Origin of the sequence: Streptomyces sp. NBC_01381 (assembly GCF_026340305.1) — a bacterium.
GTDB lineage: Bacteria > Actinomycetota > Actinomycetes > Streptomycetales > Streptomycetaceae > Streptomyces.
In genome coordinates this window covers 387,976-443,944 of sequence record NZ_JAPEPI010000003.1, presented here as the reverse complement: position 1 = coordinate 443,944, position 55,969 = coordinate 387,976, and the positions used below count along the sequence as shown (strand labels likewise).

Sequence of the window (55,969 nt, the reverse complement as noted above, 5' to 3'; positions counted from 1 at the left end):
AGCGGGCGGCGGCCACCGCCATCTACTTCCTGCTCTGCCCGGGCGAGGAATCCGCCTGGCACGTGGTGCGCTCCGACGAGATCTGGCTGTGGCACCGCGGCGGCCCCCTCGATCTGCTCATCGGCGGCGACGGCGAGCTCCCGAAGGAGGGCACGGAGCCGATACGGATGGGCTCCTCCATAGAGGACGGCGAGCGTCCGCAGGCCCTGGTCCCCGGCGGCATGTGGCAGTCGGCGCGCCCCGCCGGTGACGAACCGGTCCTGGTGAGCTGCATAGTGTCGCCCGGCTTCGACTACGCGGACTTCCGGCTGGCGGACTGAGGCGGCGAGCAGGCCACCGTCACCGTCACCGCCGCACTCTTCCCCCGGCTCGCTCCCTTCCCCCGGTGCACGACCGCGACCGCCGCGAGCCCGACCGCGAGCCCCAACACCGTCTGTACGCCGAAGGGTTCGCCGAACATGAGGGCACCCCACAGCGCGGTGACCGGCGCCATGAGGAACATGAGCGTGTTGACCTGCGTGACCCCGGAGCACCGCAGGATCAGCCAGTAGAGCCCGTACCCGCCGAAGGTGGACAGCGTCACGAGCCAGCTGATCGCCACCCAGAACGACGCCTCCGCGGGCGGCGTCGCGGCGCCCGCGGCCACCGCGAGCGCCGTGAAGACGACGGCGCTGGTGACGCAGTGGACCGTCATCGCGACCGCGGGGGCGACCGGACGGGGGGAACGGCGGTCCAGGAAGGTCGCCGCCACCAGCGAGAACATCCCGAGGAACGGCACCAGGTAGGCCCACCAGGGCGCATCGGTGCCCCCCGTCGCGTCCGCCGCCGTCACGATGGCGACCCCGGCCACACCGAGCCCCAGGCCGACCCACTGGGTGCGCGAGACGTACTGGCCGAGCAGCGGACCGGCCAGCGCGCCCGCCACCAGCGGCTGGGTGCCGTCGATCAGGGCGGTCGTGCCGCTGGAGACGCCGAGCTGGATCGCGTAGTACACGGTGAGCAGATAGCCGCTCTGCGACAGCGCCCCGACGGCCGCCTGCCGCACGGCGTCGCGCGCGGTGAATCCGCGCCAGGACGCCCGGGCCAGGGTGAGGGCGACGACCGCGAGCACCAGTGCCAGCGGCAGGAATCTCCACATCAGGACCGTCACGGCGGACGCGCTGCCCGCGCCCAGCTTGGCCCCGATGAAGCCGGAGCTCCAGGTCAGCACGAATGCGATCGAGAGCAGGAAGTTCACGGCGTCCCTCCGGATGAAGTAAACAGATCTGTCTACTCGCTCTCCCGAGTATACAGATCGGTTTAGTATGGGGACATGGGTGAGAGTGGGAACGAGATCGTGAAGGCCGGTGCCGGTGCTGGAACCGGTGCCGGAGCCGGTGCTGATGGCGCGCCGCGCAGGATCGTCATGACGCCGGGCGCCCGCCGGGCGCTGGACGCCGCGAGCCGGCTGTTCTACGAACGCGGCATCCATGCCGTCGGGGTGGACCTCATCGCCGCCGAGGCCGGCGTCACCAAGAAGACGCTGTACGACCGGTTCGGCTCCAAGGAGCAGATCGTCGTCGAGTATCTGGCGGGCCGCGACGAGCGCTGGCGCGCCTTCCTCGCCCCGTACGTCGAGGCCGCGACCACCCCGCGGGCCAAGATCCTGGCCGTCTTCGACGCCTCGCGCGACTGGGCCGACGCGAACAGCGGCAAGGGGTGCAGCATGGTCAACGCGCACGCCGAGATCAGTGACCCGGCGCACCCCGCATATCAGGTCATCACCGGCCAGAAGGCCTGGATGCTCGCCCTGTTCACCGGTCTGGCCCGTGAACTCGCCCCCCGCCGGGCGGTGAAGCTCGGCCGGGCGCTGATGCTGCTGCACGAGGGCGGCCTGGTCGCGCACGGCCTGCACATCTTCCCCGACGCCATCGGTCATGCCCGTGGTGAGGCCGCGGCGCTGGTCAAGGGTGCGATGCCCGCCGTCGATCCGGGCCGCTGAAGCCGCTGTTGGGGAAGTCTTTGCCCATGGCCGGAATGCACCGTTCCGGGTTACCGGCGGGTTGACCGTATGCAGTCGCAGGACACACGCTTGCTACATAGCTGCCACCTACACCTAGTTTGCGGTGTGGCTCACAGGCAGCGCGAAACAGGAGGTAGCGCATGTGTGGCATCACTGGCTGGGTCTCCTTCGACCGTGATCTGCGGACCGCGGCGGACACGCTGGACGTGATGACGGAGACGATGTCCTGCCGCGGCCCCGACGACCGCGGCACCTGGATCGAGGGACCCGCCGGACTCGGGCACCGCAGGCTCGCCGTCATCGATCTGCCCGGCGGGCGCCAGCCCATGACCGCGCGCACCCCGCGCGGCACCGTCGCCCTCGTCTACTCGGGGGAGACGTACAACTTCACCGAACTGCGCCGCGAACTGACCGGCCGCGGCCACCCGTTCACCACCGACTCGGACACCGAAGTCGTTCTGCGCGGCTATCTGGAGTGGGGCGAGGCGGTCGCCGAACGGCTGGGCGGCATGTACGCGTTCGCGGTGTGGGACGGCAGGCACGACAAGCTCGTCATGATCCGCGACCGGATGGGCATCAAGCCCTTCTACTACTACGAGACCCCCGACGGCGTCCTGTTCGGCTCCGAGCCCAAGGCGATCCTCGCCAATCCGCTGGCCCGCGCACGCGTCGGCGCCGACGGCCTGCGGGAGATGTTCACCGTCGTCAAGACGCCCGGTCACGCCGTGTGGGAGGGCATGCGCGAGGTCGAGCCGGGCACGGTCGTCACCGTCGACCGCACCGGCCTTCGCCGCCATGTCTACTGGCAGTTGGAGACCCGCCCGCACCCCGACGGCCGCGAGGAGTCCATCGCCAAGGTGCGCTCGCTCCTGGAGGACATCGTGCGGCGCCAGCTCGTCGCGGACGTGCCGCGCTGCACCCTGCTCTCCGGAGGGCTCGACTCCTCGGCGATGACCGCGCTCGCCGCACGTCAACTGGCCGAAGCGGGCGAGAGCGTACGCAGCTTCGCCGTCGACTTCGTCGGCCAGAGCGAGAACTTCGTCGCCGACGCGCTGCGCGCCACCCCGGACACGCCCTACGTGCACGACGTCGCGAAGGCGGCCGGCACCGAGCACCGCGACATCGTCCTCGACTCGCACGCCCTCGCCGACCCCGAGATCCGGGCAGCGATGATCCGCGCCCGCGACCTGCCCACGGGATTCGGGGACATGGACGCCTCGCTCTATCTCCTCTTCCGGGCCATCCGCGAACACTCCACGGTCGCGCTCTCGGGGGAGTCGGCGGACGAAGTCTTCGGTGGCTACCTGCAGTTCTTCGACGAAGAGGCCCGCGCGGCCGACACCTTCCCCTGGCTGGTGCGGTTCGCCGATCACTTCGGTGACGACGGCGACGTACTGCGCCCGGACCTGACCGCCGCCCTCGACCTTCCCTCGTACGTCAAGGACAGCTATGCGACGGCGGTCGCGGGCGTCCAACGGCTCGACGGGGAGAGCGACTTCGAGTACCGGATGCGGAAGATCTGCCATCTGCACCTGACCCGCTTCGTCCGCGTCCTGCTCGACCGCAAGGACCGCGCGAGCATGGCCGTCGGCCTGGAGGTGCGGGTGCCGTTCTGCGACCACCGGCTCGTCGAGTACGTCTACAACACGCCCTGGTCCCTGAAGTCCTTCGACGGCAGGGAGAAGAGCCTGCTGCGGGAGGCGGCGGCGGACGTGCTGCCGCGTTCCGTGTACGACAGGGTGAAGAGCCCCTATCCCTCCACCCAGGACCCGAAGTACGCCATCGCCCTCCAGGAGCACGTCAAGGACCTGCTCGCCGAGCCCGCGCACCCGGTCTTCGGCCTGGTGGACCGGGAGCGGGTGGCGCGGGCCGCGGGACGCGACGTACCGCAGATCACCCAGGCGTCGCGGCGCGGCCTTGAGCGCACCCTGGACCTCGCGCTCTGGCTGGAGCTCTACACCCCGGAGATCGCGCTGCCCTGAGCGGGCCGCTCACTGCCCCGAGCAGGTGCGGACCGTCGGCTGCGGCGGAACCTGCTCCGGGCGGGCGGGTTCCGCCGAGGTCGCCAGGGTGTCCAGGAACCGCTGGAGCGCGGGAGTGCCCCCGGGGCCCAGCTCCCGGCGGATCGGCGGGACGGCCGCCGGGGCGGCGGACCCGCGCCGGTTCCCCGTGCTCGGGCAGGGCGGCTCCGCGGCGTCGACGGTCACGGCCCGGCGTATGAACTCGTCGACCGGCAGTCCGAGTTGGTCCGCATGACGCAGCAGCGCCGCGTACTCATCGGCCGTGAACAAGACCTGCACAGGCTTGGCACCGTCCATGAACGCATGATGACGCCCGAGGCCGCGCCGCGCGGTGCGGTTGGCATATTCGAGCTCGAAGGCGTGAAACAGAGCGTGGTCGGCAGGCGCCGGAACAAGGGTGGACCCCGACCGGACGGGGGAATCGCGATCGGGGCCCACATACCGTTCAACGGTGAACCATCGGTGGGTGTTCCCAGGTGGTGCGGCCGTCGCTGTGAGCTGCGTTACGTGCCGGCCGGCGGACGGGAGTGTCCGGAGGGGGGTCCGGGGGGTGTACCCACCGCCACCCCGATGTCGGGTCGTACGCCCAATGTCCCGGGTCGCGACTGTCCGTAACTTCAGAGAGGTGACGCAGCGAGCGTCACCCGCGAAGGGATGGATCGCCATGTTTCGTCGTACGGGCACATCCGGATCCGCCAGGAGCCCCGAGGCTCTGCGGCTGGTCAAGGTCAGCAAGACCTATGGGGCGGGCGAGAGCGCCGTGACCGCGCTCGACGGGGTGACCCTGAGCCTCCCGAGCGGAAGCTTCACCGCCGTGATGGGGCCCTCCGGGTCGGGGAAGTCGACCCTGCTGCAGTGCGCCGCCGGGCTCGACCGGCCCGACTCCGGCATCGTCATGGTGGACGGCGAGGAGATGACGGGCGGCAGCGAGGCCGAGCTGACCAAGTTCCGCAGGCAGCGCATCGGCTTCGTCTTCCAGCAGTACAACCTGCTGCCCACCCTCAACGTCGCACAGAACACGACCCTGCCCCTCAAGCTCGCCCGGCGCCGGATCGACTACGACAAGGCGCGCGCCGTCCTCGCCCAGGTCGGCCTCGCCGACCGGCTGCGGCACCACCCCGACGAGCTGTCCGGAGGCCAGCGTCAGCGCGTCGCCATCGCCCGGGCCCTGGTCACCGAGCCGAGCGTGATCTTCGCGGACGAGCCGACCGGCGCCCTGGACACCCGCAGCGCGCGCGACGTCCTGCAGCTCCTCCAGGAGACGGTGCGGGCGCACGGCAGGACCGTGGTGATGGTGACCCACGACCCGGTCGCCGCCTCCTACGCCGACTCCGTGCTTTTCCTCGCAGACGGCCGCCTGGCCGGGCTGCTGACGTCCCCGACCGTCGACGCCGTCGCCGAGCGCCTCGCCCACCTGGGCGACGTCGTGGCCGGATTCGACCGCGCCGTGCCGCTGGGGGTGTGAGCGATGTTCTCCCTAGCCCTGCGCTCCATCCGGCAACGCCCCGGACGCCTCGTCGCCACGCTGCTCTCCGCCTTCCTCGGCGCGGCGATCATCATGACGTTCAACTCCATGCACGACACCGCAGCCGCCCAGGGCGTCGACGAGGTCAGCGCGGAGAGCCTCACCACCGCGGCGAGCGTCGTCGGCGGCTACGGCACCCTCCTGGTGTTCTTTGCCGTCGCCTCCACGCTGACGGTGAACGTACGCCAGCGCGCCGAGGAGATCAGCCTGCTGCGCAGCACCGGGGCCACCCCGGCGCAGATCAAGCGGATGGTCGTCGGCGAGGCGGCGGTCGTCGCCCTGGTCGGATCGCTGCTCGCCATCGGTCCCGCGATGCTCGGCGGGCAGGCGCTGCTCGGCATGTTCCAGGACAGCGGGCAGGTCGCCGACGGCGTCGACTTCTCCTTCGGGCCGATCGCCCTGATGTCGGGCATCGACATCACCCTGCTCGCCTCGGTGGGCGCCGCGTTCCTCGCGGTGCGCAGGGCGACCCGGGCGGCCGCCGGGGAGCGCAAGCCCCGGGGCCGGCTGCGGAGCTTCGCCGGGTACGCGGCCGTGCTCGCCGGTGCCGCGGGCGTGCTGTCCACCTTCGCCTTCGACGCGAAGGACGCCGCGCTCATGGCGGCCCCCGCCTACGGGGCGATCCTGCTCTCGGTGGGCTTCGCCCTGCTCTCGCCGAAGCTGCTCCGGGCCCTGCTCGGCACACTGGCCCGGCCGCTTGAGGTGCTCACCGGGGCGAGCGGCTATCTGACCGTGCTCAACATGCGACGGCGCGCCGATCAGCTGGCCGGTGTGCTGATGCCGCTCATCGTCTTCACCGGCATGGCGACCGCGACGCTCTATATGCAGGCCGTCGAGAGCGACGCGATCAAGGCTTCGGGTCTGGCCAAGTCCGTCGAGGACAAGAACCTGGAGACGCTGAACTTCGTGGTCGTCGGGATCATCGTGGTCTTCTCCTGCATCATGCTGATCAACAGTCTGTACGCCGCGACCTCCTACCGCGGCCGCGAGTTCGGTCAGCAGCGCCTGGCCGGGGCAACTCCGGGGCAGGTGCTCGGGATGGTCGGCGTCGAGGGTCTCGTCCTCACCGCCACCGGAGTCTTCTTCGGCACGGTGGCGGGCCTCGCCGGAATCCTGCCCTTCAGCGCGGTCCGCACCGACACCCTCGTACCCGATCAGGGCCTGGGCATCTGGCTCACCATTGTCGGGGTCGCCACCGCGGCAACGCTGATCACCAGTATCGCCACGGCCCGCCGCACGCTGCGCACCCCGGCGGTGGAGGCGGTCACGCTGGCCGCATGACCAGCCGGTCAGTTCTCCGCGGCGGGTGCGCAACTGCTCCCAGGGCTCGGTGTCTTCCGCTCCGTGAGGTAGTCGTCCACGGCATCGCGTGTGCAGCCACTGCGGTTGTACACGCTGTGTCCGTCGCCCTCGTACGGCAGCAGGACGGTGGTCCCGCGGGTCTGCCGGTGCACATTGGTCGCCCATGAGAAGTGGTTGGCCGGGTCGTGCATCGAATGCAGCATGAGGATCTTGGGCGCTTCGGTGATGCGGAGGCGGTGCTGGGGGTTGTTCACCTCGTCGGGCCAGCCTATGCAGGCGGCCACACCGGCGTGGACACGTGGTGAGCCGCTCATGTGCGGTGCGGCCCGCAGTTCGGCTTCGGTCAGGCGGGCGAACTCCTTGTGGCTCTTGGGGCGGAACCGCCAGTCCTGGCAGAACGCGGCTTGGAACGGTTCCGCGACCGTCTGCTGCGGCGCTGTCTGCGAGGGCAGTTCTGCCCGGGGCCGCTGAGCGTCCGGTGGATCCTGCGCGTCGAGCTCGGCCATGTACGTGGCAAGGCCGTCCCGGTCGGGGCCGTAGAACTTCTTGAAGGCGAAGAGCGCGATGGCGTTGGCGGTGAGGGCCTGGTCCGGGTTCTCCGGATCCCGTATCTCCCCTCGGTCGGCCCTGGCGAGCAGGCCGTCCCAGACGGCGGTGACATCCCGGCCGTGCAGTGCGCAGGAGCTGGTGCGGTCACACCACTTCGCGAACTGGTGGAACGAGTCCTCCGCGGTGGCGGCCGATGAGACGAGGAAGTCGCGGGCGCCGAGGCTGTGGTCGATGTTCGCGGTGAGCGCCATCGTCCGGATCCGGTCGCCGTACTCCTCCGCGTACTGCTCGCCGAGCAGTGTGCCGTAGGAGTGACCGAAGTAGTTGATCTTCTTCTCGCCCAGTGATCTGCGGACGGCGTCCATGTCCCGGACCACGCTCAAGGTGTCGGCGTGGTCGAAGACCGGGCCGGTGTGCCGTCGGCAGTCCTTGCGCAACGCGCGGTTGTACTCGGCGAGTTGACCGAACTCTGCCTGGTCGCGGGGGTAGGCGGACGGGCGCTGCTCCAACAGCTCCTTGGAGCACTTCACCGGGTGGCTGGCGCCGACCCCGCGCGGGTCGAATCCGACGATGTCGAACTTCTCCTGCACCTCCGCGCTGAAGTGCGTCTTGGCGCGCCGCACGGCGAAGTCCACCCCCGAATCGCCCGGCCCGCCAGGGTTGACCATCAGCACGCCGATCCGGCGATCCGGGTCGGTCGCCTTGCGGCGGGCCACGGCGAGATCGAACTTCTCGCCGGCGGGGTGCGCCCAGTCGATGGGCAAGCGCAGGGTCCCGCAGTCCGCTTCGGTGTCCTGGGGGCACGGCTTCCAGTCGATGGAGTCCGGCGTCATCGGGCCGCGTCCGGGCGGATCGGCGTCCGCCGCCTGTACGCCCGGCGTCGCCGCCCCGGCGAGTGCGCCGGCGGCGAGCACGGCGGTGAGCGCTGCGGTGAGCGTTCTTAAGTACGGTCGCATCAAGTCCCCTCTCACGAACTGGATCACGGGATGGCCCGTGATCGACGATGACCGTGAGTCGCCGGAGTCACAACAGCGCGAGCCAGGAATCAGGGAAGGCACCGGGACATGATCAGGGTTGCCCTCAGGGTGGCGTGTCGGGGGTTGCCCCCAAGACCCCTGAGTTGTCCCGGACTTGGAGCGGCAACGGCAACGGCAACGGCAACGTAAGCGCAGTGAGCAGACTGGCTCAGGGCAGCAGCCGCGCCGCACGTGTCTGCAGATAGTGCCGCTCGGGAACGCTGAGCGTGCGCTGCGCCGCCGACTGGTAGGCGGCGCGGGCGGCTTCGGTCTCGCCCGCCTGCTCCAGGAGATGGGCGCGGACGGCGTCGAGCCGGTGGTGACCCGCCAACCGGTCGTCGAGTTCGGCGACTTCGGCGAGCCCGGCCCGCGGCCCGTGCACCATGGCGACGGCCACGGCCCGGCCCAGTTCGGCCATGGGCTCAGGGGCGCGGCGTACCAGGAGGTCGTACAGCGCGAGGATCTGCGGCCAGTCCGTGTCGTCGGCGCGCGCCGCCTCGTCGTGCAGCGCCGCGATCGCCGCCTGCAGCTGATAGGCGCCCGCCGGGCCTTGGGAGAGCGCCTCCTCGACCAGCGCGGCGCCTTCCTCGATCGCCCGCCGGTCCCAGCGGGAGCGGTCCTGCTCGTCGAGCGGGACGAGTTCGCCGTGCGGTCCGGTGCGGGCAGCGCTGCGGGCCTCGGTGAGCAGCATGAGCGCGAGCAGCCCGGTCACCGTGCCATCCGCGGGCAGCAGGGTGCGTACGGACCGGGTCAGCCGGATCGCCTCGCGGGCCAGGTCGGCGCGGTGCAGGGCGTTGCCGGAGGTCGCGGTGTAGCCCTCGTTGAAGATGAGGTAGAGCACCTGGAGCACCACGGCGAGCCGCTGATCCCGGTCGTCGGGGCCCGGCTGGCGAAACGGCGCCCCCTTGATCTTCCCCTTGGCCCTGCTGATCCGCTGGGCCATCGTCGCCTCGGGCACCAGATGCGCGCGGGAGATCTCGGCGGTGGTCAGACCGCCGACGGCGCGCAGGGTCAGCGCGACCTGGGCGGCCGGGCTCAAGTCGGGGTGGCAGCAGAGGAAGAGCAGGGTGAGGGTGTCGTCCTCGGACGGCGCACGGCTCTCGCCGGGCGCGGGCGTGCTGAACGCGTCCCGCGGGGTGAGCTGGGCGTCCGCCTCCTCGCGCCGGCGCCGGGCCTCGTCTGCGCGCAGCTGGTCCATGAGCCGCCGCGACGCGACCCGGATCAGCCAGCCGCGGGGGTTGTTCGGCACACCCTCGTCGGGCCACTGCCGTGCCGCGGCGAGCAGCGCCTCCTGCACCGCGTCCTCGGCCTCGGTGAAGTGCCCGTACCGGCGCACCAGCGCGCCGAGGACCTGCGGCGCGTGCAGGCGCAGCAGGTCCTCGGTGTCGGATGTGCCGTTCAGCACGCGTCGTCGGGGCCGCCCATGATCTGGCGGATCACCACGGGGTAGTTCGGCGCACCCTCGGGAATCGGGCAGGTCTGGATTCGGTTGGCGATCTCCGTGACCCGGTCGAGGCTCTCGCAGTCCAGGACCCAGTACCCGGCGAGCACCTCTTTCGTCTCGCCGTAGGGACCGTCCGTGATGACCGGGCGGCCGTCCTTGTCCACGTCGACCAGGCGGGTCTGCGCGGGCTCTGCCAGGCCCTGCCCGTCGACCATCTCGCCGGACTCGGCCAGATCGTCATTGAGCGCGCCCATGAAGGCGAACATCGCCTGCAGGTCCTTCTCGCTCCAGCCCGGGCTTGTCGCGGTCGCCTTGCCGCTCTGCGCTTCGTAGTCGGCCTGCGTGCCCTGAACCATCACCAGGTACTTCATGATGTCGCTCCTCGGCTGTGGGGTGCCGCCCCTTGTGGGCGACTTTCACAGGGGACGTCGGAGCCGACAACCCGTTCTCGACATTACGCCGAAAGAATCTTGGGGCCACCTGAGGCGAGGGGCATTACCGTCCACCCATGACGTACGCAGACCGATCCGCCCAGTTCCGCGCCCTGCACCGGGCCGGCCACCCCTTGCTGCTGCCCAACGCCTGGGACCACGCCTCCGCCGCCGCGCTCGCCCACAGCGGCTTCGCGGCGATCGGCACCACCAGCCTCGGTGTGGCGTCCGCCGCAGGAAAGGCGGACGCCACGGGCGACACACGCGAGGAGACCCTGCGTCTGGCCCGCGGCCTGGCCCGGCTGCCCGCGCTGATCACCGTCGACATCGAGGGCGGCTTCGCCGAGCGCCCGGCCGACGTGGCGAAGCTCGCGGCCGAGCTCGCCGAGGCGGGCGTCGTCGGCGTGAACATCGAGGACGGCCGCCCGGACGGCACCCTCACCGACACCACCACCCAATGCGAGCTGATCCGTGCCATCAAGGAGACGGCCCCGGGCCTCTTCGTCAACGCGCGCACGGACACGTACTGGCTGAGCGCCGGGGAGGCGGGGGAGACCGAACGCCGGGCCGCCGCCTATCAACAGGCGGGCGCCGACGGCCTGTTCGTCCCCGCCCTCCAGGACGAGCAGACCATCGCGGCCCTGGTGGCCGCCTTCGACCTGCCCCTCAACATCCTCTACGCCCCCGGCCGCCTCACCTACGCCCACCTCGCAGACCTCGGCGTCCGCCGAGTAAGCACCGGCTCCCTCCTCTTCCGCGCGTCCCTGCACGCGGCCGTCACCACGGCCCAGGCGGTCGAGCGGGGCGGCGCACTGCCGGAGGGCCTGCCTTCGTACGCGGAGGCCGCAGGCCTCGCCGATGCCTATGAGCAGGGGACGGGCGTCGGGGCCTAGAGGAGCTCGGGCAGGATGAGCTCCATGGGGTGCAGGGGAGACGAGCTCATGGAGTTGCTGCGGCGTGGCGGTCTGGAAAGCGCGGGGGACCGGCCGGCCGAGGAGGCGCTGCCTCCCAGGGCCGCATGGCGATGGATCGTCGCGGGTGAGGCCGCTCCGGCCGTGCGCGTACGGAGTGACCGACCTGATCTGGTCGTCGAGGTCAACGCGCAGTGGCACCGGCTGGCGACCAGGGCCGGGATCTTTGGCGGGGACGGTGTCTTCCTCATCGACGTCCACGGCGAAGGTGATGACGGGTCACGATGTGCACCCTCGCGGTGGACGCGGGTGCGGCTCAGCACCGAGTGGGATCTCGCCGGAGTGCTCGGCGCGAGCCCTGGCGAGCCGCGGTTCGTCACCCTGTCGTCGGACGGGGAAGCCCTGTTGGGCGTGACCACCGTGGCGGACGAGGTCTGGATCGTCGCCGTGGACCGTTTGCGGCACCGGCGAGAGGAAGCGGCGAGGGCGGCGGCCCAGGAGACCTCGCAGGAGCGGAGTGCCGCCTGGGATTCCCTGCTCCAAGGGCCGGGCCCTGCGCGGAGCGTGCGCGAATCGTGGGCGCATGGCCTGGCGCTCAACTCGGCCACCCCCGATGATCTGCGTGCCGGTCTGCTGGGGCGGTCGCACTACCTCCTGTGGCGTCCGTTGCCGACGGCGGTCGTCGAGGCGGCCATGGCCCACCCGGACCGCAAGCTGCGGCAGCTCTTGGCCGATGCCCAGCCGAACATCACGGCCGAGCAGTGGGCTCGCCTGATCCTGGGCGAAGCGGCGCCCCGGGACCGCTGGATCCTCACCATGATCGCTGCGGATCGGCGCGCCCTGCTCACGGACGCCGCCTGCGCACGGCTCGCCGCCGACGCTTCCGCAGAGGTCCGTGAAGAAGCCGTCCGGCTCACGGGACTGCCCGTCAGGACCCTCACCACCCTGGCCGCCGACCTCGATCCGTCCGTGCGTGCCTTGGCCTGCGAGCGTGCGTGGCCCCATCTGGACAGCCGGGCCCGGAGCCGGCTCCTTGACGACCCCACCGGCAAGGTCCGCGTCGCGGCACTGCTCCAGCACCACCAGGAGCATCCGATGTCCCGCTCGGCCTTCGAGACCGAGGAGTTCGGGGACCGAGCGGTGGAGACCTGCCGTCTGGAGCGCGACCTCGCCGAGCACCTGATCCGGCGCGGCGACCCTGCCCGGCGCCGGGCCCTCGCGGGCAACCCCCGCCTGGACCTGGACCTCGTCGACCGCCTTGCCCAGGACCCCGACGCAACCGTCCGCTTCGAGGTCTCCCTACGCCCCGACCTCACCGAGGAGCAACGGACGGACATCGACATCGACTTCGATCCGGGCGTCCACCACCACGAGCTCGCCTGGGTCACGGCCCTGCACGGCGATCCCGCCGCCATGCGCCGCCTGGCCGCCTCCTCGCACCCCGTCGTACGCCGAAGCGTCGCCCGCGCGAGAAGCCTCCCGCCGGACGTCGTCGACCGCCTGGCCCGCGACGAGGACCGTGTCGTCCGGCTCTTCCTCGCCGAATCCTGCGACGACGCGCCTGCCGACATGCTGCTGGAGGTGTGGCAGTGGTGGACCGGCAGCCTCAGCGTCCCCGACCGCCCCCGCGGCCACCCCAACTTCCCCCGTAGCGGCCTCCTCCGCTTTGCCCATGACCCGAATCCGCGGATGCGTCAACTGGCCATGGACGATCCGGAGTCGACGGTCGAGCTGGTCGAGCGGCACAGCCGGGACACGCACGAGGAAGTGCGGTACCGGGCCGCAACCGACCCGCGGCTGACCGCGGCGTCGGCGGTGCGTCTGCTCGACGACCCGCACGAGCGCGTACGCCACGCGGCCGCCCGGCACCCGCAACTGCCCGCATGTGTGCTGGTCCGGTTGCTACGGGACGCCGACACGGCACAAGTGGCGGCGCAGCACCCTGCGTTGCCCGTTCCGGTCATGCGGTATCTCCTCGCGCCTCGCGACAGAGAGTTCTGACCAAGAATCTTCCGGACCGGGTGGCCCCGCCACTTGAGCCGTACGGCTCGCGGCGGGGCGCCCTGTGTGCGTTCCGAGCGTGCGTCAGAAGTTGATCATGTGCCCGGCCAGCCCGTGCACGGCCTCCTTGACCGCCTCGCCGAGCGTCGGGTGGGCGTGCACATTGCGGGCGACCTCGTGCACGGTCAGGTCCCACTGCTGGGCCAGCGTGAGCTCGGGAAGCAGCTCCGTGACGTCCGGGCCGATCAGGTGGGCGCCGATGATCTCGCCGTACTGGGCATCGCTGATGACCTTGACGAAGCCGACCGTGTCGCCCAGGCCGTGCGCCTTGCCGTTCGCCATGAACGGGAACTTGGCGACCTTGACGTCGAAGCCCTTCTCCTTGGCCTGCGCCTCCGTCCAGCCGAAGCTGGCGATCTGCGGCTGCGAGTAGGTCGCGCGCGGGATCATCGGGTAATCGAGCTCCATCGTCTCGGCGCCCGCGATCGTCTCGGCGGCCACCACACCCATGGACTCGGCGGTGTGCGCCAGCATCAGCTTCGCGGTGACGTCACCGATCGCGTAGATGTGCGGCACGTTCGTGCGCCCGCGGCCGTCGATGTCGATGGCCCCGCGCTCGGTCAGCGCCACGCCCGTCGCCTCCAGGCCGTAGCCCGTGACGTTCGGCGCGAAGCCGATGGCCTGCAGGACCTTGTCCGCCTCCAGGATCTCCTGCTTGCCGTCCTTGCCGGTCACCGTGACGCGCACCTGCGGGCCCGACTCGTCGATCGACTCGACGCGGGTCGAGGTCTTCACGTCGATGCCGAGCTTGCGGTACTGCTTGGCGAGCTCCGTCGAGACGTCCACGTCCTCCAGCGGCGCGATGCGGTCGAGGAACTCGACGATCGTGACCTTCACGCCGTAGTTGTGCAGGACGTACGCGAACTCGATGCCGATGGCTCCGGCGCCAGCGATCACGATGGACTGCGGCACGCTGTCGGCGAGGATCTGCTCCTCGTACGTCACCACGCGCTCGCTGCGCCTTGTGCCGGGAAGCAGCTTCGGCGTGGCACCCGTGGCGATGATGCAGTTGTCGAAGCCGATGGTGGCGGTCGTGCCGTCGGACTTGGCCACCTGGAGCGTGTTCGCGTCGAGGAAGGTGCCCCGGCCGTCGAACTCGGTGATCTTGTTCTTCTTCATCAGGAAGTGGACGCCCTTGACGCGGCCGTCCGCGACGGTGCGGCTGCGGTTGAACGCCTCGCCGTAGTCGAAGGACACGTTCCCGTCGACCTTGATGCCGTACGTCTTCTGCTCGTGCGTGAACAGATGGGCCAGCTCGGCGTTGCGCAGCAGCGCCTTGGTCGGGATGCAGCCGACGTTGAGGCAGACACCTCCCCAGTACTTCTCCTCGACGACCGCGACCCGCTTGCCCAGCTGGGCGGCGCGGATGGCGGCCACATAGCCGCCGGGTCCTGCTCCGAGCACGACGACATCGAAGCGGTCTTCCATGGGGAGGTCCTCTCTGGTGGAACGTATCTCGCGTACGTCCGATCATGCGCCATCCGGCCGCCTCATGGGCGGGCGGGTGCCCGATGGCGCGCCGCTGCCGGGCGGTGCTCTCCTCAACCGCCGCTGTGGGCGCACCTGTTGGTGATCGGGACCGGGTTCACCTGGCCGTGAGGCACGGGATAGTGTCGCCGCGACGGAGCCAAGACCCATATCCCTGTTGGCAGAGGTGGAGAGCGCACTGTGGCCGGTGACGAGCAGTCCGAGATGACGTCCATTCCCTTCGACGTGCCCACGTCGGCACGCGCCTACGGCTGGATGCTCGGCGGCAAGGACAACTACGCGATCGACCGCGAGTTCCTGCTGCGCACGCTGCCCGACTTCCCCGAGTGCGTCGACATAGCCCGGCAGAACCGCGAGTTCCTCTTCCGCGTGGTGCGCCATCTGACCCAGGCGGGGGTCCGCCAGTTCATCGACATGGGCTGCGGCCTGCCGACCGACGACAACGTCCACCAGGTCGCGCAGCGCTTCGCGCCGGACGCCCGCGTCGTCTACGTGGACATCGACCCGATCGTCCTCGCACACGCCCACGCGCTGCTCGCCGACGACGCGACCACCACCGTCATCACCGGCGACATGCGCGACCAGGACGCGATCCTCGATCACCCCGACGTGCGGCGCCTGATCGACTTCGACGAGCCGGTCGCCGTGCTGTTCCTCTCCGTGGGGCACCACCTGAGCGACGCCGACGACCCGCGCCGCGTCCTGCACACGATCATCGACCGGGCGGCCCCGGGCAGTTACCTGGGCTTCTCCCAGGTCGTCGCCGACGACCCGGAGCGCGGCGCCGCGATGACCGCGCACATCTCCGGCAGCGGCGTCCCCTGGCAGACCCGCACCCCCGGCGAGGTCGACGCCCTCCTGGAGGGCCTGGAGCCGGTGGAGCCCGGTCTGCTGAACCTGGTGGACTGGCGCCCCGACGCCGACCAGCCGCCGCTCGCCCCCGTCCACGAGGACCTGTCCCCCTACCTGGGCGCCACCGAGCACAACAAGGGCATCTACGAGTACGGGGGTTTGCTCCGCAAGGGGTAGCAGTACAGAATGGCGTGCATGATCCAGCACCTGACCGCCGCCGTGCGGACCTTCGGGGTCCCGTGGCGGCGCGGGTGCGAGCGATCGGGTCGCTAGCTGCCGGAGCGCGTCTCCGCAGTACTCGGGGTTCCGCTCCGGGCCACCGACCCGACTCACTCGCCACTGAGGATCACCATGACTGTCACGTCTCCCGCATCCCCCACATCTCTCCGCGATGCCCGCGTCCCCGCCGACGGCATGTACGAAGGGCGCCGCACCCTGCGCCGCGTGCCCGAGGGCTGGGAAGAGCACCCGTACGACCTGTTCGACGTCGTCCCGCAGGGCCGCCTCATCGGCGCCGAGATCCGCGGCGTCGACCTCGCCCGGCCCCTCACGGCCGCGCTGCGCGAGGAGCTCAACCGGGCCCTCCTGGAGTGGAAGGTGCTCTTCTTCCGGGGCGCCGGGATCACCTCGGAGCAGCAGCGCGCCTTCGCCCTCAACTGGGGCGACCTGGAGACCAATCCGCTGCTCGCGCGGGGCTCGGCCGAGGATGTCGTCCGGTTCGACAAGGGCGGCAGCGCCACACCGACGTACGAGAACGTCTGGCACGCGGACGTCACCTTCCGCGAACGGCCCGCGCTCGGCGCCGTCCTGCAGCTGCGGGAGATGCCGCCGGTGGGCGGCGACACGATGTGGGCGGACATGGCGGCCGCGTACGACAACCTCCCCGACGACGTGAAGGCGCGCATCGAGGGGGCGCGGGCGGTGCACGACTTCATCCCCGGCTTCGCCCGCTTCTACGGACCCGAGAAGCTGATCCCGCTGCAGGAGCAGTTCCCGCCGGTCACGCACCCGGTGGTGCGCAGGCACCCGGAGACCGGGCGGCGGATGCTCTTCGTGAACACTTCGTTCACCACGCACATCGTGGGCATGGAACGCGAGGAGAGCGACCGGCTGCTCGGCCATCTGGTGCGGCAGGCGCAGGTGCCGGAGTACCAGGTGCGGTTCCGCTGGCAGGCCGGCGACATCGCGTTCTGGGACAACCGCGCCACCCAGCACTACGCGGTCGACGACTACGCCCCGCACCGCCGGGTCGCCGAGCGCGTCGCCATCGCGGGCGACCGCCCGTTCTGATCCGTTTCGCTCAAGACCGCATCGTCCGCCGCCACTTGACCTCGCCGTCCTGCCACTCGTCCGTGGGGCTGAGCCCCGCGGCGGTGGCGACGGCGGCCGAAGCGTGGTGGTCCGGGTGGACATGGGCGATGACGCGCCGCACGTCCGGCTGCCCCGCCAGCCAGTCGACGAGCCCACGGGCCGCCTCGGCGGCGATGCCCCGCCCCTGCCACGGAGTCCCGATCACCCAGGCGACCTCCGCGACGAGTCCGGGACCGTCGGGGACGAGGGTCGCCTGCACCGTGCCGGTCAGCCGGTCCTCGTCGCGCAGCCGGACCACCCAGTTGCACCAGGAGACCGCCGGGTCGGGGGACCCGGCGGTCATCCGCCGGTAGCGGGCGCGCAGCGCGTCGGGACCGTCGGGAGCACCACCGATGAAGGTGTGCAGGGCCGGGTCGGACAGCACGCCGGCCATCTCGTCGGCGTGCTCGACCGTCAGCGGTACGAGGACGAGGCGGGCGGTGGCGATCTCTTGGGAGTCGATCCGTGTCATGGAAGGACATCCTTCAGCGGGCCGGAGCGGCACGCGGCAGCGGCCCCCGCCAGGGCGCCCGCCCCGGCCCCGGATCCCTGTGATGTGCGTCATGCGGACGTCGCCCGGCCCGCTCACCGGGGCAGACTGGCAGCTGGATCAAGGGGATCAAGGGGATCAAGGGGATCATGGGGATCGAGGAGGAGCCGGTGGACCGAAACGCGCGACGCGCGGTCAAGGCGGCCAACGCGGGCCGGGCAGGTGCCCGTTGACCACTCAGGCGCAGTGCACGCTGTCCGATCTGCTGGTCCTCGACAAGACGGCGGAGGACCGCTATCAGGCCCCCGTCGTCGTCGAGGAGAGCTTCCCCCTGTACGGCGGGCAAATCGCGGCCCAGGCCCTGCTCGCCGCGGGTCTGACCGTGTCGGGGCGTCAACTCCCGCGCTCGCTGCACGCCGCCTACCTCCTGCCCGGTGACACCACGGCCCCCGTCGACTTCGAGGTGGAGCGGGACCGGGACGGGCTCTCCTTCTCCGCGCGCCGGGTCGTCGCCCGCCAGCGCGGCAGGACGGTCTTCACCATGTCGGCGTCCTTCCACGAGCCGTCGGCAGGGCAGGACACCCAACTCGGCGAACACCCGGCCCCCACACCGCCGGAGGAATCGGAACCCTTCGAGATGGGACGCTTCCCGCTGCTCGAATGGCGGCTTCCGGCACAGACCCAGCCGTGGGGCCGGGGCAGGCCCACCCGGCTGTGGGCGCGCACCAAGGACGCCCTCCCTCAGGACCCGCTCCTGGACGCCTGCGCCCTGACGTACCTCTCCGACGTGTCGACCGGCATCTCCGGCGTCAGCGGCGGCGGCAAGTACGCGGGCATCACCCTCGACCACACGGTCTGGTTCCACCGCCAGGTCAGCTTCGACTCCTGGATCCTCCTCGACATGATCCCGAAAACCGTCGCGCAGGGCCGCGGCTGGTACACCGGCGGGATGTACACCACGGAGGGAACACTGGCGGCGAGCCTGGCCCAGGAGACACTGTTCCCTCCGGCCGGACCGCAGCGGTGACCGCGTGTTCAACTTCGGCATCGCGGGCTACGAGCCGCGGTGGACCAACAGCCCTCGCGCCGCCGAGGCCGCACACGGCCACCGGCTGAGGGCGCTGACCGGCCGCCCGCTGACCGGGTTCTGGCCGGCCTGGGACGTGCGGGACGACGAGCGGTTCGCCGACTGCCCCGTCCTGCTCGACTTCGGCGGCGAGCAGGTCGAGATCAACCACTGGACGTCGAACTCCTCACATGGTCCGGCGACGACGCGGCCCATGGCTCGATCGAGGTCGGCTTCGTCTTTCCCGAGGGCCGCATCGCCGTCCACAACGCCCTCGACGAGAACGGCCTGTCCTTCGACTCACCGGACCCGCTGTCCCGACCGGTCACCCGGCGCGCGGCCCAGTAGCCGGGGTCAAGGCGCGATCCCCACCCCGTCGATCCTGCTCCACGCCTTCTCCTGCGCGGCCGTCATCGCGGGCCAGGAAAGGCCGCCGGGGCGGGGCCTGACGCGTGCGGCGTACGGTTCGGGGCGGAAATCCGGGGTGTAGAAGCATCCGCTGCCGTACCGCTCGTCGAAGGCTGCGCAGGACCTTGCGATCGAGTGTGCGGTCGGCTTGTCGTCCGTTCGGGCCCAAGTGTCCAGCGTGGAAAGGGAATTGGCGTACTCCGAATCGCTGAGTGCGCTGTGCTCCGTCTCCGTCGTGAACGTCTGGACGAGGTGGTTCTCCCGGCCCGCGCCGCGCAGCGTGGCCCGGTAGGCCGCCTCGTGCTCGACGAAAGCCGTCGGGTCGTCGATCGCGTGCAGGGTGAGGACCGGGATCGACACCCTGCCCGTGAGGTCGCTGTCGTAGGAGAGGTCACGGCGGGCCGTGGGGTCGGGCGAGAAGCGTTCGACACCGGCGTTGAGGGCCTTGTCGTCGTGTGAACCCGAGTACGTGACGCCTCGGTTGCCGAACGGATTACGGCCGTCGAGGCGGCTCGCCACGATGTCCCGGAAGGTGAACGTGGCGAAGCGCAGATGCGATTCGATGGCCCGTTCAGGGATGCGGGTGACGGCGAGGATGTCGTCGAGGTTGCGCTGCTGCAGGGCCGTCCGGTCCGCGGGCGGTGTCGCGTAACCGGTGCATTCCTGGAGGCGGGAGCGCAGGCCCGCGGCCGTCATGGTGGAGTCCGCGCGCAGCCCCTGCCACAGCGGGTACTGGGGCTCGCTGGGCCGGGGATGGTTCCGGCAGTAGTACTGGTAGACCACCCGCAGGTCGACGCGGTAGTCGTAGCCGCGCGAACCCCCGCCGAGTACGCCGCTGGTCAGCAGCGCCCCGTCGTACACCCCCGGCCGCGCGCCGTACGTCTCCGCGACCTTGGCGGCGACGTTGCCGCCCCAGGACTGGCCGTGCACGTAAGTACGCCGCGGCGTGCCGAACTCCTTCACGAACAGGCGGCGTACGTTCTCGGTGTCGGCTGCGGCCATCCGCGTGCCGTAGCCACCGCGACGGTAGGCGGAGCCGGCCCAGGCGTATCCCTCGTCGACCATCACCGCCGACCGCTCCAGGTCGTCGGCGCTGCGGGCGGGGTCGGACGCGTCGCCGAGGTCGGGACCGCCGTGGGCGTGCACGACGAGGGAGCCGTTCCAGTCCGAGGGCACCGCCATCGTGTAGTGCGCCCCGTTGGCGTCCTGCCCGCTGTAGCACCGCGCCGTGTCGAGCAGGCGGGGCGGGCAGGTCGTGGGTGCCGGGCCCGAGGTCTTGGCGTGGGTGTCGGTCGCGGTGCCGAGCGTGCCGAGCAGCACGGCGGCGAGCGCGGCCGCCAGGGCCGCCGGGCGGAGCCGGCGGAACTGGGATCTCCGGGGCAGGGGCGTCGGTGCGTCAGGTCTGCTCATGGGAACGGCTCCCGTGGGTGCTCGGCGCTCGGTGCGCGGTGCTCGGCGTGAACTTGCGCTGCGAGCCGGGATGTTAGGAACCGCCGGGGGCGAGGGCCACCGTTTGGATCATTGCGTTCATAGTGTTCGGCCGGCTGACGGTCCGCCCCGCCGTGCCGCGTGCCCCGCGGCGGACCGTCAGCCGGGTGCCGCTACCGCACCAGGCAGGGCCGCTTGCCGTCGAACTGCCAGCCGGGGACCAGATAACGCATCGCCGCCGCGTCGTCCCGCGCGCCCAGCGCCTGCTCGCGGTAGAGCTCGTGGGCCGCGAGCAGGCGGTCCATGTCCAACTGGACGCCCAGGCCGGGGGAGTCGGGGACGGCGATCTCCCCGTCGACGATGCGGGGCGGAGCGGTGGTGAGCCGCTCCAGGCCCTCCTGCCAGATCCAGTGGGTGTCCAGGGCGTTGTACTCACCGGGGGCGGCCGCCCCGCAGTGCGTCACCATGGCCAGGGAGATGTCGAAGTGGTTGTTGGAGTGACAGCCCCAGGTCAGGCCCATCGCGTTGCACAGCTGGGCGACGCGCACCGAGCCCTGCATGGTCCAGAAGTGCGGGTCGGCCAGGGGGATGGAGACCGACTGCAGGGCCAGGGCGTGGGTCAGCTGCCGCCAGTCGGTGGCGATCATGTTGGTCGCGGTGGGCAGGCCCGTGGCGCGACGGAACTCCGCCAGGATCTCCCGCCCGGAGTAGCCGCCCTCTGCCCCGCAGGGGTCCTCGGCGTAGGCGAGCGTGCCGACCAGCGGCCGGCACAGCTCGACCGCTTCGCGCAGCGACCACGCGCCGTTCGGGTCCAGGGTGATCCGGGCCTCGGGGAAGCGGTCCTTGAGCGCGCGGACCGCCTTGACCTCCTCGGCGCCCTCCAGGACACCGCCCTTCAGCTTGAAGTCACGGAAGCCGTACAGGTCGTGGGCGGCCTCGGCCTGACGGACGATCGCCGCGGGCGACAGGGCCTCCTCGTGCCGGACGCGGTACCACTCGACCTCGGAGTCGGGTTCACGGACGTAGTCGAGGTCGGTGCGGTCGGGGTCGCCGACGTAGAAGAGATAGCCCAACACGCGGACCGTGTCCCGCTGTTGGCCGTCTCCGAGGAGCGCCGCGACGGGTACGTCGAGGTGCTGGCCCAGCAGGTCGAGCAGGGCCGACTCGACGGCGGTGACGGCGTGCACGGTGGTCCGCAGGTCGAAGGTCTGGTCCCCTCGGCCGCCGGAGTCGCGCCCCGCGAAGCGCTCCCCGATCTGCTGCAGGACCCGCTTGTAATCGCCCGGCGTCGCGCCGACGACCAGGGATTCGGCATCCCGCAGGGTCTGGGTGATCTTCGCGCCGCCGGGTACTTCGCCGAGGCCCGTATGTCCTTCGGAGTCCTGGAGGACGACCACGTTGCGGGTGAAGTAGGGGCCGTGTGCGCCGGAGAGGTTCAGCTCCATGGAGTCACGGCCTGCGACGGGATAGACGGCGTACTGGGTGATGGTCGGCTGCCCGGCACTCCGGTTGCTTCTCTTGCTCATCGTCGTCAACATCCTTGTATGGGAGGGGAGTTAAGGGGGGGATTCGGGGTTAAAGGCCGAGGATGTCGAGCGGTCACTCGGCGGGGACGGATCGGCCTCTTGCGGAGCAGGGCAGGGAACGGAGTTTCACCAAAAGGGCGAAGGGCCGCTCGCACGGTCGGGTAGGGTGCACGCGTGCGACGCGAGAACCAAGCGCGTACATCGTGCTGATCGAGAACCAAGACAGCACATGCACCTCCGAACGTTGCTGTACCAAACCGGGCTGGTTTCAACCCGGCTGGTGTTGACTGTGGAAGACCTGCTGGTCCGCTGGGCCACAGGCAGCGTGAGCCAGGAATCCCCCTGCTTCAGCTGGGAGGAGGATTCAAATGCGAGAAGGCGATCGAGCCGCAGGGCGCGGCGAGCACCCTCCTCGCGGCGTGGGTCGCCCCGGCGCTGACGTCCGTCAGGCTCCGGCCGATGCGGGGGCCGAACGCCCACATCGCCAGGATCAGGGTCAGCAGAAGTGCGATCGGCGTGGAGCCGATGAAGGCGATGAGGTGGAGGAACGGGCCATCACCGGAGGCGGCCATGTCGGTCACCGCCGCGCCCGCGATAAGCACCACGGGGAAGAAGGCGACGAACAGCGACCAGCCGAGACCCGGCATGTCCTCGTCGGCGAACTCCCCCTCGCTGTCCAGGCCCTTGGGGATGGCGGGGTCCATCGCCCTGATGAACGGGAGCCGGGGCCAGGTCAGAGCGATCAGCGCGCCGGCCGGGACGGCGATGAACAGGCCGTAGAACAGGGTGAGTCCGATGGAGGCGTGGAAGATCGTGGCCACGGCAGTGGGGCCGGGGTGCGGTGGCAGGAAGCTGTGCATGGTGGACAGGGCGATGGACATGGGAAGGCCGACCCAGAGCAGCTTCGCCCCGGTGACCCTGACGAGGGTGAACGCGATGGGCACGATGATGATGAAGGCGACCTCGTAGAACATGGTGACGCCGATGAGCATCGACGTGACCACCATGGCCACCTGGACCCACCGCGGCCCGAACGCGTCGAGGAGCCGCTGCGCGATGCGCTGGGCGGCGCCGGAATCCCCCATGACACGGCCGACCATGGCGCCGAGGCCGATGGTGAGCATCGTGTCGCCGATCTGGCCACCGATGCCTTCGGAGAGTACGTCAGGGATCTTCTCCAGCGGTATGCCGCGGACGACGGCGACACCGACCGCCACGAGCAGCAGCGCGGCGAAGCCGTTGAGTCTCAGCCTGGTCATGAGGAGCAGCAGGATCAGAACGCTGATTCCGACTACGACGAGAGGCAAGGCAGTTCCCCTTTGAACTGTGGATCACGTGGCGCGGCGGCGCGCGGACGGCTTCTCGTCAGGCCGTTCGTCGTACGGCGCCCACCAGGGCAAGGCCGTCGTCGAGCACCGCCGCGTCGTCGCCGGTCCGCAGCGCGGTGAAGAAGGCGCATCCGATCTCGGGCGCGAAGGCGTGGACCGCCGATGAGTACGCGGGCACGCCCACGGTGGCGTACGCGCGAGCCTGGATCTCCGCGGTGGCGGCGCCGTTGAAGAAGAGGAAGCCCTCGGGGGCGGCGAGGGTGAGGCGCTGCAGCCGGTCGAGATCGCTGTGCCCGTCCTTCAGGCCGATGACGGTGGGGATGGCGGCGATACGGCGCAGCCCGTCCGCGGTGAAGGTGACCGGGCCGCGCTGGTAGGCGATGAGCGGCAGGCGGGTGCCTTCGGCGATCCGGCTCAGCTGCGCCACCAGGCCGTCCTGCGGGGCGGCGACCAGGTAGTGCGGAAGGACCAACAGGGCGTCGGCGCCCGCCTCTTCGGCGATACGGGCGAACCGCCGGGCCTGCGCCCAGCCGTACCCGATGCCGGCGACCACGGGCAGCCGGCCGCCGGCCGCATCGACGGTCGCTGCGACGACCGAGCGGTACTCGTCCTCGTCCAGCGCGCTGAACTCGCCGGTGCCGCAGGCGGGGAAGACGGCGGGGGAAGGAAAGGACTCCGCGTGCCATGCCGTCGCGTAGCCGCTGGGTGACGTCCTCGGGCTCCGTGTTTGACCGTGTCATGCATCGCGTCCTTGTATGCAGATGACGTTCGTATATGAGAATGGAGGCTAAGTTGGTGAACGCGAACGGGTCAATGGGCGCGGTGAAACGGATGGGTGAAGTGGATGAGTGAGGCGGATTTACGATGGGCCGCATGCCGGAGAGCGCAGGGTTCCGCGGGGCGGACAGAGGCGTCCGTGGAGTGAAGTCGGCCGCCCGAACGGTCGCGTTGCTGGAACTCCTCGCCGGGCGCGGCGACCGGCCGGCCCGCCTGGACGAACTCGCCGCGGAACTCGGCGTACCGCGCAGCAGCATGTACCAACTGCTGCAGACCCTCGTCGACTGCGGCTGGGTGCGCTCCGACACCACCGGTTCGCTGTACGGCATCGGGGTCCGCGCACTGCTCACCGGTACGAGTTACCTGGACGGCGACCGGCGGGTGCGGGTGGTCCGCCCGTATCTCGACGCCGCCTCGGACGCGCTCGGCGAGACGATCCACCTGGCGCGGCTCGACGGCCCCTACGTCGTCTACCTCGCCACCCGCGAATCACACGAGTATCTGCGCACCATCAGCAGGGTCGGCCGCCGGGTCCCGGCCCACGCGGGCGCCCTGGGCAAGGCGCTGCTCGCCGAGCGCTCCGACACCCAACTCCCGCTCCCCGCCGGGTCATTGACCGCCGTCACGGAGAACACGCTCACCGACCGCACCGCGTTCCTCGCCGACCTGGCGGGCGTGCGCTCCCGCGGCTACTCCATCGACCGCGAGGAAACCGTCCCCGGCATCGCGGGCTTCGGCTTCGCCCTGCGCTACGACACCCCCGCCGTGGACGCCATCAGCTGCTCGGTCCCGGTGGCCCGGCTCACCGAGGAACACGAGGCCCGCATCATCTCGGTGATGCGGGAGACACAGACGAAGATCGAGAACTTGCCGTCACCGGGGGCGGGTGAGCCGGACTGGTGCTGACCGGTGGCGCAGCGACTGGTGGCCGCGGCGCAGATGGGCCTGTTCGGCCGCGTTCTCGGTGCGGGCGATGGCGGCCTCGTAGGCCAAAGCCGCTTCGTCCGGGCGGTCCAGGCGGCGCAGCAGGTCCGCCCGGACGGCGTGGAAGACGTGGTAGCCGTCCAGGGCTAGACCGTCGACCAGGGCCAACGCCCGTTCCGGGCCCTCGACTTCGGCCACCGCGACCGCGCGGTTGAGCGCCACGACCGGGCTCGGGGCCACCACCATCAGCTGGTCGTACAGCAGGCGGATCTGACCCCAGTCCGTGGCGGCCGCGGTCGGCGCGTCGCTGTGGACGGCGTTGATCGCGGCCTGGATCTGGTACGGGCCGGGACGGTTGCGCCGCAGGCAGCGGCGTACGAGCTGCTGTCCCTCGTCGATCAGGGCGCGGTCCCAGCGGGTGCGGTCCTGGTCGGCGAGGAGGACGAGTCCGCCGTCCGGCGCCGTGCGCGCCGCCCGGCGTGACGCGGAGAGCAGCATGAGGGCGAGCAGGCCGAGGGCCTCGGGTTCGTCCGGCATCAGCTCGGCGAGGAGACGCCCCAGGCGGATCGCCTCCGCGCAGAGGTCCTCGCGGACTAGCGCGTGACCCGAACTGGCCGTATGCCCCTCGTTGAAGATCAGGTAGACGACCGCGAGCACCGCGCGCAGCCGGTCGGGCAGGTCGGCGTCGCCGGGGATCCGGTACGGGATGTGCGCGTCGCGGATCTTCCCCTTGGCCCGCACGATGCGCTGGGCCATGGTCGGTTCCGGTACCAGGAACGCGCGGGAGATCTCCGTGGTGGTGAGCCCGCCGAGCAGACGCAGGGTGAGCGCAACCCGCGCCGCCGGGGCGAGCGCAGGATGGCAGCAGGTGAAGATCAGGCGCAGCCGGTCGTCGCGCACGGGTCCCTCCTCTCCGAAGGGGCTGTCCTGGGCGTGCAGCAGGGCGGCCTGGGCGTGCCGGTCGGCGCGGGACGCCTCCCTGCGGAGACGGTCGATCGCGCGGTTGCGGGCGGTGGTGATGATCCAGCCCGCCGGGCTCGGCGGCACGCCGGTGGACGGCCACCGCTGCACCGCCGTGGTGAACGCGTCCTGGACCGCCTCCTCGGCGACATCGATGGAGCCGAAGACGCGCACCAGGACGGCCACCGCGCGCCCGTACTCCTCGCGGAAGACGCGCTCGACCACCCCGGCGGTGACCTCAGTGATGTCGGTTGCCATCAGCGGGAGTCGGGCCGCAGCGGGCGGACCTCGACCGGCAGGGTCGCGGCGCGGGCCAGCTTGCGGCCCCAGGCGAGCGCCTCGTCGAGATCGGCCGCCTGGATGACGGTGAACCCGCCGACGTGCTCCTTGCCCTCGACATAGGGGCCGTCGGTGGTGAGCACGTCCTCGTCCTTGAGCCGCAGGACGGTCGCCGTGCTCGCCGGGAAGAGTCCTCCCGTGAACACCCAGGCGCCCGACTCCTTGAGCTCGGCGGTGAGCGCATCGAGGTCGCGCACGATCGGTTCGAGGATCTCCGGAGCCGGGGGCTCGCCGTCGGGCTGGTAGATGCTGAGCACGTACTGGTTCATGGCTGCTTCTCCTCGGCGGATCGCGCTGCGGGCCGGCCCGTTGCCGGTCTCTCACCCTCCATACGAACGGGGTGGCGCCGGATCGACATGGTGAATGACGACGAGGCCTCATCCCACCGTCAGGGGAGAGGCCTCGTCCAGCCCATTGCGCTCGGAAGGCTCCGAGGCTCAGCGGGTTCAGCGGGTTCAGAAGGAGAAGGCGCCACCTTCAGAAAGGCTCGCGCCCATCTCGCAGTTGTTGCTGAAGGTGGCGGACCATGCGACTCGTCTGCCCTGCCACACGCCGTCGACGGTGACCACGACGGGCTTCCACTCCTTGGTGCAGGCCACGCCGGACGCCGTGCCGACCAGCTCGGCGAACTGCCCGTCGACGGAGTTCAGTTCGGCGCACGCGGCGGCCGCCGAGGGGTGGCTCCCCGAGGCCTTGGGCATACAGGTCAGGGTCACCGCCCGCTGCATGGTCGCGGTGGCGGCGTCGTTGCCCTGGCCGACGGCGAGCACCAGTGACGAGGGCGCGTAGAGGCCGCTGGGGGCGGTCGTCTTGGCCTGGGCCGTGCCGGTCGTGCCGGACATCACGCAGGCGGCCACGAGGGTGGTGGCGCCCACCGTCTTGAGGAAGAAACGCACGTCAGCTCTCCTTTGATGCGGGTGTGTTTGTGATTGCGGACAGGAGTCTTGCCGGTGCGGAGAGTGAGCACCAAACTCATGGTCGATTTCCGGATGCATGTGTTCGCTGAGCGGTGGCCGTATGACTGTTCGGGCAGCTCAGGGCGGGCGCGACGGCCGCGCGAGGGGTGTCCAGCATATGGACCGGAGGCGGTGATGCAAGCCAGAACGACCGTCTGACCTGCGGTTTTAGGTGATTCCATTTTCTATCGGAATCTGGGGTCGACCGGAAAGCATCGGTGCTATAGGCGCGAGACATATGCGCGGCGGTCGCGGAACGTGCGGCGCAGGTCGTCGACCCAGGCGTCGGGGATCTCCCAGGGGATGAAGTGGCCGCCGTTCTCGTGCGCGGTGATGTTGACGTGGTGGTACCACTCGGCGCGGTCGCCGCTGAGCCAGTTCTGGACGCGCTGTTCGGGGGTGGTGACGCCGGGCGGGTTCTCGTGGGCGACGAACGTGATGCCGGTGGGGGCCTCGACGACCGGGCTGCGGTCGTGGGACGGGGTCCATGGATAGCGGTTGGCGTTGGCGTAGTAGCGAATCGACGTGCCGATCGCGTTGTTCACCCAGAAGATCATGGCGTGCGTGAGCAGGTCGTCCTTGGAGAAGACGTTCTCGACGTCGCCCTTGCTGGCGCTCCACTTGGTCCAGCGTTCCAGGATCCAGGCGAGCAGGCCGACCGGTGAGTCGCTCAGCCCGTGGGCGAGCGTGCTCGGGCCGAGGACGTGTACGGCCAGGTGGGCGGCGAACCGCCGCTCCAGGGAGATGAGTTGGCGGTGTGCGGGCTCGGGGAGCCCCTCGGGGATCGGGTGGCCGCCGCTGAGGTCCCAGCCCCGGTCGCCGTTGAACAGGGTGAGTTTCAGGGCGGAGCCGATGTGGATGCCGTGCAGTTCGTCGGCGTACTTGTGACCGAGCTGGCCGGTGACGAGGGCGCCGACGTCACAGCCCCCGGCGGCGTACTTCTCATGGCCGAGCGTTTCGGTCATCAGGGTGTGCCAGAGGTCGGCGACCTTCACGAAGTTCATGTCGGGGTGATCCGGCAGCGGCGTGGAGAAGCCGAAGCCGGGCAGCGAGGGGACGATGACGTCGAACGCGTCGGCCGGGTCGCCGCCGTGCGCCGCGGGGTCCGCCAGGGGATCGATGACCTTCGACCAGTGCCAGAAGGTCCACGGCCAGCCGTGCGTGAGGATGAGCGGCGTGGGGTCGGGTCCCACGCCCGCCTTGCGCATGAAGTGCACCGGTACGCCGTCGACGCTCACCCGGTAGTGCTCATAGGCGTTGATCGCGGCCTCGGCCTTGCGCCAGTCGTACCGATGGAGCCAGTACTCGGCCAGCTCCTGGAGGTAGCCGCGGCTGACGCCGTAATAGCCGTCGTCGTTGCCCGCGTCATCGAACCACCGGGTCAGGCGCAGCCGCGTCCTGAGGTCGTCGAGGACGGTTTCGGGTACGTGCAGGGGCACCGGTTCCAGGGGGAAGCGGGCGGTGGCTGCCATGAGATTCCTTCCGGGAGGGAGAAGCGGCCGCGCCGCGCGTCAGCGCTCGGCCGGCCTGCTGCGAAGTCATCGCTGCCCCCGGTCGCGCGGGGTCACCAGGCCGGACTCATAGGCCAGGACGACGAGTTGGGCGCGGTCACGGGCGTGGAGTTTGGCCATGGCCCGGTTGACATGGGTCTTCGCGGTCAACGGGCTGATCACCATGCGGTCGGCGATCTCGTCGTTGGACAGGCCCTGCGCGACCAGGGCGACGGCCTCGCGCTCGCGATGGGTCAGCCCCTTCAACTCCGCGTCGCCGCCCATGGCATGGGGCGGCTGCGTGACGTACCGGTCGATCAGCTTGCGGGTGATCGACGGTGCGAGCAGCGCGTCGCCGCGCGCGGCCACGCGCACGGCGTGCAGCAGGTCCTCGGGCACGATGTCCTTGACGAGGAATCCCGCGGCTCCGGCGCGCAGCGCGTCGAAGACGTACTCGTCGAAGCCGTAGTTGGTCAGGATGACGACATGCACCCCGGCCAGGGCAGGGTCGGCGGCGATGAGCCGGGTCGCCTCGATGCCGTCGACGACGGGCATCTGGATGTCGATGAGCGCGATGTCGGGCAGGTGCCGTCGGGCCAGCGCCACGCCCTCCCGCCCGTCGGCGGCCTCGGCCACCACCTCGATGTCGTCCTCGATGTCGAGGAGCGCGCGGAAGCCGCTGCGCAGGAGCGGCTGGTCGTCGACCAACAGGACACGGATCACGACGTACGCTCCACGGGCAGCTCCGCACGCACGGTGAAGCCGCCCCCGCCGCGGGGTTCCGCGTGCAGGCGGCCGCCCAGTGCGGTCACGCGTTCGCGCATCCCGAGCAGCCCGACGCCGGGCACCGGCGCGGAGTCCGGCGATGCCTTCCCGTCGTCCTCGACCCGTATGGCCAGGGCATCCGGGCGGTAGTCGATCCGGACCGACGCCGTGCTTGCCGACGCGTGCCGGGCGATGTTGGTGAGCGATTCCTGGACGATGCGGTAGGCGGTGCGGTCCACCGTGGCCGGCACGTCGTGCCGTCGCCCTTCGATCGTCAGCGTCGCGTCAAGACCGTTGCCACGGGCCCGTTCCACCAGCTCCGGTACGTGCGCGAGCCCGTGCGGCGGAGCCTTGCCGTCGTCACGCAGCGCCTCCAGGGTCGCGCGCAGCTCCCGGGTCGCCTCACGGCCGGCGTCCCGGATCGCCAGGAGGGCCTCCGGCACCTCTTCGCCGCGCCTGCGGGCCACATGGACGGCGGCCTCCGACTGCACCTTGATGACCGAGATCTGATGGGTGAGCGAGTCGTGCAACTCCCGCGCGATGTGCAGCCGTTCCTCGTCGGCGCGGCGCCGCGCGGTCTCCTCGCGGGTGCGCTCGGCCTCGTCGGCCCGCCGCTCGGCCTGCCGCAGCGCTTCACCCGCGGCGCCGGCCGCGATCAGCCAGGCGATCTCCAGGGCGCCGCGGGCCCGTGCGAACGCCTCGCCCGTGTCGTGCAGGGAGACCAGGGCGGCGAGCGGAAGAGCGGCCAGCATCAGCACGCTCGCCGCCACCGTGAAGACGCGGTGCCCCGCCCGCACGGCGGCGTACACCGCGAACAGGAAGGCGACGGCCGGCACATCGAAACCGGCCGCCTGATACCCCGCCGCGCACAGCCCGGTGACGGCCAGGACGGGAAGCGGAGCCCGGCGGCCCGCGGCGAGCGCCAGGCCGCTCGCCGCGAGCAGCGCGTAGCCGACGAGCACGTCGAGATCCGCGGCGGAGTGCTGCCCGGACCGCCCGGCGATCAGCAGCACCGCCGCCACGCAGACCGCGACCACCCCGTCCCTGACACCAGCCGGAACGCCGAACCGTCCTGAGCTCATGCGCGCACCCTAGCCGGACGCCGTCGCGGGGGAGTCCCGCTCACGAAGGGGTGGTCGCCTACCGCGTACGCAGTACATCCGCGCCCTCTGCCGCAGCCGCAGCAGCACGAAGTGTCTGCGCCCGCGGGACGACCGGCGGCGCGCCCGGCGACAGGATCGGAGGACAGCCACACCTCGTGCAAGCCGTACAAAGAAGAACTCGTGAGCAAGCCGTACAAAGAAGAGCAGGAGAAGGACATGAACTCGTCAGAACCCCTGACCACCGCCGCCGATGTGTTCTCCATGAGCGCCGGACGCCTCGGGGCCACCACGGCCGCCGTGTTGGGGCTGATCGGCGTCGTCATCGGCGGTCTCGCGCTGGCCCGCCCCGCCGGCCGCCTCGGCACCGGCACCGGGCGGCTCGGAGCCGACGCGGCCCTGGCGGCGGGGCTGATCGCCGTGGCCCTGGGCGGTGTTGTCACGGCCACCGCCGACGGCGGCCTCGGCACCGGCAACGGCCTCGGCGGGGCCATCGTGGCCCTGGTGGTGGGCCTGATCGCCCTCGTCATCGGCGGCCTTGCCCTGGCCCGCGCCCGCCGCACGCGCCCGCTCACCCCAGGGTGACGGTCACCCGCTGAGTGGCGCCCTTGGTGCCGCTGAGATCGCCGAAGGTCAGCTTCAGCGAGGCGCCCGTCGTCGCGGACGTGACGGTGGCGGGCTTGGACGTCACCGCGGACACGGAACGGTTCCAGGTGAGCGTCAGGGACGTCTGCGCGCGCATCGGATCGCTGACGCAGACGACCGCGGTGCCGTCGCTCTTCTCGCTGATCTGGACGGAACAGGGAGCGCTCGCGGTGAGCGGGCCCACCGTGCCGCCGAACCAGAAGTTCACGCCGGTGAAACCCTGCGCGGGCACGGATATGCCTTGCTGCTCATCGGAGTTGGCGAGGATCCGCAGCCATCCGGTGTCCGCGGACCGGGCCGCGGTCTGGGCTGCGGAAGCGCCCGGCATCAGCTGATAGGCGTACGTGCCGTTCGTCGGGGCGGTGCCGTGATCGACGTACAGCGTGAGGTACTTACGGGCGATCGCGGTCGTGGCGCCGCCCTTGTTGATGTCGCTCCACTTGCCGGAGCGCTCCTCGCGCAGCGCCTTCACCGTCGCGCCGCCGGGGAAGACATAGCCGCCGTGGCCCCCGATGTGGGCCCACCTGGCGCCGGAGAGAGTCGCCGACCAGGGCGTGCTCGTCGGCTTGCTGACGCCGTCGACCTGGAAGGGGGCCGTGCCCGTGGGGCCGAGGTTGCGGTTCTCGATGGTCGACTCGACCGCGGCGCCGTCCGTGCAGACGATCCCGGCACCCAGGCAGACGATCGTGTCGTCCAGGCAGAACCAGGACTTCTTCGCCCGCAGCGTGCTCTGCAGACCCTTCAAGTACTGCCCGATGGCGGCCCGTTGACCGTCGCTCGCGCCGCCCACCCACTTCACGTCCGGCAGCGACGCACCCCAGTCGCCGCCCGCCGCGTCCGCGAGCGGCTTGCGGGAGGCCGTGATGCCGGGCAGCCGGCAGGGGTCGACGGTGGGCCAGAAGGCGTCGCTGTACTGCCCGTTGGCGTAGCTGTCGCCCCACCAGTAGAGCATTCCGGAGCCGGTGTGCCAGCCGCGCAGATTCTCGCCGTTGCCCGTTTCGTAGTAGGTGATGCGGGGGTCCGCCATGCTGATCGACGCCGCCCAGCCGGGGCGCCGGTGCGTGGCGCGGGCCATGTTGGTGAAGAGGCGGTGCCCGGTGGGCTCGGTGGCCGGGGTCACGGAGGTGTCGTCGTCAACTCCCTTCAGGCGGGCGAGGCTTGTCAGGCCGAGCGAGGGGTCGCTCAGGGGCGGGCTGTAGTAGTCGCGGCGCATCCAGCCCTTGACCAGGCCGCGCCAGCGGGCGTTCTCCGCCGCGCTCGCGCCCTGACCGAGCAGCACGATCGCGGACATGATGGGGTGGCCGCGCAGATGGTCGTCGGCCTGGATCTTCTTGGCGTCGGACGCTGAGAGGCCGCGGCTGATGGCGCGGCCCGCGACGCCGTCCATGACGAGGCCGTTGTAGAGGAAGGGCGCCCAGGCCTTCTCGACGGAGTCGAAGACGATCTGCCGCCTGGCGTCGGTGACCTCCCAACTGGAGCCGCGCAGCAGCGAGAAGAGCATGCCGAGACCGCCGAGCATCACCGATCCGTACGACCCGGTGTAGGGCACGGTGGTGTGCTGGATGAACGAGCCGTCGGTGTAGAGGCCGTCGCCGGTCGTCACGTACGGGAAGACGGGGGACAGCGCGTCACGGGCGAGGGCGATCTTGGCCGAGTTGCCGCCGACGACCCCGCGCAGGGCGAGCACCCGGCACAGGTCCACGCGGTTGGCGCCGGTGCTCGTACCGGTGTAGCTGCCCACCGCGGAGTCGGGCACGAAGTGGTCGACGGCCTTGCAGTAGTTGGCCACTTGGGTCGCCGACAGGTGGTCGTACATCAGCACGCAGACGTCGAGGAGGTGCTGCGGGGCGCCTATCTGCCAGCTGTACCAGTTGCCGAACCGCGCCTGGTTCTCGTTGTAGACCTGCGTGTAGAGGTGGTCGAGTCCGGTGAGGATGTCGGCCTTGAGGGCCGCGTCGCCGGTCAGGCCCGTGCCCTCCTGGCGGTAGGCCTGCGCCATGGTGTTGAGCCTGCTGTAACCGGTCACCACGTTGGCCGAGTAGCCGTAGGACTCCTGGTCGGTGTCCGGCTCGGGGTCGGCGTACGAGGCGTCGGGCCACAGGGATCCCGTCGCGGGGGCCATGGTGTCGTGCAACTGCCGTGCCGTGGCGCCGAGTTCGGCAAGACGGCTCTTGAAGGGCTCGGCCGTGGGGGAGAAGCCGTCGCCCAGGACGAGGGTGCGCCACTTGGCGCGCAGCGCCTCGTACGCGTCGGCGGCCGCCGCCTCCGCGGAGGGCAGCAGTCCCGTGGCGGTCAGGGCGAGCGCGGAGGCGCTGGTGGTGAGCAGGAAGGAGCGGCGGGACCAGGGAGAGTGCATGGGTTCTCCGATGGTGGAGGGAGGGGGAAGGGAGCCGGGAGGGGTGGGGCCGCGCGAGGAGCAAGCGCTTTCTAGCATGGGTGTGCGCCACCGCTCAATAGGTCTAGACGTCTTCGCGCTGTAGCGTCGGGTCCATGGAAGATCACGCGGTGGTGGATGTCGGCGACGTACGCCTGGCCTATCGGAGCTGGGGCGACCCGTACGGCGCACCCGTCGTGCTGCTGCACGCGCTCGGCGGCTCATCGGCGAGCTGGGACGAGGTCGGGCAGATGCTCGGCGAGGAATGGCGTGTGTACGCCCTTGACCTGCGCGGGCACGGCGAGAGCGACTGGCCCGACGAGTACTCGTTCGAGCTGATGTGTGAAGACGTGCTCGGCTTCCTCGACGAGCTCGACCTCGACCGCGTCGGCGTCGTCGGCCACTCCATGGGCGGCGTCGTCGCCTACCTCCTGGCCGAGGAGCACCCCGACCGCGTCGAGCGCCTCGTCCTGGAGGAGGCGCCGCCGCCCTACCCGCGTGAACCGGTCGAGGCCGAGCGCCCCGACGGGCCCATCGACTACGACTGGCCCGTGGTCCCCGCCATCCGCGGCCAGGTGGACAGCCCCGACCCGGAGTGGGCCGAGCGGCTCGGCGAGATCGTCGCGCCGACGCTCATCGTGGCGGGCGGGCCGGACAGCAGCATGTCGCAGGCGCGGATCCCCGACATGGCCGCGGCGATCCCGGACTCCCAGCTGATCACGATCCCGGTCGGACACTCGGTCCACGAGGTCCAGCCACGTCAGTTCGCGCAGCAGGTCAGCGAGTTCTTCAGCAGCTGACGGCGCGGGGTCATCGGCAGAGCGGGTGCGGGGCGCGGACGGGCCGCGTCCCGCACCTGCCGCGCTCGGGGGTTATGCGGGCCGGGGCCGTGACTGGTAGAGCCGGGTGTAGTAGCGCCCCTCGGCCTCGAGGCCGGTCGGGTCGTCGCCGGCCTTGAGGACCTGGTCGACGGCGCTGCGCTGTTCCTCGAGATCGCTGAACAGCCGCTGCGGATAGGTCCGTTCGGGATCGGTCTCGGTGGCGAGGCCATGGGCGTCGAGACTGGCCAGGATCTCCTGGAAGGGCACCGTGCGCAGGACGAACGCGCTCACCCAGACCGGCAGGGCCGTCGCGTCGAGGAGCGCGCCGAAGGTGCGGTGCGTGATGTAGCCGATGCCTCCGGTGACGGTGATCAGACCGACACGGGAGACGGCGCGGCGCAGCTCCGTGCTGGGCGGGTGACGTTCGAGGTTCTCCGCATACGCCTCGTCCAGGAGCCCCACCTCAAGGGCGTAGCGCGTGGCGTTGTCGGCCGTGTCGAGGCCGATCACGGGGACCGCGTCCGCCCGCCGGCGCGAGGCGTAGAACTCCTTGTCGCACTCGATGAGTTCACCCCGCGTGAGGCCGTCGGTCGTGGGCCCGGTGTAGTGCGCGTACAGCTCCGCGAGGGAGAGGTCGTGGTTGAGGAGTGCCGCGTTGATCCCGTACGAGCAGCAGAGGTCGAGGACCGTGACGGGGAGGTGGGTGCCGCGTACCGCGGACCGCTGGGCGAGCGTGCGCCGGAAGACGTCCTGGGCCTGGTGCGGTATCTCGTACTCAAGGGGGGAGAGCGTACGGAAGTAGGCGCGGGGGTCAGGCTCGTTGTAGATGTCGTCGAACCGGGTCTTGCCTGCCGGGGTGGTGGTCCGGGCACGGGTCATGAGGCATCCTTCCTGGTGCTGAGCGGAGGATCAACGGCCGCGATACGTCTACCCGACCCCTGGCTCGACCCGATAGACCTCCTGGCGGTTACCGGCCACAGCGGCGGCCGTGTCTCCCCGCAGCCGAAGCGGCGCGTGCCCCGGGTGCACTGGTCAAGGGCGGATCACTCGGTGAGGTCCAAGAAGCCTCCCAAGCTGGTTCAGGCCCGAACGGCTTGGATCTTGCCTATGCGGCGGTGGGCCGTTTGGGCATCGGCTTCGCCTCCGGGGCCGGTGGTGCGGATGGCAGGGCCTGGGTCTGCTGGGCCGGTTGCTGGGTTGGTTGCTGGGCCTGCTGGGCCCGTTCGAGGAAGCGCAGGAGCTCGACGGGGAAGGGCAGGACGAGGGTGGAGTTCTTCTCGGCGGCGACCGCGACGACGGTCTGCAGCAGGCGGAGCTGGAGGGCCGCGGGCTCCTCCGCCATCTGGTGCGCGGCCTCGGCGAGCTTCTTGGAGGCCTGCAGTTCGGCGTCGGCGTTGATGACGCGGGCGCGGCGCTCGCGGTCCGCCTCGGCCTGCCGGGCCATCGACCGCTTCATCGTCTCGGGGAGGGATACGTCCTTGATCTCGACCCGGTCGATCTGCACGCCCCACCCGATGGCGGGCGAGTCGATCATCAGCGCCAGGCCCTGGTTGAGCTTTTCGCGGTTGGAGAGCAGATCGTCCAGGTCGCTCTTGCCGATGATCGAGCGCAGGGACGTCTGGGCCATCTGCGAGACGGCGAAGCGGTAGTCCTCGACCTGCACGACGGCCTCGGCCGCGTCGACGACCTTGAAGTAGATGACGGCGTCCACCCGGACCGTGACGTTGTCCCGCGTGATGCCGTCCTGCGCCGGGACCGGCATCGTCACGATCTGCATGTTCACCTTGTGCAGCCGGTCCACCACCGGCACGATCATCGTGAACCCGGGGGGCCGCACGATGCGCTGCAGCTGCCCGAGCCGGAGCACCACACCCCGCTCGTACTGCTTGACCACCCTGGCCGCCGCCGCCACGTACACCAATCCGGCGCACGCGGCCGCGGCTCCTGCTGCGAGCAGCTCTTCGAGCATGACGACCCCCTCTGTCTTCCGAGTCGCCGTCATTACCAAGATATGCCCAGGTTTGTCCAGGGTCGAGTCCGTCCCGGCGCCCGCTGGCTAGGGTGGGGCCGGTGTTCACCTCTCAGGGACCCACACTCCGCGAACTGGCCGTGCAAGCCCTTTCCTCCATCGAGCGCGGCTATGACCTGCTGGCTCCGAAGTTCGACCACACCCCTTTCCGTACGCCCGACCGGATCCTGCACGCGGTCGCGGACACGCTGCGTGACCTCGGCCCGTTCGACGCGGGCCTCGACGTCTGCTGCGGGACCGGTGCGGGCGTCGAGACGCTGCGGCCGCTGTGCCGGGAGCGGGTCATCGGTGTCGACTTCAGCGCCGGGATGCTGGCGGCGGCCAAAGCCGCCGTGCCGCCCGAGCGGGGCGGCGGGCCACAGGTGGAGTGGGTGCGGGCCGACGCCCGTGCGCTGCCCTTCGCCGACGCCTTCGACCTGGCGGTCAGCTTCGGCGCGTTCGGGCACTTCCTGCCCGCCGAGCGGCCACGCCTTTTCAGCGAGGTCTTCGGGGCGCTGCGGCCCGGCGGCATGGTCGCCTTCCCGATCGGCGCGCCACCGCCCCGCACCGCGCCGCTCTACTGGGCGATGCTCGGCTTCGACGGGGTGATGCGGGTGCGCAACGCGCTGTGGCGGCCGCCGTTCGTCATGTACTACCGGACCTTTCCGCTGGGAGAGGTGCGCGATGACCTGGTCCGGGCCGGGTTCACGGTGCGGCTGTACCCGCTGGAGGAGTTCGGCCGCCGGGCCGACGGCAGCCCCAACTGGCGCCTGGTCGTGGCCCGCAAGGGGTGAGTGCCACACCCGGTGTCAGACCGGTGATCATCGAAACGCCTTGCGGTAGGCCTGCGGGCTGACCCCGGCGACCCGTTTGAAGCGGTCGCGGAAGGCGGTGGGGGAGCCGAAGCCGACCTGGACGGCGATGCGTTCCACCGAGTGCCCCGTGGTCTCGAGGAGATGCTGGGCCTGGCGTACCCGCGCGCGGTGCAGCCACTGCAGGGGCGTACTGCCGGTCTGCTCGCGGAAGCGGCGCAGCAGGGTGCGCGAGCTCATGCCCGCCCGCGTGGCGATGTCCTCCAGGGTGAGCTCGCGCCCGGCGTTCTCCTCCAGCCAGCGCAGCAGCGGTTCCAGCGTCGATCCGCGGGGTGTGGGCGGCTGTTCGGCGACGATGAACTGGGCCTGGCCGCCCTCACGTTCCAGGGGCATCACGGAGAGCCGGGCCGCGTCGGCGGCGACGGCGGAGCCGTAGTCGCGCCGGATCAGATGCAGGCACAGATCGAGGCCGGCGGCGGCACCGGCCGAGGTCAGGATCTGCCCGTTGTCGACGTAGAGGACATCCGGGTCGACGTCGATGTCCGGGTACGCGTCGGCCAGTTGCCCCGCGGCCGCCCAGTGCGTGGTGGCGCGCAGACCGGTGAGCAGCCCGGCCGCGGCGAGCGTGAAGGTGCCCACGCAGATGGAGGCGATCCGCGTACCGTCACCGGCCGCCGCCCGCAGCGCGTCGAGCACCGCGTCCGGGACCGGCCGGGAGACGTCGGCGACGCCCGGCACGATGATCGTGTCCGCGTCGGCGAGCCCGTCAAGGCCCCAGGGCGCCCGCAGCGTGAACAGCCCGGCGTCGATGCTTGGCGCGGCGGCGCAGATCCGCACCCGGTATCCGGCCCGGCCGCCCGGCAGCCGGGTCCGCCCGAACACCTCGATCGGCGTGGACAGGTCGAAGGGGATCACGCTGTCCAGCGCCAGTACGGCCACGGTGTGCATGGCGGCAACGTACGACATGACCGGGATCCCGCCAAGCGCATGAACAGGGATGGTCAGTGCTCTCTCCGCCATGAGCTGGCCAGACACCTTATGGCGGGATTCATGCGAAGCCTGTCATTAATGCAACTTTCGACGCGCGCGGGCCCCGGGCTAGTCTCGCCGCTGGGCCCCGACCGGGGGCCCGTACGAGACCCGCGTCAGTCGCTCTTCGCCGCGTTCCGAATCCCGAGGCCCTCGCTGTGACCAAGCTCTTCCTGACCCTCCATGTGCTGGCCGCGATCATCGCCATCGGCCCGGTCACCGTCGCCGCCAGCATGTTCCCCGCGGCCCTGCGGCGGGCCCAGGCCGACCCGCAGGACCCGGCGGCGATCGCCACGCTCCGTACGCTCAACCGCATCTGCGGCGTGTACGCGCTCATCGGCGCCGCCGTCCCCGTCACCGGGTTCGCGACCGCGAGCAGCCTGAACGTGCTCGGCAGCGCCTGGCTGATCGCCTCGATCGTCCTGACGGGCATCGCCGCGGTGGTGCTCATCGTGCTGGTGCTGCCGCGCCAGGACGCGGCGCTTGACGCGGTGAGCGGTGAGCTGACCGACGGGGTGGTCGGCGAGGGCGGCGAAGTGGCCGACAGGACTGGAACGGTGGTGCTCGGCGAGCGGACCAGTACCCAGCTCGCCCTGTACACCGGCATCTTCAACCTGCTCTGGGCGACGGTCACCGTCCTCATGATCATCAGGCCTGGTTCGACCACGGGAGCCTGAGAAGGTGGTGCGTGCGGGGCGGGAGAGGTGTAGAGATGAACTGTGTCGCAGCGCCTCCAAGGACTCCGCGGGTCGGCGCGAGCGGGTCGTGCGATGGTGGCCATCCCGATCGCGCTGATCGTGGCGGTCGCCGTGGTCGACGTCCTGGCGCCGCCCGACATTCACCTGGGTCCTCTGCTGGTGGCGGCCCCGGCGATCACCGCCTCGTTCGGCGGCCCCTGGATGACGGGTCTGGTCGCCACGCTCGCGGTGGTGGCCCAGGCGGTCATCGCCGTCATCCGCGATCGTGACGAGCTGTTCTCGGCGAACCACCAGGCACAGATCATGGCCCTCATCCTCGTCGGATCGAGCCTCGTGGTCTTCTGCGTGGTGCGCGAGCGCCGTGCCCGCGAGATGACACAGGTGCGGTACGTGGCCGAGATGGCCCAGCGTGTCGTCCTGCGGCCGCTGCCCAAGAAGATCGGACCGCTGCGCGTCGCCTCCCTCTATCTCGCCGCCGAGGCCGAGGCGCAGATCGGCGGTGATCTTTACGCGGCCGTCCGTACCGGATCCGGCACCCGGCTGATCGTCGGCGACGTGCGGGGCAAGGGCATGACCGCCGTCGATGACGCAGCCCTGCTGCTCGGCGCGTTCCGGGCCGCCGCGCACCGCCAGGCGAGCCTCACGGAACTGGTGACGTTCCTCGACGCGAGCGTGCGCTGGGACGTGGCGGCGGACCTGGCCGAACCCGGTGAGACGGACGAGTCCGACGAAACCTTCATCACCGCCACCGTCCTGGAGATCCCCGACCACGACAGCAGGATCGGCATGATCGACTGCGGGCATCCACCGCCGGTCGTGCTGCGCGAAGGCCGGGCCATGACGCTGGACGCCGATCAGCCGGCGCCTCCGCTGGGCCTGGGCGAGCTGGTGCAAGGGGCCCATCACGTCGACACGTTCAAGTTCGAGGAGGGCGACCTCCTGCTGCTGTACACGGACGGCGTCAGCGAGGCCCGCGACGCCGACGGCACCTTCTATCCGCTCACCGAGCGCATCGCGGGCTGGACCGAGACCGACCCCGAGACGTTCCTCCGCCGCCTCCGGCGTGACCTGCTGCACCACGTCGGCGGACGCCTCGGCGACGACGCCGCCCTGATCGCCATCGAGCGCCCCCGCACGGCGCAGGCCTGAGGCGTGGGCGTCCCCGGCCCGGCCGCACGACGGCATTGACCCCCCGGCGGTGCGGACGAACCGGTGAGCCACCGGGCCGAGGGGTTCCAGGCCCCGGATCCGGCGCTGCCGCCCGGCGAGGCATGGCATGCGCCGGGCGTCGCGCCCGCCGCTTCGGACGCGGAACCGGAGGGATGAGACCGTCGGCCTGACGATCAGCAACCGCTACCGGACGCGTGTGTACGTCGCCATCGGCCTCCCCGACGACACCTGGATTCCAGGAACTCGACGTCGGCGACAACGAGAACTTCACGCTCAACCTCACCGGCTGGGGCGCTTCCCGCTCAGGAGGCGGTGCGCAGGCGCCGCACCGCCTCGGGGGCGGTGTAGGTGCTCAGCCCTTCGGCGAGCTGCTTCTCCAACGCCGCCGCGGAGTGGTCGAAGTAGTCGGCGCGCACGCCCGCGTCCCGCGATGCCTGCGCCATGTTGCGCGCGCCGGCCAGCACCACGTCGAGGCCCTGGACGACGACCGGCTCCGCGTCCGAGTCCACATCGGCGGCGAACGCGGGCAGCAGCTGCGCCATGTTCGTCAGCCACGGCACCAGGAGTTCGGTGAAGCCGGCCGCGCTGCCCTCCTCGTGCGAGGTGGCCATGGCCACGGAGTGGAAGAAGCCGTCGAACATCAGGTCCATCGCACTGAGCAGCGCCAGGTCGTACAGCGCGGCGATGCCCGCGTCGGCGCCCAGGTACTTGGCCGCACCCAACGCCTCGAAGGTCTCCCGGTGCGCCTCGAAGTGCTCCTGCTGACCGCTGTAGAGGACGAACGCCTGCGGGGTCGCCACGGTCGACGGGATCGCCATGATCCCGCCGTCCAGATACGCCACGCCGTGGCCCGTCGCCCAGGCCTCCGCCGTCCGGGCCTGGGTGGGTGTGCCGTTGGTGAGATTGACGAGCGTCCGGCCGCGCAGGGCATCGGCGACCGGCCGCAGCACCGCGTCGGACACGTCGTGGTCAAGGAGGCAGACAAGGATCAGCGGACTGGCGAGAACTGCTTCCTCGACCGTCCGGGCGCGCACGGCGCCGCGTGCCACCAGGTCGTCGGCCTTCGAGGCGCTGCGGTTCCACACCGTCGTGCGGTGTCCCGCCGTGATCAGGGCGTCGGCCAGGGCCCGCCCCATCTCGCCGAGCCCGATGACGGTGACTGCCGGGTTGCTCACAGATACTCCTGAAGATGTGTGGGTGGCCGGACGTGTCGGTGGCCAGATGTGCCGGTGGTCAGATGTGTTCCTTCACCTTCGGGTCGGGCCGTCCCGTCCACAAGTACGCACAAAAAGGTGGGTAGTTACCTTGAGGTAAGTTGGGGGGCGGGCAAGCCCCGGATCCCGGTTGACCACCCTGGAGGGCAAGCCCTAGGTTCGGTGAACGCGCGTTCACCAGCGCTTTCCTTACCACGGGGGTCTCAGGAATGGTTCGTGCACCAGACGTTTCGCAGTACCTCGCGACGCAGGAATCGGAGCAGCCCGACCCGCTCTCCGAACTGCCGCAGGACGCCGCCCTCTACGTCGAGTTGCCGCTCGACGGCGCCGAACAGGAACGGCTCCGTGCCGTCGTTCAGGGACCGGTGTGGTTCGCCGAAGCGGACTCCGGCTCTCCCGATGACGCGCGGGCCCTCGCCACCTCCCACATCGCCCTCGGCAACCCCCGCCCGGAGTGGGTGGCCGAGGCGCCCCGGCTGCGCTGGCTGCAGCTCGCCTCGGTCGGCATCGACGACTACCTCGGCCTCGACTGGCCGGCCCTCGAACGGCGCCTGACCGTCACCAACTTGGGCCGCCTCTTCGCCGACCCCGTCGCCGAGACCTGCCTCGCCGGCATCCTCGCGCTCCACCGCGGCATCGACGTCCTGGCCGGACTGCGCGCCGACGAGTCCTGGGCACGCCACGACGTACGGCCAGGACTGCGCCTGCTCGGCGGCGCCGACGTCCTCATCCTGGGCCGGGGTTCGATCGCCCGGCGCCTCGCGGAACTCCTCGCCCCGTTCGGCTGCGCGGTGTCGCACTTCGCCCGCAGCGACGGCGACCTGCGCACCCGCGAGGAACTCGACGCCCGGCTCCCCGAGTTCGACATCGTCGTCGGGCTCCTTCCGGGTACGGAGCAGACCGCCGACCTCTTCGACGAGCGGCGCATCGGCCTGCTGCGCCCCGGCGCGGTCTTCGTGAACGCCGGCCGCGGCACCCTCGCCGACGAGGAAGCACTGGTCGCCGCCCTCGCCACCGGGCGCCTCGGCGGCGCGGTCCTCGATGTCACCCGTGAAGAGCCGCTCCCCGCCGGGCACCCCCTGTGGAGCTGCCCGAACGTGATCCTCACCCAGCACACCGCGGGCGGCTCACGCGTCGAGTTCCAGCAGGTGCTCGACCTGTTCGCGGACAACTGGCGACGCCTTACCACCGGAGCGCCGCTCCTCAACACCGTCCGGTGGGGCCGGGGTTTCTGAAGTCGCCGTTGCAGGACCGGTGTTCAGAGGAAGTGGAACCCCGGCCGCGGGTGCATGAGGAAGTCGTGGTGCGAGATGTTCCACGCGTACGCACCCGCGAGGGCGAACACCACCCGGTCGCCCGCCCGCAGCCCGGGCGCAGGAACCCGCCGAGCGAGGACGTCCTTGGGCGTGCACAGCTGGCCCGCGAACGTCACCCGGTCCTGCCGCGCCTCGGACCGGGGCCAAGGGTGCGGCCACGGCACGCCCACCGGCAGCACCGCGCAGGGCTGATCGTGGCCCTTGGCCGCGGGGGTGCGCAGATGATGGGTGCCGCCGCGCACCACCGCGAATTCCTCGCCGTGGCTCCGCTTCACGTCCAGGACCTCGGTGGCGTACCAGCCGCAGTACGCGGTCAGCGCGCGCCCCGGCTCGATGCGCAGCGTCAACTCGGGGTGCGCCGCGCAGAGTTCGGCGAGGCCTTGGCCGTAGCCCGCCCAGTCGAAGCGCGCCTCGGCGTCGGCGTAGTCCACGCCCATTCCGCCGCCGACGTTGACCTCGGTGAACCGGATGCCGTGCCGTCGCGCGAGCGCCTGCGACCAGGCGACGATCGACCCGGCCACCGCCAGCTGCTGCGGCGCGTCGAGCCCGCTGGCCAAGTGGGCGTGAACACCGACGAGTTGGAGGCATTCAAGATCGCCGCTCGTGAAGGCGGCCACCGCCTCGTCCGCCTCCGTCGGGTCCAGACCGAAGGGCGTGGGGCGTCCGCCCATCGCCAGTGAACTGCCCGCGAGCGCCTCGGAGTCCAGCGGAAGGTTGAACCGGAGCAGGACGTCGACGCGGTCCCGCGGGGCCACGCGGGCGGCCAGCGCGGCGAGCATCCGCAGTTCGTACGCGCTCTCCACATGGAAGCGCCGCACACCGAGGTCGAGCGCCGCGGCGATCTCGTCCGGGGTCTTGCCGGGGCCGCCGAAGGCCAGCGGGCGCCCGGCCACCGCCTTGGCGACATGGGCGAGTTCGCCGCCCGAGGAGACCTCGTAGCCGTCGACGTACGGCGAGAGCGCGGCCAGGATCTCCGGCTCGGGATTGGCCTTGGCGGCGTAGTAGAGCTCCACCTGCGGGGGCAGCGCCTCGCGTACGGCTGCGGCATGGGCGCTCAGCGCCGCCAAGTCGTACAGATAGGCGGGCAGTTCCCCGGCGGCGAGGGAGAGGGCATGGTCACGTACGGCCGAAGGGGGAGTGGTCATCCGGCGGCGCTCCAGGTGACGTCGGGGCGGGTACCCAGGTCCCGCACGTGCTCGGTGAGCGGAAAGGGAGAGGTGAGGCGGACATAGCCCGCGTCCCGGTCGGCCTTGCGTTCCCAGCGGGTGAGCAGATTGGCCTTGGCGGGCAGCGGCACCCCGGCGAGCAGTGCGCTCAGGCGCGGCGGGCAGCCGTGGGCGGCGGCGAACTCCCGCAGGGTGGCGCGCACTTGGGACCAGAGGGCGGGCTCGGTGTGCGGGTGGAGGTCGGCGAGCGCGGCGAGCAGCTCGGCGACATGGTTGACCAGGAGGCAGTAGACGACGCGGTCCCAGCCGCGCTGCGCGTCGTACGTCATCGGGCCCGCGACCTCGGGCGGCAGTGCCGCCAGGGTGTCGGCGTGCAGCTCGGGCACCAGCTTGGTGCCCTCCAGATCACGGAAGAGCACCTGGGCGGGCATGCCTTCGTCGTCGACGCAGACGAGGACGTTCTGCAGATGCGGTTCGAGGACCAGGCCGTGGTCGAAGTACGCGGCGAGCACGGGCGGCAGCAGGAGCCGCAGGTAGGACTGCCACCACCGCAGGGCACGCTCAGGACCCGCGCCGTCCAGGAGGCGGGAGATGTGTCCTGGCCCCGTCGGATACTCGTCCGCCACCGCCCCGGCGAGCAGCGGAGTCGTCCCCGGAAGCAGCCGCCCGGCGAGCCCCTCGCGGACGATCACCCCGAAGCCTTCCAGGAGGGCGAGGTCGGGGTGCCCGTCCGGGCCCGGCAGCGCGAGGCTGCGGTAGGCCGGCTCGCGGAGCACGGCGCTGCCGGGGAAGCGGACGGCCAGGTCGTCCAGGGCGCCTTCCAGTACGCGGGTGAGCGCGACGGCGCCCGACAGTTCGTAACTGGCGTTCTTGCGCAGGCAGTTGGTGATGCGGACGTTGAGGCTGAACTTGAGGAAGGTGTCACCGTCGTACAGCGTGCGCACCGAAGCGGTGGCCGCGAAAGGGGAGCGGCCGGTCCCCAGGTCGACGACGTCCGCGCGGTCGAGGGCGGCGCGCAGACCCGGGTGGTCCCGCAGCAGGTCGTACTGCCAGGGGTGCACGGGAAGCAGCCGGTAGCCGTCCGGCACGTCGCCGAGGCGGTCGAGCGGAGCGGTGGCGTCCGGCCGCGCCGTCTCCTCGGCGACGAGATGCTCCCGCACGGCGAGGTGGCGCAGCGGGAAGGCGGCCGCGGTCTCGGGAGCGTACGCCGCCCAGTCGGACAGATCGCCGCCGCGGGCCTTGGGCGTGGGGTGGAAGCGGTGGCCGAACAGCAGGGACCGCTCGGAGGCGAGGTAGCCCGCGAGCCACTTCGGGGTCTGGTCGGTGACGGGCGCGGACGCCGGGCGTTCGGCGGCGATCGCGGCGCTGACCCCTTCGTGGCTGGAGGCGATCTGCTCGAGAAACTCCTCGTTGCTCACGCCCGTCCGCAGAAACAGCTCGGCGTGCGTGTACTCGGCGAGGCGCCGCCAGTCCACGTCCACCCAGCGGCCGTCGCGCTGCTCGGTCACCGGTCCGGTGAAGCGGTGGGCGCCGAGCAGCGAGGCACGGCGCAGCGCGACGCGCAGCAGGACCCCGCGCCGGGGCAGCCGGAGCAGGAGGTTGCCGTCGACCACGGCGGTCTGGTGCTCGGGGCCCGAGACCTCGCGCAGCAGACAGTTGAGCAGGGTGTGCGTCACGGCCTGGTCGGCGCCGGGCAGGCCGGTGGGCGCGGCACCGGCGAGCGGGGCGGCGGACGGATCGGGCGACGTCGCGGACTGGGCGGACGCGTCGGGCGACGCGCAGGACTGGGCGGGGAACGTGCCGGTCGGCAAGGACATCAACGACTCCAGCGGATGCGGACTAGCGGCGGAACGTGGCGGGAAAGGCTGCGGCGACCAGGGCCACCAGGGCGATCGCGGTACCGGCAAGGGCCGGCGCGGACGGGCCGAACAGACTGCTGACGGCCACCGCGGCGAGGCCGGCGGCGACCGCGCCGCCTTTGGAGACGAGCTCGAGCGAGCCGAACATCCCGCCGGGCGGGCGCCCTTTGGCGCAGTCGGCGGCCAGCACGGACAGGCTGACCAGGCCCAGCGTGAGGCCGGCGCCGAGCAGCAGCCGCACGCCGACGAAGGCGGGCAGCGAACCGGCGGCGCCGTGCCCGGCGAGACCGAGCGCGACCAGGGCGAAACCGGTCGCGATCCCCGGCCCCGGGCGGCGCTCGACGACCTGGTGCACCCGCATCGCGAACAGCAGATAGCACAGGTGCGGCAGGGCGAAGAGCGCGCCGGAGACGACCGGGGAGACGCCGGGTATTCGGTCCTCGATCAGCGAGATCAGATAGGGGAAGGAGATGACGGTCGAGAAGACGAAGGCGAACTCGAAGCAGTACAGCGCGGCCAGCGGCGCGAGCGGGCCCGTGCCGCCCGGCTCCCCCTCCGCGGCGGCCTCGGGCGCCCGGGTGCCGGGCTCCGGAAGGAGGGCGAGCATCAGCGCGGCGGTCAGTGGCAGGACGGCGAGCAGTGCGTACTGGCGGTGCGGCGAGATCCACGGCGTCAGAGAGCCCACGACGATCGGGGCGAACACCAGCGCCGCCCGGGCCGCGCCCTGCATCAGCGTGAGCGCCTTGGAAAGATGGGCCCCGCTGAGCGCGGCCGCCAGATAGCCGTTGGACGCGGCGAACGTGCCGCCGAGGATGCCCTGAAGCACCAGCGCCGCGGCGAACGCGCCGAGGGAGTCCGCCCAGCCCGCGAGCAGGAACGAGACGGCCAGGCCCAGTTGGGCCCGCAGCAGCAGCCGTTTTCGCCCGAAGCGGTCGGCGGCGCGGCCCCACAGGGGGGCGCCGAGCGCGCCGAAGACGGTCGGTACGACATACAGGAGTCCCGCCCAGCGGGCGGTCGTGTCGCCGAGCCCCGGCAGGATCTCGGTCAGATACGGGGGAAGCCCGAGCGCGGCGAACGACGCCACGAAGTAACAGGCCGCGACGGCGTGCACCTGCCGCCGCCCGAACTCCGCCCCCACCGTCGGGCCGTCCGAGAGCGGGTGCGGGGATGAGGCGGTGGCCGTCACGAAGTCCCCGTCCGCAGCAGGTAGTTGGGCCCTGTCGTGTAGTGCTTGTTGATGTCGGCGGCCCCGGAGCGCTCCTTGCTGAGCAGGGTGCCGGCGGTGACCATCGCCTTGACCGGAAGCTCCGGCGCGTCCAGGACGTGGGCGCGCAGCAGGGTGCCGGGTTCGCCGGGGCCCGTGCCGAGCCGCTCGGCCGCTTCCGCGAGCCGGTCGCGCACCAGGCGCAGCAGCCGCTCCAGCGGGGCGTGCCCGTGCCGGGCGAGTCCGAAGGCGTACGAGCCCGCGCAGAGGTGGACGGTGATGGTGGTGAACAGATCGAGCACGGGCCGGTCCCCGTCGACGAAGATGCGAGCGTCGTCGAACTCCCCCGGATCGGGAGCCTGTTCACCCATCACGGACCGCAGGCGTGCGTGGTGGACACGCGGCCCGTCGTTGTCCTTGAGGAGCAGCCGCAGCCGAGGCCCACCGGTCGACGCGTCGATGACCAGTGAGATGTTCTGCTGGTGCGATTCGAGGGCGATCCCGTACGCGAAGAGCGTGGTCTGCCAGTCGAAGAGGAGGGTGAGCACGGCGTCGATGAGGGCGAGGGGGTCGCCGCCGTAGAACCGCTCGGCGAGCTGGTCGATCAGCAGCGGGCCGCCGGGTGCCGGACACAGCAGCGCGGCCATCGGCACGACGACGGCGTCGTCGAGTCCGGACGGGAAGCGGCGCACAAGCACGGCGAGCAGTTCGTGCCCGGCGTGGGCGTACCGCGTCTCGTCGGCGTGCAGGACCGCGCCCTGGAAGCGGGGCTCGCGGGCGATGACGGCCTCGGCGAGCCGCTGGCCCGCCGCGCCGTCGACCAGGGTTCCCGGCTTGATGGTGCGACGGTTGCGCAGCCCCAACGTGGCGGTGGCGAGCGGCAGTTTGAGGTGCCGCGCCGGATCCGCCGTGAGGGCGACGGTCCGCATGGACAGCGTCGGTACGACCTCGGGTCCTGGTCCGTCGAGGAGCTTCGCCCGTCCTTCGAGCCCCGCATCGCGCAGCGCCTGCCGCAGGGGTTCGCCCACGGTCAAGGGATGCACGGGAAAGACGTAATGGCTCCCTTCGAGCTCCGGCGCGCCCGCTTTGGCAGGGGACGGCCACGGGTCGTCGGTGCCGCCGCCCACGGTGACGTCCTCGCGCGGCAGGGCCAGCTGGCTCAACGTAAAACTGGGCCCGAATTCTGGGGCGTACGACCGGAGTTGGCCGACGGAGAGCCCCGAACGGCCCCGCGAGGTCGGATACACGGGGTGGTCCGAGCGCGCGGCGAGCGTGTCGAACCCGAGGCCGCCCGCGAGCCCCGTCCAGGCGGCGGGATCACCGCCGTACCGGTAGACGAGCGCGGTGTCGATCTCGTCGCGGGTCTCCGCGTGCAGCCGCAGGGCGTCGAGAGCCTGCCCGCACTCCTCGGCGAAGGCTGCGAACCCGGCACGGTCGACGGGCTCGGCGAGCTCGCCGAGCGCGCCGAGGATCGACTCCGCGTTGTCGAGCGCGATGCCGTCGGACTCGCGCAGGAGCAGCGGGAGCCGGGCGGCGTACGCACTCTGGAAGCCGTCCTCGTGGACCGCCATCAGCAGGGCGTCGCCGGCGCGGTGCCCGAGGCGCAGCCACTCCCCGTCCGCTCGCCGCACGGGCTCGCTCCGGGTCCGCCACCCCACCACGTCCTCCCGAAGGAGCGCGCTCAGGACGCGCAGCAGGAGTTCGGCCTCGACCCCGGCGACCGGCGCGAGGCCCGTGGGGCGCGTCACGGGGTGATCTCCCAGCGCTGTGCGGCGACGAAATCGGCGACCGCCCGGTCCACCGTGTTCTGGTCGGTGCCGATGGCGCGCACGACGCCGAGGAGGTCGCGGTTGGTGCCCTGGATCTCGTGCCGCTCGCCGATCCCGCGCAGCGGACGGTACGTCAGGCGCACCCCGTCCAGATCGATGTCGGCCGCCTCGGGGGCCGCCGTCAGCGTCCCGGACCGCTGGGCGCAGGGATAGTCGAGGACCGCCCGGCCGTCGGTCCGCGCGCCGAGATCAGCGGGGAGCGGCTCGCCCAGATGCGTACGGAGGATGTGCTCGAAGAGCGGGATGCCCAGCAGCTGCGCGAGGAGCAGATCGCACTGGTCACCGATGGCGCGGTAGTTGACCTCGATGAGCCGCGCCCGGCCGTCCGCGACCACGAACTCCGTGTGGCAGGCGCCGAACCCCACGCCCAGCGCGTCCAGTTGGGCGAGCACCTGGGTGACCACCGGCTCCGGATGCGCGGGCTCGAAGGCGAGCCGCTCCTCGATGAAGTACGGCGGTGGCGACAGCCGCGTCCGGAAGCCGCCGAGGACATGGCGCCGCAGGCCGTCGCCGAGCGTCTCCAGGGTGCACAGCTCTCCGGCGAGGAACTCCTCGACGACGATCGCCGTGTCCGGGCGCCGGGCCTGGATCTCCGCGCACCGCTTCAGGAGCTGCGCCGGCTCCTCGACGAGGACCACGTCCTCGCTCGCCACTCCCTCACGGGGCTTGACCACGCAGGGGTAGGGCACGTCGAGGTCGGCGAGTCCGGCCGGATCCTGCCCGGCGGCGAGCTCCGTCGACCACACCGCGTCGACGCCCGTGGCGGTGAGATGGCGGCGCATCTGCGCCTTGTCCTTGGCGCGCAGCGTCACCCGCCAGTCCTTGCCGGGCAGCCCGAAGTACTCGGCGGCCAGGGCGGTCTGGGTCTGGAGGTGGTCGCTGTTGCTGAAGATCGCGTCGGGGGAGTGATGCGTCGAGATCCGGCTGACGACGGCGCGGAAGTCGCGTACGTCGCACTCCAGGATCTCCAGGTCCGGGTGCCCGCTCCGATGGGAGCCGGGCTGGTCGGTGAGGAGCGTGATGTCGAGACCGAGCCGGCGCGCGGCGGGCAGGAAGCCTTCGGTGACCGAGTCGGTGGGGTTGCGGGCAAGGACGTACAGCCGCATGGGCGAGTCCACTTCCGGGTGTGCACAAAGACGCGTGGCGTGGGTGCGTGTGAGGTGGGGGGATGGTGGGGCGGACCGTCGGACGGTGGGGTCGTCGGGAGGGTCCGCCCCGTGACGCCTGCCTACTTCTTGGGCAGTTCGGCGCCGGTGGCCTTCGCGACGTCCTCAAGGACGTGCTCCGCGGCCTGGACGCCGATGCCCGACATCCACGTCTCGTCCGGGACGGTGAAGACCTTGTCCTGCTTGACGGCCTTCAGGTCCTTCCAGACGGGGTTGGACGTGACGTCCTTCTGCTGGGTCTTGTCCGGCTCGTCGGCGACGGTCACGAAGATCAGGTCGGCCTCGGCCTTGTCGATCTGCTCGGGGCTGACGTCCAGCATCGGCTTCTCGGGGTCGGCCGAGTTCTGCGAGGCCGGGCGGGTCAGGCCGATGTCGTCGAGCACGATGCCGCTGTACGAGGACTTCTGGTAGAGCCGGGTCGGGCCCGCGATGAAGCGGACGACCGAGGCCGACGGCATCTTGCCCTTGTACTTCTTCTTGATGGACTCGCCGAGGGCCTTGGCGCGCGACTCGTAGCCCGCCATCGCGGTGTCGGCCTGCTTCTCCTTGCCGAGCGCCTTGGCGTGGACCTTCAGGTTCTCCTTCCAGGGAGCACCGGTGGTCTCGGTGAAGACGGTCGGGGCGATGGCCTTGAGCTTGTCGTAGACCTTCTCGTGCCGGACCTTGGAGGACAGGATCAGATCGGGCTTGAGCGAGGCGATCAGCTCCAGGTTCGGCTCCTCCATCGGGCCGACGTCCTTCACTCCGCCGATCTTGTCCTTGAGGTACGAGGGGAAGCCGCCCGCGGTCTTGAAGTGCGGGGAGACCGCGCCGACCGGCTTGATGCCGAGCAGCGTGACGTCGTCGAGCTCGCCGGTGTCCAGGACGACGACCTTCCGCGGGGCGGCGGGAATCTCGGTGCTGCCCATCGCGTGCTTGATGGTGCGCGGGAAACCGGCGTCGGCGGCGGCGTCCGACTTGCCCTTGTCGTCCTTCTCGGAGTCACCGCCGCACGCGGCGAGGGTGCCGGTGCCGAGGACGACGGTGAGCAGGACGGCACTGAGCCTGCGCAGACCGCGCGGGACGGTACTGGTGTTCATGAGGGTGGTTTCCCTTGCTGTGAGCGGAAATGGGGACGGGACTCAAGAGGCGGTGGGGCGCCGGAGCGGGTGATCAGGCGGGGACGGCCGGATCACCCGACGTGTGACGGGCGGCCCTGCCCTTCGGAACGACCAGCGGGGTGCCGGTCTCCGGGTCGGGGATGACCCGGCAGTCGACGTCGAACACGTCCTTGACGAGGTCGGCGTCGAGTACGTCGGCGGGCCTGCCCGCGGCGGCCAGCTGCCCGTCCTTGAGGACGACCAGATGGTCCGCGTACCGGGCGGCCTGCCCGAGGTCGTGCAGCACCATCACCACGGTGCGGCCCGCCTCGGCGTGCAGATCGGCCACCAGATCGAGTACGTCGAGCTGGTGCCGCAGATCGAGGAAGGTGGTCGGCTCGTCAAGGAGAAGCAGTTCGGTGTCCTGGGCGAGCGCGAGGGCGATCCAGGCGCGCTGGCGCTGGCCGCCGGAGAGCCGGTCCACCGACTGGTCGCGGAGCTCGGCGGTGCCGGTGCGCTCCAAGGCCGCGTCCACCGCCGCCTGGTCGGCCTTGGACCAGGGGCTGAGGAAGGTCTGGTGCGGGTAGCGGCCCAGGCGTACGAGCGCTTCGACGGTGATGGCGTCGGGCGTGACCGGCTGCTGCGGCAGCAGGCCCATCCGGCGGGCAAGGGCACGCGCCGACATGCGGTGGATGTCCGCGCCGTCCAGGGCCACGCTGCCGCCGGCCGGGGCGAGCAGGCGGGTGAGGCCCCTGAGCAGCGTCGACTTGCCGCAGGCGTTGGGGCCGACGATGGCGGTGACGGCGCCGCCCGGCAGCGTCACGTCGAGGCCGCCGACGATGACCTTCTCGCCGTAGCGCAGGTCGAGCCCGTGCGTGGAGAGCTGGTTGGCGGGGGACGCGCCGGCGGGGGACTTCTGCGTGGACGTCTGGGTGGGGCTCATGCGGCACTCCGGTTGACGGGCCTGCTCTGGCGGATCATCAGGACTAGGAGCCAGGGGGCGCCGAGCGTCGCGGTGACGACACCGACCGGAAGCCCGGACACCGGCAGCAGGTGCTGCACCAACAGGTCCGACGCGAGCAGCAGGACGGCGCCCGCGAGACCCGTCAGCGCGAGCGTCCCCGGCGTCGGCGGGCCCGCGACGAACCGCACCAGATGCGGCACCGCGAGCGCGACGAACGCCACGGGGCCGGTGAGCGCGGCGGCAAGCGAGGCCAGGACGATGGCGGTGACCAGGAGTTGGAGCCGCGCGGTGGAGGGGTTCAGGCCGAGCCCGCCCGCCGACTCGTCGCCCAGATCCAGGACGGCGAGCCGCCGCTGCAGGGCGAACGCGGCGAGCAGAGCGAGCGCCACCGCGCCTCCCGCTGCGCCGACTTCGGTCCAGGTGCGCCCGTAGAGGGAGCCGGTGGTCCACTGCAGTGCGGAGCTCGCGAGCTCGGCGGGGAAGCGGACGACCATGAGGTTCACCGCGGCGGCCAGACCTGCCTGGACGGCGAGGCCGACGAGCACGAGCCGCGTGACGGTGAGCCCCGAGCGCCAGCCGAACACCCCGAGCAGCAGCGCGGCGAGCAGCCCGCCGCCGAGCGCGGCCACCGGGATCAGCGTCTGCGACGCCCCGGTGGCGAGCAGCACCACGGCGCCGAAGGAGGCACCGCCGGTCACGCCCATTACGTCGGGCGACGCGAGGGGGTTGCGGAACACGCGTTGCAGCAGCGACCCGGCGATGCCGAGCCCGACACCGGCGATGACCGCGGCGGTCATCCGGGGCGCCCGGAAGTCCTGTACGACGAGGACATCGCCGGGGTCGCCGAGACCGACCAGGCCGCGCAGCGCGACGGAGGCGGAAAGAGGAATCTGCCCGGTCGTCAGGGCGAGCGTGACCAGGACGAAGAGGAGGGCGACGGCGCAGAGGGCGAGCAGCGCGACGCGGCGGCGCTGCCGGGCGCGCGCCCCGGTCGGCGCGGCCTTGACCTCACGTACGGCGAGGGCGGTCATCGGGCCACCTTCCGGGCGAGGACCGCGAGGAGCGGTGCGCCGAGGAAGGCGCTGACGATGCCGACCTCCAGTTCGGAGGGGCGCACGACGACCCGGCCGAGCACATCGGCGGCCAGGAGCAGCAGGGGTCCTGCGATCAGACAGCCCGGTACGAGCAGCCGGTGGTCGGAGCCGACCGCGAGCCGCACCAGGTGCGGGGCGGCGAGCCCGATGAAGGCCACGGGCCCGGCGATCGCGACCGCCGAACCGGCGAGCAGCACGACCGCGATCCCGCCGGTCACCCGGATCCTGGCCACCGGCACGCCGAGCGCCTGCGCCGAATCGTCGCCCAGGGCGAGGGCGTTGAGGGCGGGCGAGATCGCGAGGGCCACGACCAGGCCGATGACGAGGGTGGGAAGCACCGGCCAGAGCACGTCGAGGGTGCGCCCGGAAAGGGACCCCGCGAGCCAGAAGCGGGCCTCGTCCAGGGTGCGTTCGCTGGCCAGCATCACGGCCTGCGTCCAGGACAGGAGCACCATCTGCAGCACCACGCCGCCGAGGGCGAGCCGCACCGGGTCGAGATCGCCGGCGCGGCGGGCCAGAAGCTGGGCGAGCATCCCGGCCCCGGCGGCTCCGGCGAAGGCGAACCAGAGGTACTCGATGGGCTGGGTGAGATGGAGGGTGTAGATGGCGACGACCACCGCGAAGCCCGCGCCCGCGTTGATGCCGAGGGTGGTCGGCGAGGCGAGCGGGTTGCGGGTGATGCCCTGGGCGACCGCTCCTGCCACGCCGAGTGCGGCGCCGACGGCGAGCGCCACGACGGTGCGCGGCAGCCGCAGCCCCGTTACCACGATCGCGTCCCGCCCCTGGGCGTCGCCGAAGAGGGCGTCGGCCACCGTGGACAGCGGCACCGGGCGTGACCCCAGGGCCAGGCTCAGCGCGGCGCACAGCACCAACGCGCCGAATCCGGCGAGGAGTAGGGGGATCCGCCGTGCGGAGAGACCGCCCGGTGGGGCGGCCTGATCGATCTTGGACACGAGGGAGGAGTTTAGGTTAGGCATACCTAAAGCTGTCAACCGGCTGTGAGTGAAGGGTCACGTGTGGCGGTGACGGTGTGCGGCGCGCCCTCCCGAAGAGGCGCGACGGCGAGAAATAAGGTAAGCCTTACTTTGTCGCGGTGGATGGTTCCGCCGACGGACGACCGATCAACCTGCCCTGCCCACCGAGGAGTACGAGTGCCGCTGACCGTGGCCCCGGCGATGGCGCCGACCGCCACCGCCCTGAGCCCCGCCGCCCTGCTTGCCGCGACCTACCAGAGGCTCGCCGCGCGGTGCGAGACGCTTGCCGTCACGGTCGCGAAACCCGGCTTCCCCGCGGGTCAAGGGTGGCTCACCGGTGCGGAGTTGGCGGAACGGCAGGACGCCCGCACGGCGTTCGTCGAGGCCGAGGCCGCCCGCATCCGGGCCGGCCATGACCACACGCCCCGTCCGGACGTCGCCGCGTCCCGCGCGCTGCACGGCTATCTCTGGTCCGTCTCGCTGCTGATGAGCGGCGCGTGGTACCTGGAACGGCGCGTGCCGCGCATCCGGCCCGCCGACGTGCGGGTCGGCCTGACGACCGGGGACTTCGAGGTCGTCCCCGGCTCCTTCGCCTGCTTCCCCGACGACCCGGCCGCCGGACTCCCCGGCGTGCGTGTGCTGCCGGACGAGGAGTCGCTGCGCACCGAACTGCGCGCGGCGGTGGTCGCGCACATGCGGCCGCTGCTCGATGCGATCGGCCCTCAACTGCGGCGCGGGCCACGGGCGTTGTGGGGCATGGCGGGCGACGATCTGATCTCCGGGATCTGGTACCTGGGCCGGATGCTCGGCCAGGAGGAGGAGTCGCTGCGGGCCGTCGACGCCCTGCTTCCCGGACCCGTCGAGCCCTTCCCCGGCGGCGCCGCCTTCCGGCATCTGGCGACCCGTGACGGGGCGCGCCATCCGACCCGGACGCGCCTGGGCTGCTGCCTCTACTACACGATCCCGGCCGCCGACGCGTGCGGAACCTGCCCCCGAGTCTGCGACGCCGAACGGCTGCGCAGGCTGGAGGCGGAACGCGCCGGTGCCTGAAGGGGCTTGAGCGCGGCGCCACCCGCGCCGCGCGCCGCCGCGCCGATGTCTCCGCTCCCCGTAGCATCGCGCCGACGCCCACGACAGGAGCCGCCCATGTCCCGGTCCACGACTGAGCCCTCCGGGCCGTTCGCGGTGCCCGTCATCGACATCACGCCGTACGTGGCGGACGGCGGCCCAGAGGCCGAACGCGCCCGCGTGGCACGGGAGATCGACGACGCCTGCGCGCGCGTCGGCTTCGTCCAGATCCTCGGCCACGGCATCCCCGACGCGATCCTGGACGGCCTGACCGGCGCCGTGGACGCCTTCTTCGTCCTGCCTCTGTCGGCGAAGAAGGCGTACCGGGTCACCGGGGCGAACCGCGGCTACAGCCCACCCAGGAGTGAATCGCTCAGCCTGAGCCTCGGCGTCGAGTCCGCGGCGCGCATGAACGACTTCTTCGAAGCGTTCAACATCGGCACGGAAGCCCGCTCGTTCCCCGGACTCGACCTCTCCGAGGACGACTACGGACTCAACGTCTGGCCCGCCGAGGTCCCCGGCTTCGAACCCGCGGTGCGGGGCTACTTCGAGCAGGCGGGCCGGGTGGCCCGCACCCTCACCCGGATCTTCGCCGACGCCCTGGGGGAGCGGCCGGACTTCTTCGAGCCGCTCACCGACCACTCCATCGATGTACTGCGCATGAACAACTACGCGCTGCCGGAAGGGACCGTCGCCCTCGACGGCGACCTGATCGGCATGAGTGAGCACACCGACTTCGGCCTGGTCACCGTGTTGTGGGCGGACCAGGTCGCCGGGCTGCAGGTGCTCGGGGCCGACGAGGTGTGGCATGACGTGACCCCCGTCGACGGCGCGCTCCTGGTCAACGTCGGCGACCTCACCGCCCGGCTCACCAACGACCGCTGGATGTCCACGCTGCACCGCGTCAAGCCGCCGATCGTCGACGGCGGCATCGTCCGGCGGCGCTCCGCCGCGTACTTCCACGACGGCA

General features: G+C 71.3%; 48 protein-coding genes and 2 pseudogenes (2 of these 50 running past the window's edge). 19 read left to right on the top strand and 31 right to left on the bottom strand.

Translation table 11 applies throughout. The annotated features are described in order from the left end of the window. Positions 1-320 carry the 3' portion of a cupin domain-containing protein gene (locus OG453_RS40245; RefSeq protein WP_266873669.1) on the top strand. Its footprint begins 127 nt before the window's first position, so the window shows 320 of its 447 coding nt (coding positions 128-447); its start codon lies off the left edge, out of view; it ends in the stop codon at positions 318-320. Here the strand turns inward: OG453_RS40245 and OG453_RS40240 are convergent. After that, a complete protein-coding gene (locus OG453_RS40240; RefSeq protein ID WP_266873668.1) occupies positions 293-1,237 on the bottom strand; it encodes a DMT family transporter in 945 nt (314 codons plus the stop codon). The two genes, OG453_RS40245 and OG453_RS40240, sit on opposite strands and share 28 nt — an antisense overlap. 168 nt (positions 1,238-1,405) lie before the next feature. Between OG453_RS40240 and OG453_RS40235 the strand changes: the two genes are divergently transcribed. Further along, positions 1,406-1,981 carry a TetR/AcrR family transcriptional regulator gene (locus OG453_RS40235; protein ID WP_266873895.1) on the top strand — a complete coding sequence of 192 codons (576 nt, stop codon included), beginning with the start codon at positions 1,406-1,408 and terminating at the stop codon, positions 1,979-1,981. A gap of 161 nt (positions 1,982-2,142) precedes the next feature. Continuing rightward, a complete protein-coding gene (asnB, locus tag OG453_RS40230; RefSeq protein ID WP_266873667.1) occupies positions 2,143-3,984 on the top strand; it encodes an asparagine synthase (glutamine-hydrolyzing) in 1,842 nt (613 codons plus the stop codon). Between the two features lie 9 nt (positions 3,985-3,993). Here asnB and OG453_RS40225 read toward each other — a convergent pair whose 3' ends face one another. Further along, positions 3,994-4,320 carry a hypothetical protein gene (locus tag OG453_RS40225; protein ID WP_266873666.1) on the bottom strand — a complete coding sequence of 109 codons (327 nt, stop codon included), beginning with the start codon at positions 4,318-4,320 and terminating at the stop codon, positions 3,994-3,996. 367 nt (positions 4,321-4,687) lie between these two features. Here OG453_RS40225 and OG453_RS40220 point away from each other — a divergent pair, with 367 nt between their 5' ends. Together OG453_RS40220 and OG453_RS40215 are read left to right on the top strand one after the other, a co-directional pair. Then, positions 4,688-5,488, top strand: a complete 801-nt coding sequence (locus OG453_RS40220) for an ABC transporter ATP-binding protein (protein ID WP_266873665.1) — start codon at positions 4,688-4,690, stop codon at positions 5,486-5,488. Positions 5,489-5,491: 3 nt separating this feature from the next. Continuing rightward, positions 5,492-6,829, top strand: coding sequence for an FtsX-like permease family protein (locus OG453_RS40215; protein WP_266873664.1), 1,338 nt, complete (start codon positions 5,492-5,494; stop codon positions 6,827-6,829). A gap of 8 nt (positions 6,830-6,837) precedes the next feature. Here OG453_RS40215 and OG453_RS40210 read toward each other — a convergent pair whose 3' ends face one another. The 3 genes from OG453_RS40210 to OG453_RS40200 all read right to left on the bottom strand — a co-directional run bounded on the left by OG453_RS40210 (position 6,838) and on the right by OG453_RS40200 (position 10,230). Beyond that, positions 6,838-8,355 carry an alpha/beta fold hydrolase gene (locus OG453_RS40210; protein WP_266873663.1) on the bottom strand — a complete coding sequence of 506 codons (1,518 nt, stop codon included), beginning with the start codon at positions 8,353-8,355 and terminating at the stop codon, positions 6,838-6,840. Between the two features lie 229 nt (positions 8,356-8,584). Continuing rightward, on the bottom strand, positions 8,585-9,817 hold the full coding sequence (locus OG453_RS40205; protein WP_266873893.1) for an RNA polymerase sigma factor: 1,233 nt from the start codon (positions 9,815-9,817) through the stop codon (positions 8,585-8,587). Beyond that, the gene (locus OG453_RS40200; protein ID WP_266873662.1) at positions 9,814-10,230 is read right to left on the bottom strand and encodes a YciI family protein; all 417 of its coding nucleotides are present in this window, start codon (positions 10,228-10,230) and stop codon (positions 9,814-9,816) included. The genes OG453_RS40205 and OG453_RS40200 overlap by 4 nt, the downstream gene beginning before the upstream one ends. A 137-nt stretch (positions 10,231-10,367) precedes the next feature. Here OG453_RS40200 and OG453_RS40195 point away from each other — a divergent pair, with 137 nt between their 5' ends. Both OG453_RS40195 and OG453_RS40190 read left to right on the top strand, forming a co-directional pair. Continuing rightward, positions 10,368-11,183: an isocitrate lyase/phosphoenolpyruvate mutase family protein gene (locus OG453_RS40195; RefSeq protein ID WP_266873661.1), complete on the top strand. Its 816-nt coding sequence runs from the start codon at positions 10,368-10,370 to the stop codon at positions 11,181-11,183. Positions 11,184-11,198: 15 nt separating this feature from the next. After that, on the top strand, positions 11,199-13,202 hold the full coding sequence (locus OG453_RS40190; protein WP_266873660.1) for a PE-PGRS family protein: 2,004 nt from the start codon (positions 11,199-11,201) through the stop codon (positions 13,200-13,202). An 84-nt stretch (positions 13,203-13,286) separates the two neighbouring features. On the opposite strand, the gene lpdA is transcribed toward OG453_RS40190, so the two are convergent. Further along, positions 13,287-14,690: a dihydrolipoyl dehydrogenase gene (gene lpdA / locus OG453_RS40185; RefSeq protein ID WP_266873659.1), complete on the bottom strand. Its 1,404-nt coding sequence runs from the start codon at positions 14,688-14,690 to the stop codon at positions 13,287-13,289. Positions 14,691-14,954: 264 nt separating this feature from the next. Here lpdA and OG453_RS40180 point away from each other — a divergent pair, with 264 nt between their 5' ends. Both OG453_RS40180 and OG453_RS40175 read left to right on the top strand, forming a co-directional pair. After that, positions 14,955-15,779: an SAM-dependent methyltransferase gene (locus OG453_RS40180; RefSeq protein WP_266873658.1), complete on the top strand. Its 825-nt coding sequence runs from the start codon at positions 14,955-14,957 to the stop codon at positions 15,777-15,779. A gap of 174 nt (positions 15,780-15,953) precedes the next feature. After that, complete coding sequence (locus OG453_RS40175) at positions 15,954-16,892, top strand: TauD/TfdA family dioxygenase (protein WP_266873657.1); 939 nt, start codon at positions 15,954-15,956, stop codon at positions 16,890-16,892. A 10-nt stretch (positions 16,893-16,902) separates the two neighbouring features. On the opposite strand, the gene OG453_RS40170 is transcribed toward OG453_RS40175, so the two are convergent. After that, positions 16,903-17,424 carry a GNAT family N-acetyltransferase gene (locus OG453_RS40170; RefSeq protein WP_266873656.1) on the bottom strand — a complete coding sequence of 174 codons (522 nt, stop codon included), beginning with the start codon at positions 17,422-17,424 and terminating at the stop codon, positions 16,903-16,905. 247 nt (positions 17,425-17,671) lie between these two features. On the opposite strand from OG453_RS40170, the gene OG453_RS40165 reads away from it, so the two are divergent. Further along, positions 17,672-18,469: an acyl-CoA thioesterase II gene (locus OG453_RS40165; RefSeq protein ID WP_266873655.1), complete on the top strand. Its 798-nt coding sequence runs from the start codon at positions 17,672-17,674 to the stop codon at positions 18,467-18,469. A 393-nt stretch (positions 18,470-18,862) separates the two neighbouring features. Here the strand turns inward: OG453_RS40165 and OG453_RS40160 are convergent, their stop codons facing one another. The 4 genes and pseudogenes from OG453_RS40160 to OG453_RS40145 all read right to left on the bottom strand — a co-directional run. Further along, positions 18,863-20,326, bottom strand: a complete 1,464-nt coding sequence (locus OG453_RS40160; RefSeq protein ID WP_266873654.1) for a S9 family peptidase — start codon at positions 20,324-20,326, stop codon at positions 18,863-18,865. Between the two features lie 191 nt (positions 20,327-20,517). Further along, entirely contained in the window at positions 20,518-21,870 is a 1,353-nt protein-coding gene (locus OG453_RS40155; RefSeq protein ID WP_266873653.1) for an enolase C-terminal domain-like protein, read from the bottom strand. 410 nt (positions 21,871-22,280) lie between these two features. After that, positions 22,281-23,177, bottom strand: a pseudogene (locus tag OG453_RS40150) (SLC13 family permease); the annotation flags it as partial. A gap of 115 nt (positions 23,178-23,292) precedes the next feature. Continuing rightward, positions 23,293-23,938, bottom strand: a pseudogene (locus OG453_RS40145) (dihydrodipicolinate synthase family protein); the annotation flags it as partial. Between the two features lie 133 nt (positions 23,939-24,071). Here OG453_RS40145 and OG453_RS40140 point away from each other — a divergent pair. After that, complete coding sequence (locus OG453_RS40140; RefSeq protein WP_266873652.1) at positions 24,072-24,881, top strand: IclR family transcriptional regulator; 810 nt, start codon at positions 24,072-24,074, stop codon at positions 24,879-24,881. On the opposite strand, the gene OG453_RS40135 is transcribed toward OG453_RS40140, so the two are convergent. The 6 genes from OG453_RS40135 to OG453_RS40110 all read right to left on the bottom strand — a co-directional run bounded on the left by OG453_RS40135 (position 24,849) and on the right by OG453_RS40110 (position 30,491). After that, positions 24,849-26,117, bottom strand: a complete 1,269-nt coding sequence (locus tag OG453_RS40135; protein WP_266873651.1) for an RNA polymerase sigma factor — start codon at positions 26,115-26,117, stop codon at positions 24,849-24,851. The two genes, OG453_RS40140 and OG453_RS40135, sit on opposite strands and share 33 nt — an antisense overlap. Continuing rightward, positions 26,117-26,467 (bottom strand): YciI family protein, encoded by a 351-nt coding sequence (locus OG453_RS40130; protein ID WP_266873650.1) that lies wholly within the window; start codon positions 26,465-26,467, stop codon positions 26,117-26,119. The genes OG453_RS40135 and OG453_RS40130 overlap by 1 nt, the downstream gene beginning before the upstream one ends. Positions 26,468-26,653: 186 nt before the next feature. After that, positions 26,654-27,094: a subtilase-type protease inhibitor gene (locus OG453_RS40125; RefSeq protein ID WP_266873649.1), complete on the bottom strand. Its 441-nt coding sequence runs from the start codon at positions 27,092-27,094 to the stop codon at positions 26,654-26,656. Positions 27,095-27,375: 281 nt separating this feature from the next. Continuing rightward, positions 27,376-28,626 carry an epoxide hydrolase family protein gene (locus OG453_RS40120; protein ID WP_266873648.1) on the bottom strand — a complete coding sequence of 417 codons (1,251 nt, stop codon included), beginning with the start codon at positions 28,624-28,626 and terminating at the stop codon, positions 27,376-27,378. 66 nt (positions 28,627-28,692) lie between these two features. Continuing rightward, positions 28,693-29,367, bottom strand: a complete 675-nt coding sequence (locus OG453_RS40115; RefSeq protein ID WP_266873647.1) for a response regulator transcription factor — start codon at positions 29,365-29,367, stop codon at positions 28,693-28,695. Beyond that, a complete protein-coding gene (locus OG453_RS40110; protein ID WP_266873646.1) occupies positions 29,364-30,491 on the bottom strand; it encodes a sensor histidine kinase in 1,128 nt (375 codons plus the stop codon). Before OG453_RS40110 ends, OG453_RS40115 begins: the two co-directional genes overlap by 4 nt. A 237-nt stretch (positions 30,492-30,728) precedes the next feature. Here OG453_RS40110 and OG453_RS40105 point away from each other — a divergent pair, with 237 nt between their 5' ends. Continuing rightward, complete coding sequence (locus tag OG453_RS40105; protein ID WP_266873891.1) at positions 30,729-31,094, top strand: DUF6223 family protein; 366 nt, start codon at positions 30,729-30,731, stop codon at positions 31,092-31,094. Here the strand turns inward: OG453_RS40105 and OG453_RS40100 are convergent. Further along, complete coding sequence (locus tag OG453_RS40100; protein WP_266873645.1) at positions 31,081-33,510, bottom strand: polysaccharide lyase 8 family protein; 2,430 nt, start codon at positions 33,508-33,510, stop codon at positions 31,081-31,083. The two genes, OG453_RS40105 and OG453_RS40100, sit on opposite strands and share 14 nt — an antisense overlap. 134 nt (positions 33,511-33,644) lie before the next feature. Between OG453_RS40100 and OG453_RS40095 the strand changes: the two genes are divergently transcribed. Further along, positions 33,645-34,328 carry an alpha/beta fold hydrolase gene (locus OG453_RS40095; RefSeq protein WP_266873644.1) on the top strand — a complete coding sequence of 228 codons (684 nt, stop codon included), beginning with the start codon at positions 33,645-33,647 and terminating at the stop codon, positions 34,326-34,328. A gap of 72 nt (positions 34,329-34,400) precedes the next feature. Here the strand turns inward: OG453_RS40095 and OG453_RS40090 are convergent, their stop codons facing one another. After that, positions 34,401-35,228: a hypothetical protein gene (locus tag OG453_RS40090; protein ID WP_266873643.1), complete on the bottom strand. Its 828-nt coding sequence runs from the start codon at positions 35,226-35,228 to the stop codon at positions 34,401-34,403. 226 nt (positions 35,229-35,454) lie between these two features. Beyond that, positions 35,455-36,318, bottom strand: a complete 864-nt coding sequence (locus tag OG453_RS40085; RefSeq protein WP_266873642.1) for a slipin family protein — start codon at positions 36,316-36,318, stop codon at positions 35,455-35,457. Between the two features lie 101 nt (positions 36,319-36,419). On the opposite strand from OG453_RS40085, the gene OG453_RS40080 reads away from it, so the two are divergent. Continuing rightward, positions 36,420-37,151: a class I SAM-dependent methyltransferase gene (locus OG453_RS40080; RefSeq protein ID WP_266873641.1), complete on the top strand. Its 732-nt coding sequence runs from the start codon at positions 36,420-36,422 to the stop codon at positions 37,149-37,151. Between the two features lie 27 nt (positions 37,152-37,178). Here OG453_RS40080 and OG453_RS40075 read toward each other — a convergent pair whose 3' ends face one another. Beyond that, positions 37,179-38,117 carry a GlxA family transcriptional regulator gene (locus OG453_RS40075; protein ID WP_266873890.1) on the bottom strand — a complete coding sequence of 313 codons (939 nt, stop codon included), beginning with the start codon at positions 38,115-38,117 and terminating at the stop codon, positions 37,179-37,181. A gap of 239 nt (positions 38,118-38,356) precedes the next feature. On the opposite strand from OG453_RS40075, the gene OG453_RS40070 reads away from it, so the two are divergent. Together OG453_RS40070 and OG453_RS40065 are read left to right on the top strand one after the other, a co-directional pair. Beyond that, positions 38,357-38,875, top strand: a complete 519-nt coding sequence (locus OG453_RS40070; protein ID WP_266873640.1) for a DUF2269 family protein — start codon at positions 38,357-38,359, stop codon at positions 38,873-38,875. 93 nt (positions 38,876-38,968) lie between these two features. Continuing rightward, on the top strand, positions 38,969-40,045 hold the full coding sequence (locus OG453_RS40065) for a PP2C family protein-serine/threonine phosphatase (RefSeq protein ID WP_266873639.1): 1,077 nt from the start codon (positions 38,969-38,971) through the stop codon (positions 40,043-40,045). A 323-nt stretch (positions 40,046-40,368) separates the two neighbouring features. Here the strand turns inward: OG453_RS40065 and OG453_RS40060 are convergent, their stop codons facing one another. Further along, positions 40,369-41,241, bottom strand: a complete 873-nt coding sequence (locus OG453_RS40060) for an NAD(P)-dependent oxidoreductase (RefSeq protein ID WP_266873638.1) — start codon at positions 41,239-41,241, stop codon at positions 40,369-40,371. A 248-nt stretch (positions 41,242-41,489) separates the two neighbouring features. Here OG453_RS40060 and OG453_RS40055 point away from each other — a divergent pair, with 248 nt between their 5' ends. Next, the gene (locus OG453_RS40055) at positions 41,490-42,515 is read left to right on the top strand and encodes a D-2-hydroxyacid dehydrogenase (protein WP_266873637.1); all 1,026 of its coding nucleotides are present in this window, start codon (positions 41,490-41,492) and stop codon (positions 42,513-42,515) included. Positions 42,516-42,538: 23 nt separating this feature from the next. On the opposite strand, the gene OG453_RS40050 is transcribed toward OG453_RS40055, so the two are convergent. The 9 genes from OG453_RS40050 to OG453_RS40010 form a co-directional block, all read right to left on the bottom strand. Continuing rightward, a complete protein-coding gene (locus OG453_RS40050) occupies positions 42,539-43,741 on the bottom strand; it encodes a type III PLP-dependent enzyme (protein ID WP_266873636.1) in 1,203 nt (400 codons plus the stop codon). Further along, positions 43,738-45,579 (bottom strand): IucA/IucC family siderophore biosynthesis protein, encoded by a 1,842-nt coding sequence (locus tag OG453_RS40045; protein ID WP_266873635.1) that lies wholly within the window; start codon positions 45,577-45,579, stop codon positions 43,738-43,740. The genes OG453_RS40050 and OG453_RS40045 overlap by 4 nt, the downstream gene beginning before the upstream one ends. A gap of 22 nt (positions 45,580-45,601) precedes the next feature. Further along, a complete protein-coding gene (locus tag OG453_RS40040; protein WP_266873634.1) occupies positions 45,602-46,807 on the bottom strand; it encodes an MFS transporter in 1,206 nt (401 codons plus the stop codon). After that, positions 46,804-48,573, bottom strand: a complete 1,770-nt coding sequence (locus OG453_RS40035) for an IucA/IucC family protein (protein WP_266873633.1) — start codon at positions 48,571-48,573, stop codon at positions 46,804-46,806. The genes OG453_RS40040 and OG453_RS40035 overlap by 4 nt, the downstream gene beginning before the upstream one ends. Beyond that, on the bottom strand, positions 48,570-49,760 hold the full coding sequence (locus tag OG453_RS40030; protein ID WP_266873632.1) for an acetyl-CoA carboxylase biotin carboxylase subunit family protein: 1,191 nt from the start codon (positions 49,758-49,760) through the stop codon (positions 48,570-48,572). The genes OG453_RS40035 and OG453_RS40030 overlap by 4 nt, the downstream gene beginning before the upstream one ends. A gap of 122 nt (positions 49,761-49,882) precedes the next feature. Beyond that, positions 49,883-50,899: an ABC transporter substrate-binding protein gene (locus OG453_RS40025; protein ID WP_266873631.1), complete on the bottom strand. Its 1,017-nt coding sequence runs from the start codon at positions 50,897-50,899 to the stop codon at positions 49,883-49,885. Positions 50,900-50,972: 73 nt separating this feature from the next. Continuing rightward, positions 50,973-51,842, bottom strand: coding sequence for an ABC transporter ATP-binding protein (locus OG453_RS40020; RefSeq protein WP_266873630.1), 870 nt, complete (start codon positions 51,840-51,842; stop codon positions 50,973-50,975). Continuing rightward, on the bottom strand, positions 51,839-52,894 hold the full coding sequence (locus OG453_RS40015) for an iron chelate uptake ABC transporter family permease subunit (RefSeq protein ID WP_266873629.1): 1,056 nt from the start codon (positions 52,892-52,894) through the stop codon (positions 51,839-51,841). The genes OG453_RS40020 and OG453_RS40015 overlap by 4 nt, the downstream gene beginning before the upstream one ends. After that, complete coding sequence (locus OG453_RS40010; protein ID WP_266873628.1) at positions 52,891-53,910, bottom strand: iron ABC transporter permease; 1,020 nt, start codon at positions 53,908-53,910, stop codon at positions 52,891-52,893. Before OG453_RS40010 ends, OG453_RS40015 begins: the two co-directional genes overlap by 4 nt. Positions 53,911-54,114: 204 nt before the next feature. Here OG453_RS40010 and OG453_RS40005 point away from each other — a divergent pair, with 204 nt between their 5' ends. Both OG453_RS40005 and OG453_RS40000 read left to right on the top strand, forming a co-directional pair. Beyond that, positions 54,115-54,981 carry a (2Fe-2S)-binding protein gene (locus tag OG453_RS40005; protein WP_266873888.1) on the top strand — a complete coding sequence of 289 codons (867 nt, stop codon included), beginning with the start codon at positions 54,115-54,117 and terminating at the stop codon, positions 54,979-54,981. A 96-nt stretch (positions 54,982-55,077) separates the two neighbouring features. After that, on the top strand, positions 55,078-55,969 hold the 5' portion of the coding sequence (locus tag OG453_RS40000) for an isopenicillin N synthase family oxygenase (protein WP_266873627.1). The gene runs 191 nt beyond the window's last position; only the first 892 of its 1,083 coding nucleotides appear in the window; it begins with the start codon at positions 55,078-55,080; the stop codon falls past the right edge of the window.

What these genes read in the sequence shown, in the direction of transcription:
- OG453_RS40235 (WP_266873895.1), top strand. Translation starts at nt 1,406, where the DNA reads ATGACGCCGGGCGCCCGCCGGGCGCTGGACGCCGCGAGCCGGCTGTTC.
- asnB (WP_266873667.1), top strand. Translation starts at nt 2,143, where the DNA reads ATGTGTGGCATCACTGGCTGGGTCTCCTTCGACCGTGATCTGCGGACC.
- OG453_RS40225 (WP_266873666.1), bottom strand. Translation starts at nt 4,320, where the DNA reads ATGGACGGTGCCAAGCCTGTGCAGGTCTTGTTCACGGCCGATGAGTAC.
- OG453_RS40220 (WP_266873665.1), top strand. Translation starts at nt 4,688, where the DNA reads ATGTTTCGTCGTACGGGCACATCCGGATCCGCCAGGAGCCCCGAGGCT.
- OG453_RS40215 (WP_266873664.1), top strand. Translation starts at nt 5,492, where the DNA reads ATGTTCTCCCTAGCCCTGCGCTCCATCCGGCAACGCCCCGGACGCCTC.
- OG453_RS40210 (WP_266873663.1), bottom strand. Translation starts at nt 8,355, where the DNA reads ATGCGACCGTACTTAAGAACGCTCACCGCAGCGCTCACCGCCGTGCTC.
- OG453_RS40200 (WP_266873662.1), bottom strand. Translation starts at nt 10,230, where the DNA reads ATGAAGTACCTGGTGATGGTTCAGGGCACGCAGGCCGACTACGAAGCG.
- OG453_RS40195 (WP_266873661.1), top strand. Translation starts at nt 10,368, where the DNA reads ATGACGTACGCAGACCGATCCGCCCAGTTCCGCGCCCTGCACCGGGCC.
- OG453_RS40190 (WP_266873660.1), top strand. Translation starts at nt 11,199, where the DNA reads ATGAGCTCCATGGGGTGCAGGGGAGACGAGCTCATGGAGTTGCTGCGG.
- lpdA (WP_266873659.1), bottom strand. Translation starts at nt 14,690, where the DNA reads ATGGAAGACCGCTTCGATGTCGTCGTGCTCGGAGCAGGACCCGGCGGC.
- OG453_RS40180 (WP_266873658.1), top strand. Translation starts at nt 14,955, where the DNA reads ATGACGTCCATTCCCTTCGACGTGCCCACGTCGGCACGCGCCTACGGC.
- OG453_RS40175 (WP_266873657.1), top strand. Translation starts at nt 15,954, where the DNA reads ATGACTGTCACGTCTCCCGCATCCCCCACATCTCTCCGCGATGCCCGC.
- OG453_RS40170 (WP_266873656.1), bottom strand. Translation starts at nt 17,424, where the DNA reads ATGACACGGATCGACTCCCAAGAGATCGCCACCGCCCGCCTCGTCCTC.
- OG453_RS40160 (WP_266873654.1), bottom strand. Translation starts at nt 20,326, where the DNA reads ATGAGCAGACCTGACGCACCGACGCCCCTGCCCCGGAGATCCCAGTTC.
- OG453_RS40155 (WP_266873653.1), bottom strand. Translation starts at nt 21,870, where the DNA reads ATGAGCAAGAGAAGCAACCGGAGTGCCGGGCAGCCGACCATCACCCAG.
- OG453_RS40140 (WP_266873652.1), top strand. Translation starts at nt 24,072, where the DNA reads ATGCCGGAGAGCGCAGGGTTCCGCGGGGCGGACAGAGGCGTCCGTGGA.
- OG453_RS40135 (WP_266873651.1), bottom strand. Translation starts at nt 26,117, where the DNA reads ATGGCAACCGACATCACTGAGGTCACCGCCGGGGTGGTCGAGCGCGTC.
- OG453_RS40130 (WP_266873650.1), bottom strand. Translation starts at nt 26,467, where the DNA reads ATGAACCAGTACGTGCTCAGCATCTACCAGCCCGACGGCGAGCCCCCG.
- OG453_RS40120 (WP_266873648.1), bottom strand. Translation starts at nt 28,626, where the DNA reads ATGGCAGCCACCGCCCGCTTCCCCCTGGAACCGGTGCCCCTGCACGTA.
- OG453_RS40110 (WP_266873646.1), bottom strand. Translation starts at nt 30,491, where the DNA reads ATGAGCTCAGGACGGTTCGGCGTTCCGGCTGGTGTCAGGGACGGGGTG.
- OG453_RS40105 (WP_266873891.1), top strand. Translation starts at nt 30,729, where the DNA reads ATGAACTCGTCAGAACCCCTGACCACCGCCGCCGATGTGTTCTCCATG.
- OG453_RS40100 (WP_266873645.1), bottom strand. Translation starts at nt 33,510, where the DNA reads ATGCACTCTCCCTGGTCCCGCCGCTCCTTCCTGCTCACCACCAGCGCC.
- OG453_RS40095 (WP_266873644.1), top strand. Translation starts at nt 33,645, where the DNA reads ATGGAAGATCACGCGGTGGTGGATGTCGGCGACGTACGCCTGGCCTAT.
- OG453_RS40090 (WP_266873643.1), bottom strand. Translation starts at nt 35,228, where the DNA reads ATGACCCGTGCCCGGACCACCACCCCGGCAGGCAAGACCCGGTTCGAC.
- OG453_RS40085 (WP_266873642.1), bottom strand. Translation starts at nt 36,318, where the DNA reads ATGCTCGAAGAGCTGCTCGCAGCAGGAGCCGCGGCCGCGTGCGCCGGA.
- OG453_RS40075 (WP_266873890.1), bottom strand. Translation starts at nt 38,117, where the DNA reads ATGCACACCGTGGCCGTACTGGCGCTGGACAGCGTGATCCCCTTCGAC.
- OG453_RS40065 (WP_266873639.1), top strand. Translation starts at nt 38,969, where the DNA reads ATGGTGGCCATCCCGATCGCGCTGATCGTGGCGGTCGCCGTGGTCGAC.
- OG453_RS40055 (WP_266873637.1), top strand. Translation starts at nt 41,490, where the DNA reads ATGGTTCGTGCACCAGACGTTTCGCAGTACCTCGCGACGCAGGAATCG.
- OG453_RS40050 (WP_266873636.1), bottom strand. Translation starts at nt 43,741, where the DNA reads ATGACCACTCCCCCTTCGGCCGTACGTGACCATGCCCTCTCCCTCGCC.
- OG453_RS40045 (WP_266873635.1), bottom strand. Translation starts at nt 45,579, where the DNA reads ATGTCCTTGCCGACCGGCACGTTCCCCGCCCAGTCCTGCGCGTCGCCC.
- OG453_RS40030 (WP_266873632.1), bottom strand. Translation starts at nt 49,760, where the DNA reads ATGCGGCTGTACGTCCTTGCCCGCAACCCCACCGACTCGGTCACCGAA.
- OG453_RS40025 (WP_266873631.1), bottom strand. Translation starts at nt 50,899, where the DNA reads ATGAACACCAGTACCGTCCCGCGCGGTCTGCGCAGGCTCAGTGCCGTC.
- OG453_RS40020 (WP_266873630.1), bottom strand. Translation starts at nt 51,842, where the DNA reads ATGAGCCCCACCCAGACGTCCACGCAGAAGTCCCCCGCCGGCGCGTCC.
- OG453_RS40015 (WP_266873629.1), bottom strand. Translation starts at nt 52,894, where the DNA reads ATGACCGCCCTCGCCGTACGTGAGGTCAAGGCCGCGCCGACCGGGGCG.